Here is a 57,671-nt window from a genome sequence, read left to right as displayed (position 1 = left end):
GAAATAGCCGGTGGCGGTTGGATATGTAAAAAAGCCTTTCGCTTTTAGCAGCTGCTGTACTTCTTTAATTTGCGGATGGCTCATGCCGAGTTTCCATTCTGCAGCTTTCCCTTCTGCCGGAATCATCAATAACGCCGAAGCAAAAGCGGATGTCATCATGATCTGTTTCGCTTTCCACTGCATCATTCTCCCTCCTTCGACCGTTCGCCATGTCGAAAAAAGGAATCCAACATGTGAATTCTTTTTTTCGGCTGGCGCTATTTCTAGTATACTGAAACTTTCTTTTTCATTGGAAGAGACTTTTGTTATAATTTTGTAGAAGGAAATGTGAACATAGCTAAAATAAGAGATAGGAACGATAGGAGAGGATGACAACAATTGTTGCAAACGAGTTTGCCAAAAGCGATCTTGAATGAAACCGCCAGCCAATTCCAACAAGAAATGGCCTTTCCTTTTTATGAAAATGCGATGAAAAAAGGATTGAAGTTATACCGGGAAGGCTTCGTCTATAACGCCGCTTTATTAGACGACGGCCTCGTGCAAGCGAACGTGCTCGATCGGCAAATATACAAGCCCATCTTGGATTTAACCGATCTTCCGCAAAGCCATTGCGAATGCAGCAGCTCTTACATTTGCCCGCACATTTTTGCGCTCTTTTTTTATTTGTACGCCAACGTCGGTTCAGTCGGAGAGCTCGTGCGCAAATGGAATATAAAACGAACATCCGTGGCACCGAAGCTTCCAAAAGCGAGCGAAGTCGTTCAGCCGTCCGCTTCCGTCCATGATTGGGTGAAGCGATTTGAGCATTTTTACGACCAGTTTTTACAAAATTACCGTACGATCGACTATTGGTTCGCCCATCATTTGTGCTATCGATTTTTTCCGTCTTTGCTAGAAGGAGTACCTTATGCCGGCATAGAGAAGCGGCTCTACGACCTTCACGCCGCGCTCTTTACGTTTTGCCGCCTCGTGGAATCCGGTGAACAGTTCCAACGCATTTCTTATCAACGCTCCTTTTGGGAGTCGGCGATATCAGATTTTGTCGGCGTCATCCACAACAAATGCAGTTCCTTTTTGAACAAGCCGGCACCAAATGCGTCATTGTTGGACGAAAGCCGCAAATACGTGCGCAACGTATTGTTTGCTAGTGAAGGATTTATGGCCATGCGCATTCGCGTGTACCAAATGGTGTGGAATGCGCTGTTCCGCGGCGAAACGTGGTGCGAAAAAGAACAAGAAGCGCTGCAAAAGCGACAAGAAGAGTCTTCTTTTGCGGATGAATGCCTGCTCGCCTTGGCACATCTCGCCTTTCTCCGTGGCCGTGACGAAGAAGTATCGGCGCTTTTAAAAGATGTACGCGTTGCAGCGATTCCCTACGTGCTTCATTGGATGAGGGAGCTGGCTCTTGCCGGCCAATGGACGCGCATGAAAACGTGGTGGGAGCTATGTATGAACAGCATAAATTTGCTCTTCGCTTCCTCACATTATTACAAAGCGGAAGTAACGAGAGAATTGCTCTATTTATCGGAACGATATACGCATGCAACGGGAGACCAGAAACATAATGAAACGATTTTACGGGCGCTGCTTCCTTACAGCGCTTCTCAATATAGCCACTTTTTAATGTCAAGCAAGCAATATAAAAAATGGGTCGATTTGCATTTAATCGCCGGTATCGAAATTGAAGAAATCCATCGCTCGTTTTTAACAACGATCGAAAAACACGATCGCTCATTATTGCTTCCGCTTTATCATCGCGGCGTGCAAAAAATGATTCAAGCAAAAAACCGGCCAAGTTATAAACAAGCCGTCCGCTATTTAAAGAAGCTGCGCACGTATTACCGCGCGCTAGGGCGCTACGATGTGTGGCTAGTATACCGTGAAAAACTGCTAGAGAAAACGAAACGGCTTCGCGCCTTTCACGAAGAAATGCAGAAAGGAAAGTTGCTTCATGATTAATACACGTACGCTCATGTGCCGTTGGCTCGATGCGAAAAATGCTTTTTCCTTTATAGCAACGCTCCTTTAGGCATATAGAAGCCCATCGCTTTTTCATGGCATGAAGGAAGCTTTTACAGGACGCTTTTGCCGGCCAAAAAAAAATCGGAAAACATAAAGGAATGCTGTTATCTCGGCAGGAAGCGGTCAAACAAACGCCCCTTACATTAAAAATAATTTAAACAAATGCAGGCGTGTTGATTAACCAATAAAAACCAGTTGACATCGCTCTATTCCTAGCTTTTCTGCCGTTGTCGGCAAACGAACGCATCCGCAACATATAAAAAGGGGTACCTCGCATGACTGTTGGGATATCCCTTTTACCGCCTTTCTCTCGCCGGCAACATGCAAAAATACGATACTTGCTTATTTGTGCAAATATAGAGCGATTGAAGGATGCGATAAATAAGCTGTCTTTCAATTGCAAGGAGTTCATTTGTGTAGAGGAGTACATACTTTCGTTGAAGGTCGTTCCATTCATAAGAGGTAATTGCTATCGTCCGTTTTTTCAAATCAAGCTTTATGATAAACATATACAGCTGATTGACCGATTTAAACAAAAAATATAATTGCGCATGTTCTTGGCATTGAATCGTCCGAAAGCAAGCTTCTCCGTCCATGACCACAAACGTTTCTTTTTCCCGTTTCAAAAATCGGAGCGAATCGGCAAAGCTCGCCGCTGCAATCTTCGAAAGCCTGACAGAAAACGGATTTTTCATCTCTTTCACAAACACGCTATACGTTTGGTAACTGCGCCTTTCCGGCTTCCTCTCACTCACGACTAAATTCGCTAGATAAATATTCACATCGATCCCTCTCTTTTATCAGTAAATATTTATCATTTATTGTATATTTTAACACTTTTGCTCAGTCTACGAAAGTTGTCAGCTGTTCAATTTTGTTCTTTTTTAGAACAAATATTTTTTTGTTCAAAAAACGAACCGATTCTTCTACCACAATTTCATATTTTTTATATATTGTTATAATTTTTATGGAATTGTGGTGAACAAAAATGACAAAGCTTGCCGACCATTTAAAATATTTGCGAAAACAACGAAATTGGACGCAAGAAGATGTAGCACAACATCTCAATGTGTCGCGCTCACAAATTAGCAAATGGGAAAACGGGGAAATGCTGCCTGATTTACAATCAATAGAAAAATTAAGCGAACTATATGATGTGAGCATCGACTTTTTAGTTGGAAAACGGACAAACAAAAAAGAATTATTGCGGGAAGTGAGCCGCATTTACCAAACGGACGCTGTCGATGAAAAAATGCTTGATATTATTGACTACTTAAAGCAAAACCCCGACATCGAGCAGGCGATTCATTCGCTTGCGCAGCTGCCAGCGAAAAAACGAAAGCATATCGAATCCGCCATCACAACGATCATTCAAGAATTTTTGCGCGCCATCGACTAGCACCACAGAGCAAAAGAAAGCGCCAACCGCATGCGGCTGGCTACCATTTGAGGGGACAATTGAGGCTATTTAATTTCTCTATAGAGAGGGAAACTAGGGGAAAAGAAAGAGAAAGGACTTACTCTTGCGCCACCCACGCATTGGTTTTTCCGCCCATGAAACGGACCGATTCGGCCACCACTTCCGTCACATACACCCGTTTGCCGTCTTGGTTTTCATAATTTCTCGTTTGAATCCTTCCCATCACGCCAATGATCGATCCTTTCCGACAATAATGGACCGTATTTTCGGCCACCTTCCGCCAAAGGGTGCAATGGACAAAATCGGTGTCAATGACTCCTTCCGCATTGCGAAAATGGCGGCTCACCGCCAGTGTCACATTGGCGACTGCTGCTCCATCGGCGGTATAGCGAAGCTCCGGATCTTTCGTCAACCGCCCGACAAGCACGACTTGGTTGATCATCCCATCCCTCCCCTCCTTTCGGTTTCGTCGCACTTCTATCATAAATAATCGCCGATTCCCTCGTAAAATGGCGATTTTTGAATTTTCGGCTCTACTTTTTTTGACAATGAACTGTAGAGATAGACAAAAAACGTCAACAACTAACAATAAAATTTAATTTTGGCATCTTTCATTCATTTTTCTCGCAAACACCTTGAAAACTTGTCTGACGGCCCATTTTCCCTTTCCAATACGGTTATGCTATAATTTTTCGTAAGACAATGTTGACGAGGTGATATGATGAAAACCTTCAAGCTTGTGGGGCTCCAAGTCGTACACGGCGATGTACACCAAGAAGAAATTCCGCTCATTGACGGGCTTATCATCAATAAAGAGGATGGAAAAAACCGCTGGCTTATTGAAACATATATCGATAAACGATACGAACCTTTATTTACGGAACTGCAAAAAGATCATAACGAATTCCGCCTCCAAGTGATCATTTCCGACATTAACAACGATCCAGCCAACATGATCGCCTCAGTAAGGTCGATCACGCCGCTGAACAATCACTTGAGCGTATTGATGGACGGTCTGCTCGTCCGCAACAAAACAGATTTGGCCGAAACTGTATTGGCTGGACTCGTTGAACAAGGGCTGCAAGGAGAAGCGCTCTTGAAGGAATTTAAACATCAGCTGCACGAACGCCGCGGCGGCAAACAATCAACGCTGAACGGACGCTAACTGCGCGACGAGCACGTAGCGTTGCTTCGCATCACCGACCCAATGAAATGGATAACAAGTCGTGACCGTTAACGTCGGCCGCGGCTTTTCGACGATAACGGTGCGATCGTTTTCCGAAACGATGCGCACCTTTTTTACGTCATATACAAATCGGCCGAGTTTCGTCTCGACCACTAATTGATCCCCGACACCGACTTGCCCTAGTTTGCGAAACACCGTATCGCGATGTCCGGATAGAACGACGTTGTTCGGCTGTCCGGGCATCGCGCTTTTCGGATAATGCCCGACTCCTTTTCGCAATTCGTTCTCGCTCGCTCCATGATAAATCGGTAACGAAGTATAAAGCTTCGGAATGAAAAGCGTCCCGATTCGCTCCCCGAGCTTCGGCGCTGGAGAAATCGCATGCGTTCGGTCCTCGAGCGGGAGCGGCTTGACTGGGCGAAATCCTTGCCAGTAACAATAACCGTTCCAGACAGTCAAAAAAAGGCCGATAGCGACAAGCAAAAAACCGGACTTTCTCATTGAACCGCCCTCTTTCGGGCATAAAGCAAAATGCCGCCGAGCATCAGAAGCAGCCCTGCCATCATGTTTCGCACATACGGCGAAGCAGTGTTCGGCATTTTTTCTCCGAGCAGCTTTCCTTTCATTTCGTGCGCCATCTTTCCGACAGCCAGCAAATCTTTTTCCGCATGAAGAATGAATGTTGTCATATTTGCGCGTTTCGGCAGTTGCAGATCGATGACCCGTTCTCCTTCTTTGTTGGACAGCGTAATAAGCAAATCGCGTCCATCTGGCGAAGCGGTTGCTGCAAGCTGATCCGCCGATACGTGCTCCATTTGCCCGATCGTTACAAAATAAAAGTCCGATTGCAGCCCGATCGCATCGAGCAGTTGCTTCCAAATTGCGATCGCTTCTTTCCGGCGCTTCGCTGCATCGCTTTCCGATGACAGCCGATCGACGCGTGCGCTCAACGCATCAAGCTGCTGGAGCATCGTTTCGTCACGAAGCGACATCATATGGTCAAAAAAGCGCTTCGCTTCGTCTTCCGTAAAGCCAAGCGAAGAAAGCCTATCGTTGATCCGCTGCATGCGCTCGTTATGGCGCATATAAAAATCCACTGCTGTCCGCAAATCGTTCATAAACGTATAATCTTGCACCGTTTCACCGAATTGCCCAAGCAGCGCCTCCAACTCTTCTTCCGTCAAATGGTAGCGCAGCAACAGTTCGGTCAGCCCTTCTTCCGTCACGGGATCGCCAAGCCATCGCTTCAACTCCTCCATCGTCGAAAAATCGGCAAGCGTTCGGTCATACATCGATAAATAACGCCGCAAATCGTCCACCGTCCAACCGAACTCGCTTACGTATTGCTGCAACTCGCGCTCGTTCATTGGCGTCAGCGCCTGTGCAGGCGTGTTCGTATAAAAAACGAACCATACTAAAATAAAAGTCATTATTTTTTTCATGTCAGCTCCTCCATTGACAACATTTGTACAATGGTAGTATTTTCTTCTTTTTCCCTTCTTATGTAAAAAACCACTCCCTTTTTAAGAGAGTGGCTGTTTGGAATGGAAATATGCTTCGTATAACGCCCGCACTGCCTGGTCGACGACATTCTCTTTTACGCCAAACATCATGCTCACTTCCGACGAACCTTGGTTGATCATTTCAATATTGATATTAGCTTTGGCAAAGGCCGCTGTCGCTTTCGCGGCGACCCCGACAGCGCGCTCCATGCCCTCGCCGACGACCATAATGAGCGCCAAACCGTATTCAATTTGAATATCATCCACTTGCAGTTCTGTTTGAATGCGGTCGATAATGCGTTGCTCTTTTCCTCCTTCCAATTGATTCGCCCGCAAAATGACCGACATGTTATCAATCCCTGACGGCGTATGCTCATACGAAATGCCTTCATCTTCTAAAATTTGCAGGAGCTTTCGGCCAAAGCCGATCTCGCGGTTCATTAAATATTTGCTGACGTTAATGCTGCAAAAGCCGGTGTCGCTGGCAATGCCGGCGACCGGTTCGTCTCGATGGTCTCGGTGGGCGACGATCCATGTTCCCGGCGCTTCCGGGTTGTTCGTGTTTTTTACGCATACCGGAATGCGCGCTTTATAGACCGGCTCTAACGCTTCATCGTGAAACACGGAAAAACCGGAATACGACAGCTCGCGCATTTCGCGATATGTAATTTCTTTTAATTGGCGCGGATTTTCAACGATTGACGGGTTGACGCAATAAATCGAGTCGACGTCAGTAAAGTTTTCGTACACATCTGCACCGACTCCGGCCGCGACGATCGAGCCGGTAATATCCGAACCGCCGCGCGGGAACGTGACAATATGCCCAGTTAGCGAATAACCGAAAAATCCCGGGATGACTAAAACGCCGGAGCGATGTTTAAGTTGTTGCAGCTTTTTATATGATTCTTGTAAAATTTGCGCATTGCCCGGCTCATCGGTAACGAAAATGCCGGCATCAAGCGGGCTGACATAATGTGCATTCAACCCGATGCTCTGTAAATACAATGCCATTAATTTTGCGTTATTGTCTTCGCCACTCGCTTTAAGCGCATCCATAAGGCGATCACGATCGTGGCGATAGTTTTCAATTTTTTGCCGCAAATCGGCTTTGATTTGCTCCATCAACTTAGAAGCGGACAATTCCAATCCTCGCGCAATATCCGCATACCGCTCAATGACCGCTTCAAGCACGTGCTCATATGCTTCTCCACGCACCACGGCTTCGCCAATCTGAATTAATAAATCGGTCATTTTTGTGTCGGTTTTGTATCGCTTTCCTGGAGCGGACACGACAACTATGCGGCGCTCCACGTCAGATTGCACAATATGCGCCACTTTGCGAAATTGCTCGGCGCTGGCGACAGAGCTTCCCCCGAATTTTGCTACTTTCATGTTCCATAACCCTTTCTTTTTTAAAAATCGCTTATATGTTATCATACCACACTTTTTGGAAAGGGGAAGCAGCAATTTCTGATAATTCGATCATTTTTGTTGCACATTTCCTGATCGCAAGTTGGCGATTCCTTCTTTGCATACCCCGTATTGGAGCCACGAACAGTTCGCGCACAAACGGTCTAAATCGTCCGGCCGCACTTTTTGGGCGGTAAGGCGAAGCAATTCCGATTTTAAATATATTTCGTTTTCTTCAAGGCCAAGGTGTTCAAGCACTCTCCGATCCATCGACACGACATGTTCATTCGAATTTGGGTCCGCTTGGCACGTCGATTCGCCGTGGTGCGGACAAGAAAAACACGCCTCATCAAGCGCGACCACGACTTGAATCGGAACATCTTTTTCTTCATTGCGAATATCTTTGACGATTTCCCACATTTTTTCGACAAACGACGGGCTGTATCCCATGCCGCGAAACCCGTGTACACATAATAAATGATGTCCTCGCAGTCGCAACGGTTTCAATTTCCTTTCTCCTCTCACGATCTTTTATTCTTTCATTATATGCCAAAAAACTGTCTCAATGTACGAGACAGTTTTTAGAAAAGCCGCCATAACGGAAATTTTTGCTCAATCACTTTATAAATGCCGCAGCGCGTTTCCATCGTGTAATACAGCAGCGTCGTTTTGGCCCGCCGCGCTTCAAGCGTATCTCGGTGTACATCAATGATGAGGGAAGTACCGTTTGTGAGAGTCACTTTTGCCTTTTTTTGTTTGTACGGTTCGATATAGTGGATATGTCGTAAAGCAAGCCAAAAACATTTGTCGCTTTCTGGGGAGCAAGTCGGTATCATGTACAATCGCAAAGAAGTGCAAACAGAAATCGGAACCATTTGCTTTAAGCCAAGGATCAATTTTGCTGCCTCTAATCGACCTTCATATGCGCAACCGTAATAAATGCAGCTATGTTCGACAATTTGCCGCGGCGACTTTTCGATCGTATACGTCGCATTCGTTTCGTGGACGATTGTACACAACTGTCCTCTCTCGTTGTACATCGGCTCGAGCGCTTGCGTATCTTCGCGGATTTCGTAATGCCCTTTCACTCCCATTCCCCCTCACTCACCATTTTATACCATAATTTTAGCACATATGTTCGTATCTCAAAAGAGAAATTTTTTATTTTTTCTATCTATTACAAAAATTTTAAATATAGAATGATTTTTGTTATTAAAGAAAAATTATTCCTATCTACAAATGGCCGCTATTGACTTCTTGCCGATGGCAGTGGCATTCTAAATGTACATACTACATATAAGGCAGGGACTGATCGATGGAAGTAGCAAAAGAAGAAATCGCGCAAGTATTATCTGTACTGCTTCACCAGCTCATAAACGATTGGACAAAAGAAAAAATTCATTCCGATGTGCTCGAAGTTATTATGAAAATGCGAATTGACAGCGCGAATGAAGCTGAATACATGCGCGTCTTGCTGGCAAATGTCGCCTTCGCGACGGAATCGACGTATGCGCTGCAACAAATTTTTCAGACGGTGCTTACAAACCGCACGTTTCCGACGGCTACTGCGGTCGAAGCGATGTTAACAGAGGCGCAAACGCGCATTCAAGGCGAGCTGCCAAACATCGTCGGCCGCTACGAAACGCATTTTGCGCAAATTGCGGACCAAAAAGAGCGCAAGCAACAGCTCGAGCGGTCGTATTGTGCCGTTTTAATCGCCAACCGCATTAAAACGGATTTCATTTTAAGCTTTATTCACGAACAAAATCAAGACATGATGAAAGGATTTTTTGATGCCGAACCGAACGATGTATTAGAAGCGTTCCATCATTTAAGCGGCGCCTATGCAAATTTTCTGTTAGATGGGCTTGAACTCAAGTACTAAAGCTAGCGATCGCTAGCTTTTTTTTCACAAAACAGTCATATTTTACGAAGCAGGTGAGTATAATCTATATCGAACGTAGATTGGTAGTTTTTTTGACAAAAACGTTAACAAATGCTATCATTTTTATTGCAGGAATTTTCTAAATATTTTGTATACGATTCGTTTGTAAGCGTATACATGTCAAACAAAGGGGGAATTTAAATGATTTATGCTCAACCTGGACAGCCTGGTTCGCTCATCACGTTCAAGAAACGATATGAAAACTTTATTGGCGGCCAATGGGTGCCACCGGTAGACGGCGAGTATTTTGAGAACATTTCTCCTGTAACGGGACAGGTTTACTGTGAAGTCCCTCGCTCCAAAGCTGCCGACATTGAATTGGCATTAGACGCAGCGCATGCAGCAAAAGACGCTTGGGGACGCACATCGGTCGCCGAACGGGCGCGCATTTTAAACAAAATCGCCGACCGCATGGAAGAAAACTTGGAAATGCTTGCGGTGGCCGAAACATGGGAAAACGGCAAGCCGATTCGCGAAACGCTCGCAGCCGACATTCCTCTTGCGATTGATCATTTTCGCTATTTCGCTGGCTGCATTCGCGCTGAAGAAGGCACTTTAGCCGAATTGGATCATGATACTGTCGCTTATCATTTCAAAGAACCGCTCGGAGTCGTCGGACAAATCATTCCTTGGAACTTCCCGATTTTAATGGCCGCATGGAAACTCGCTCCCGCTCTGGCGGCTGGAAACTGCGTCGTGTTAAAACCGGCAGAACAAACACCGACATCCATCCTTGTGCTGATGGAACTTATCGCAGATCTTTTGCCAAAAGGAGTCGTCAACGTCGTCAACGGATTCGGTCTTGAAGCCGGGAAGCCGCTCGCGTCAAACCCTCGCATCGCGAAAGTGGCGTTCACCGGCGAAACGACGACAGGGCGCTTAATTATGCAATATGCATCGCAAAACATCATCCCAGTCACGCTTGAACTCGGCGGAAAATCGCCAAACATCTTCTTTGCTGATGTCGCGGCAAAAAACGATGAATTTTTCGATAAAGCGCTCGAAGGATTTACGATGTTTGCGTTAAACCAAGGCGAAGTGTGCACATGCCCGTCCCGCGCTCTCATTGAAGAATCAATTTATGACGTGTTTATGGAGCGGGCGTTAGAGCGCGTCAAACAAATTAAGCAAGGCAATCCGCTCGATACAAGTACGATGATCGGCGCGCAAGCATCTTCTGAGCAGCTTGAAAAAATCTTGTCCTACATTGACATCGGCAAGCAAGAAGGAGCTGAACTTCTCATCGGCGGTGAACGCAATTTCTTAGAAGGCGAGTTAAGCGGCGGATATTACGTCAAGCCAACCGTCTTTAAAGGACATAATAAAATGCGCATTTTCCAAGAGGAAATTTTCGGACCAGTCGTGTCGGTCACGACGTTCAAAGATAAAGACGAAGCGCTCGCGATCGCCAACGAAACGTTGTACGGCTTAGGCGCCGGCGTTTGGACGCGCGATATCAATACCGCCTATCGCTTCGGCCGCGGCATTCAAGCAGGACGCGTCTGGACGAACTGCTATCATGCATATCCAGCCCATGCAGCGTTTGGCGGCTACAAACTGTCCGGCATCGGCCGTGAAACGCACAAAATGATGCTTGAGCATTACCAACAGACGAAAAACTTGCTTGTCAGCTATTCGCCAAAGAAATTAGGATTCTTTTAAAATCAACAAGGCAGCGCGCAATTGCACGCTGCCTTTTTTAGAAAGGAGTGGAAATGATGCAGCCGAAAGTCATCGCCACCGATGCGGCGTTGCAGTTAATCGAAAAATTGAAGGCGAAACACGGGCCGCTCATGTTTCATCAATCGGGCGGGTGCTGTGACGGAAGTTCGCCGATGTGCTACCCGCAAGGAGAGTTAATTGTCGGGGATTCGGATGTGCTTCTTGGCGAAATCGGCGGCTGTCCGTTTTATATCTCCGCCGCCCAATACGAGTATTGGAAGCATACGCAGCTCATCATCGACGTCGTCCCTGGCAGAGGCGGCATGTTTTCATTAGAAGGACCGGAAGGCGTGCGTTTTTTAACAAGATCGCGAGTGTTTGATTGACATAGGACGCTTGCTTCGTTGTTGAAAATCACAATTCAGTTTAGTGCTGATAGGGATACTAACATTGATCGTCACGATGGTCGTCTATATAAACAAAAAGAAATAACCGTCCCCCTCGACCAAAGGTATGACGGTTATTTCGCTGTCAAAACTTAAAGGTCAGCCGCTCTTCTTGCGGCATGTGGCTGCTTCGGCTGAGCGTTCGCAGCGCTCAGTCTTTTTTATTTTACGAAATATCTGCTTATATTATACAAATGACGTAGCTCGTTTTGCAAGGATAGGGATTGACACGATCGATAAAAAATAGAGAGCCAGCTCTCTAAATCGACATCACGCACTTTCTTTCATTCTCCGGCTCTGTTCGGAGAGGGTAATTTTACGCAATACGAATGTTAACACCGCTCCGCAGGCGACAAAGACAAGCCCGAACGTAAAGACGGAATGGAGCGAGTCGACAAGCGACTGTTTTAAAATTGGCACGAGCGCATTTTTCATCTGCGCCGGCATGCTTGCCATTGCTTTCGGGCTTAATAATGCCGAATATAAACTTTGCGGATTGTCGTGAATCATATGCGAAAACTGATCGACCATCGCTTTCGCCTGCGGTGGAAGTCCCTTTAATAGCGGCATCAACCGGTCTTCGAGCAGCGTGCTTGACCGGTGGTTCATCACCGCTCCTAAAATCGTCATCCCGAACGTACCGCCAATGGAACGGAAAAATTGGCTCGACGATGTCACCACGCCCATTTCTGATTTCGGGAACGTTTCTTGTAACACGAGCGTCAATAACGGCATGACAAGTCCGACACCAAGCCCGAGCACAATCATATAAAGCGTCGCTGTCCACCGCGTCGTATCCGTATCCATCGTGCCGAGCAATCCTAATCCAGACGCCATAATAACCATGCCGGCAATCAACTGCGTTTTTACCCCGATTTTATATACCATTCGTCCACCGACAATGCTGCCGATAATCATCGTAATCATCATCGGAGTCATAATCGTCCCTGACTGTGTTGCGCTGACGCCGACAACCCCTTGCATAAATAGCGGAACGAACATAATCGCACCAAACATGCCGACGCTCATTAAAAAGCCAATGCCGTTTAACACGACAAACGTGCGGTGTTTAAATAAATGAATCGGCAACACCGGCTCCTCCGCTTTTCGTTCCACGAAGACAAACGCGGTTAAAAAGAGCGCTGACATCACAAACAAGCCGATAATTTGCCATGACGTCCACGCGTATTTATCACCGCCGAACGTCAACGCCAGCAATAAACTGACGACGCCGACGACCATCGTAAACATACCGGCAATGTCAAATTTGACCGCCCCTTTCGCTTCGTGCTTACTCAAGCCCATCGCAATAAAAATCGTCGCTAAAATGCCGACAGGAAGGTTAATGTAAAACACCCATTCCCAGCTTAAATGGTCGACGATCCAGCCGCCGATTTGCGGACCTAAAATCGAGGCCAGCCCGTACAAGCCGCCAAACACACCTTGCCATTTCGCCCGCTCTTTTCCGGTAAACAAATCGCCGATAATAATCATCGCCATCGGCATCATAATGCCGCCGCCAATGCCTTGCATGCCGCGGTAAATAATGAGTTCGGTCATATTACCAGCCATGCCGCAAAGCGCCGAGCCGGCCATGAAAATAATTAACCCCGATACGTAAATGACTCTCCGCCCTAATAAGTCCGCTAATTTTCCGGCGATCGGCACAACGGTCGTTGACGTGAGCATATAAGCGGTCGTCACCCACGTCATGACGCTTAACCCGCCGAGTTCGCCGACGATGCGCGGCATCGCCGTTCCGACAATCGTCCCGTCGAGCGCACCGAACAACATCGCAATCATTAACCCCGTAATTAATAAATGGCGATGCTTAATGCTTGATATTGGCAATGCAGCTGTTTCTGACATCTTATCTTCCCCTATCTATGATGATTTGCCATATACTCATGAACAATTTCCGTTAACGAGGCAATGGCTTCTGATAACAGTTGAATATGTTGGCTTTCGATATACAATAAAATCCCTTTGACGACGTACTCCCTTGGGGTTGATTGTTCGTTCGCAAATTCCGCCTCTAACGTGTCGAGCGCGGCATGCAGCTGATGATGCGTTTTTTTGTCTAACGTAAGCGATGATACCTTTTCTTTTAGGCGTTCGATTTGGGCAATGATTTGCGTTTTTCGCTCATGCCGTTCCCGCTCTTCTATTTCTGTGAAGCAGCGAATCATTTCTTTTTTCAGCAGCGGCTCTTCATGCGCTGCAAAATGAACGACGATCGCATCGATTCGCCGCACGATAAACTGAGCAATATCTTCGGCGCGAAGCATGTTCGAATAAAACATCATATAAAAGACATATTCGCGCAAAGCACCGTTTAAGATCGCAGCTACGTCAAAGACGTGCTTTTCAATTTTTTCGCCATATACGTCGATCAGCCGCTCGCAATACCAATTAAACATACGCGCGCGCTGCGCAAATAAATAACGTTGAATATTCTCGTTAATTTTTGGCAGCTGTTCGGCCATCATCATTTGGAAAAATTCTTTTTGCGAAACGATGCCTTCGATTTGCATCGCTATTTGTCGGATAAACCATTTTTTTTCTGATTCACCTTCTGGCTTGTCGTTCATAAATTGCGAAAATAGCTTTTCAAAATGGTGCTTCACAATGGAAAGCATGAGATCTTCTTTTGAAGAAAAATGGTGGTAAAACGCTCCTTTAGAAATGCCCCACGCTTCGACAATATCTTGAATCGATGTGGCATGATACCCTTTTTCCGCAAATAGTTTCATTGCGGTTTCAATAAAGCGAACTTTCCGATGCGTCATTTTCTCTCCTCTCCTAGATCAATATAAATGCCATTTGGAACTTTAACGTTTTCGTCTTTTATGGAGTAATCGGTATGTTTCGACTGTCGAGTGGCCGAACAACACCGCTTCCAGACAAATACATTTGTCTGTGAAGCGGTTTCCTCTGTCACGCAAAGGCGTGACGAAGGCAAGTCTGTGACTTGCCTTCGTCAGTCGAAAAAATAGGGAGTCTACTTTTTTGTCCGCCATAAGTTAAACCTCCCAGTTGTATTTATAAAGAAATACTATGACTAGACGAGCACGGTTTCTCCAACGCCTGTTGATGGACGAACCACTTCACGCGCGGCTTAACAAGCTCCGCATCAACCCCATGTTTCCGAAGCTGTTCGACGATTTGTTTAAGCGGCTGTTTTTGCCAATCTTTCATGAAAAAACACCTCAATTTTTACACGATTGACCGTATAGTCATTTTTATTATAACCATATTTTAAATATTTATCAACAACAATGGTCATAAAAATAATTGACCAATAAGTCATAATTTAACCAACAATCTATGACCATTTAGTCAAATTTTGATTCCTCAATAAAATCAAAATGACCGTTCGCTGCCAGCACAGCAAGAACGGTCATTTTTCTCCCTATTCATCTAACGCTTGTTTCGCTAGCGCAAGCGCTCCGCAAATGCCGGCATTATCGCCTAGCCCCGGAAGGACAATATAATCATCAATATGCTGTAAAATCGCCTCATGCTGTACGTATCCGTTCAAACATTCGATGACATGACGGCGGACGTTCGGCAATAATTGCAGCTGCTTCATCACACCGCCGCCCACAATGACTTTTTCCGGTGACAAAATTAAAATGTAATGGGCGATCGCCTGCCCTAAATAAAACGCTTCTAATTCCCATACGTCGCTACGCTCTGCTAGCTCTATCCCCTTTTTCCCCCAGCGCTTTTCAATCGCAGGGCCTGACGCCATTCCCTCTAGGCAATCGCCGTGGAACGGGCAACTTCCGGCAAATGCATCGTTCGGATGGCGGCGGACGAGAATGTGTCCCATTTCTGGATGAAGCAAACCGTGCAACAACCGGCCTTCGACAATCGCTCCGACGCCGATTCCGGTTCCGACCGTCATATAGATGCAGCTGTTTTTCCCTTGCGCTGCTCCCCATAACTGTTCGCCTAACGCGGCTGCATTCACATCAGTATCGAAGCCGATCGGAACGTTGAAATATTTTTTCATTTCGCCGACAAAATTGAAATTTGCCCAATGCGGCTTCGGCGTGCTTGTAATATAGCCGTATGTTGCGCTATTTTTATTTAAGTCTACCGGCCCGAACGTTCCGATGCCGATCGCTTCAAGTTCATATTGGCTGAAAAAGTCGATCACATGGCGCATCGTTTCGTCTGGCGTTGTCGTTGGAAACGTCACGCGTTCATGCACATTTCCCTCGCGGTCTCCGACAGCGCAAACAAATTTCGTTCCACCTGCTTCAATCGCTCCAAGATACATGCTTCTTCCTCGCTTTCTTTCGGATCGTTACATATTTCATTGTACCATAATGCGGGAGAGCGTGGATGAATGTTCGATATCATCATTTAACTATAAACGATTATACATTATGAAAAAACTAGTGAAGCGATGTATAATGAATAGTATCATTTATTTTTTTGTCTGAGGGAACACGGTTCGTCCATTCCGCCGGATCAGTAGCAATTGGCGTAGCATAGGAGGAAAATCATGCATTTTTCACGACTTCATCATATCGCCATCATTTGTTCCAATTATGAACGGTCAAAGCATTTTTATACGAACGTACTCGGGTTTCGCATCCTTCATGAACAGTACCGCTCTGAGCGCAAGTCGTATAAATTGGATTTGCAGGCGGGAGATGTGCAAATCGAATTGTTTTCGTTTGAACAGCCGCCGAAGCGACAAAGCGAGCCGGAAGCGTGTGGGCTGAGGCATCTCGCTTTTGCCGTTGAAAATATCGACGCGGCCATCGCTTATCTTGAAAGCTACAACATCGCAGTCGAGCCGATCCGCCTCGACCCGATCACTGGAAAACGGTTTACGTTTTTCCGCGATCCAGACGATTTACCGCTTGAGTTATATGAAACATAAACAAGGAGTGGATCCATATGATTAAACTCGCCACAATCGGAACGAACTGGATTACGCAAGAATTTTTGAATGCCGCGAAAAGCATACCCGATCTTATTTTAACGGCCGTCTATTCCCGTACCGAGGAAAAAGCGAGGGAATTTGCCGCAAAAGTCGGAGCGGAACGGGCGTTTACGAGTTTAGAAGAAATGGCAAAAAGCCCGGATATCGAGGCGGTGTATATCGCCAGCCCGAACTCGCTTCATGCCGAGCAGGCGATCCTTTTAATGAATCACGGCAAGCACGTGTTATGCGAAAAACCGCTCGCTTCGAACATAAAAGAAGTACAAGCGATGATCACAGCAGCGCAACAAAACGGCGTTGTATTGATGGAAGCGATGAAAACGACACTTCTGCCCAACTTCCAAGCGATTCGCCATCATTTGCCAAAAATCGGAAAAGTGCGACGCTATTTTGCTAGCTATTGCCAATACTCGTCGCGCTATGATGCGTATAAACAAGGCATCATTCTAAACGCCTTTAACCCCGCTTTTTCGAACGGGGCGTTAATGGACCTTGGCATTTATTGCATTTATCCGATGGTTGTGTTATTCGGGAAGCCGCAATCGCTCAAAGCGAACAGCGTCATGTTAGAGTCCGGCGTCGACGGCGAAGGAAGCATCGTCCTCAACTACGGCGATATGGATGCGGTGGTGATGTATTCGAAAATTACAAACTCCTACATTCCTTCTGAAATTCAAGGTGAAGAAGGAAGCATCGTCATCGATGCGATCCATACGCCAACGAAAGTCGAAATCCGCTATCGCGACGGCCGGACAGAAGACATCACTGTGCCGCAAGAGCAGCACCCGATGTATTATGAAGCGCTCGAATGGGCCGAACTCATTCGCAGCGAAAATCGTGAATCTGAAACAAATTCGCATGCGCATTCGCTCCTTGCGGCGGAAATTATGGAAGAAGCGCGGAAACAGACAAGAATTCTTTTCCCAGCTGATCAAAACCCCCTCTGCCCGTAACGCAGAGGGGGGGTTTACGAAGGAGCGCGCACCCGTTTCCATCGCCGTACGCTCCAAACAAGACATAAAGCAAGCAACGCCCCGCATGCATCGATAAGCACATCGGAAAACAGCGCCGTCCGGCCCGGTTCAAACGATTGGTGCCATTCATCAGTTGCCGCATACAGCGTCGCAAAGCTCCAAGCGCCAATATAAGCCCAGCGTCGAGGAGCAAGCGCCTTAAAGACAAGTGCCGCCAAAATCCCAAACGCCGATAAATGCGCCGATTTCCGCACGATAAAATTGAGCGGCGACGCCGTTTCGTCCCCTTCTCCTTGCGCAAACGGCCAATAGGCAAGCATATGACGAATAATTTGCTCTGTATTCTTCCCTGTAAAAAACGAAAACTCGCTAAAACTATAAATGACGAGGCACCAGATGACAACCAAGCCCCACCAAAACTTGTTGTTGTTCATTGCAATCTCCTACACACAATTGTTTAAAATAATTATAAAATGATATTGATTTTAAAAAATAATCGTATATAATTAGACTTACATTCCACTGACGAAGGAGGATCAAACGATGACACCGGTCATTTGCCCGCAATGCGAACAGCCCGCCCGCCGGCTTAAACATTCTCTTTTATGCCGATGCGGCTTTAAGCTTATCAGCGCAAAAGGGAATAGAAAAAAGTGACAGGGAGTCTATTTGCTTCGGCGAATATTGACGGTCGTAAATACAAATTTGTCGTAACGATGTCTCGAAAACGAATATTCAAACGGAACGCCGTTGTTTAAAAACCCTACTTGCTCGACTTCTAAAATCGGATCGTCCGGGGCGCATTGCAAATACTTTTGATCGAGTTCCGTCGGTTTCGATGCCCGGATTTTCCGGTGGCACCCTGCAATCGTTAAGCCGAGCGTATTCGTAATATGGTTATAGATCGAAGAATGAAGGACGTCTTCATTCAAATCGCGAATAAGCGGTGTCGGCATGTACGTCCGCTCAATTACATACGGTTCATCTTCCACAATTCGAAGACGAATAATATGGTAAACAGGAGTAGTCAAATCGATCGATAATTGTGCTGCTACTTCTTCGGAAGGGAACGAAACTTCAAAGCGAATAATTTTGCTCGTAATTTTTTTTCCTTTTAATAAATTCGTCAATCCTAGATTTTCTTCGCTTGTAACATTGACTAAATCATTATGGGCCGCTGATTTCACGATAAATGTGCCGTGTCCCCGCTTCCGGTACAACAGCCCTTCCATCACTAAAATATCGAGCGCTTTTTTCATCGTCATTCGGCTGCAGGAAAACTCTTTCGCCAGCGACAGTTCATCGGGAATCGGCTCGTCAAGCGAATAAACCCCTTCTTTGATTCTGTTTCGTATTTCGTTCGAAATTTGTTCGTATTTAAACATTTCATTATCACCTGATTCTTTCGTCATAAACTTAGTTCGTGTTCATTGTAAAACGTTCGTTCTAATGATTGCAACCTTTTTCTTCCTTATTTAATTTGGTTTCGAATAAGAAAAAAAGATGGTCTTAGACCACCTTTTAAAATCCGTTATTTTGTGCAACTATCTTAAACCAATACCCGCTTTTTTTGATTGTTCGTTCTCGATTTTTGTCTAAATTTACAGATACAAGTCCGTAGCGGTTTTTGTAAGCATTTGTCCAAGACCAGTTGTCCATAAACGTCCATAAATGATACCCTTTGACGTTTGCACCTTCTTGAATCGCTTGATGCACCCATTTCAAATGCTCGCGAATAAACTCGATGCGGTAGTCGTCATGGATCATGCCTGCTTCATCACGGAAACGCTCTTCTCCTTCAACCCCCATTCCGTTTTCCGAAATAAAGCATTCAATATTTCTATAATTTTCCTTTATGTTCATTAAAATATCATAAACGCCTTTTTCATAAATTTCCCAGCCGCGATATGGGTTCATTTTTCGGCCCGGCATCGCATAATAATCGAAAAACCATTCCGGCATAAACGGTGCGTGTGGGTTCGGCAAATGTTCTTTCGCCTTCACTCGCCGCGGCTGATAATAGTTAATGCCTAAAATGTCAATCGTGTTTTCTTTAATCAACTCTAAATCGCCTGCTTCAATTGTCGGCAAGTATCCGTATTCTTTTAAAAGGGCTACTAGTTCTTTCGGATATTCGCCTTTAACAGCCGGATCTAAAAAGCTGCGGTTGAAAAATAGATCGGCAATATGCGCGGCTTTGACATCTGCCGGATGCTGGCTACGCGGATAAGACGGCGTTAGATTTAAAATAATGCCGATTTTTCCATCTTTTATTTGGCAGCTTCGAAACACTCGAATCGCTTTCGCGTGGGCTACGATCGTATGGTATGCCACTTGAACCGCCCGGCGAAAATCGACAATGTTCGGATAATGGAAGTCGTATAAATATCCTCCTTCTACCGGCACGATCGGTTCGTTATGGGTAAACCATTTCTTGACCCGATCACCAAATAGTTCAAAGCATATTTTCGCATATCGCGCATACGCATCAATGACTTCGCGGCTTTCCCAGCCGCCGATTTGCTGCAACGAAAGCGGCATATCAAAATGATACAAGTTCACAAACGGTTCAATGTCGCATGCAAGCAATTCATTGATCACATCGTTATAAAACCGAATCGCTTCTTCATTCACTTCTCCTGTTCCGTCCGGAATGAGCCGCGACCACGAAACGGAGAACCGAAACGAATTGTGCCCCGTTTCTTTCATAAGCTGAATATCTTCCTTATAACGATGGTAAAAATCAGATGTGATTTCCGGCCCTACTCCATCAAAAAAGCGATGTGGCTCTTTTTCATACCAATAGTCCCAAATATTCAATCCTTTTCCGCCTTCACGCGCAGCTCCTTCAATTTGCGTCGCCGAAGTGGCGCTTCCCCACCAAAAACCTTCCGGAAAGCGAAACTGCAAATGTTGTTCTGTTTCTTGCATCGTTTTCATCCCATCGATCACCTTTCTTAAGATACGTTTCTTGTCGATTCACCGCTACCTTCATCTTGTTCTTTTTGCAAGTTCATTCGGTCAATAAATTTCAAAAATGGGAACCAAATAATCAATACAATCGCAAAGTTCACAAGCTGTAAAAGTCCGCCTGCCAACGAGTTCGTAGCCATAATTCCGTTAATGAAGATCGGAACGGTCCAAGGAACAGCAACCCCTGTCGGAGGCGGTACAAGCCCTATTGACATCGCTAAATATGTCACAAACGTTACGACCATCGGTGCAATAAACCACGGGAACAAAATCAACGGGTTCATTACAATTGGCAATCCAAAGATCACTGGTTCATTGACGTTGAAGATTCCTGGACCAATCGCTAATTTCCCTACTTGTTTTAGTTGCTTGCTTTTCATAAAGAATAGCATCGCAATGACAACTGCAAGCGTCATCCCTGTTCCACCCATGCCGACGGTGTAAATTTCCATAAATTGCTTACTGATGATATGTGGAACTTTTCCTGTTTCCATGTAAGAGTTCAAGTTTTCAAGAGATAATGTATTCCAAATCGGATCCATGACCGAGTTAATAATAATTTGTCCGTGCAATCCGAAAAACCATAAAATTTGCGTGACAAAAATCGCAATTAATGTCGGAACAATGCCGCTTCCTAAGCCGACTAGCGGCGCTTGAATCGCGTTATAAATGACATCGTGCATATTCGTTTTAAATCCTTGCGTGACAATAATGTTAATCACAAGGAATACAGATAAGGTAATAAGAGCTGGAATAAGCGCTGAAAAAGATCGCGAAACAGCTGGTGGAACACCAGCAGGCATTTTAATCGTAATATCTTTTTGAACGACCCACCGATAAATTTCTCCGGATACGAAAGCCACAATCATGCCTAAAAACATTCCTTTTGCGCCGAGACGGTCAAGCGGAATGACGTTTTGGACCACCTCTTTGCCTTCCGTTTGTAAAACAAACGGAGTTAAAATTAAGAAAGATACAAGTGCGATCGCACCGCCAAAAACTGCTTCGACGTCATAGCTTTTCGACAAATAATAGCCGATGCCAAACACAACGAAAACAGACATAATTCCCATTGTCGCCTGCGGGGCAACGCTTAATGCCGAACGGAACGTATTGAGCGCTCCTTCGCTCATCGCTTTATCAAGAAACGGCAAGTTGGCGAGCACAACTGCAATCGAACCGAAAATCGTAAGTGGAAAGGCGAGCATAAAGGCATCCCGCAACACTTTTAAATAGCGGTTGTTGTTAAGTTTGCCAGCGATCGGTACTAAAAAGCGGCTAAACGTGTCAAACCATGATTGGTTCATATGTCTCCCCCTCAATGTTTAGAAATTTCGTGCTTTAAACAATTCAATGAGTTCTTTCACTAATTCTTTCATCGACAGCGTGGACATCAGATGGTCTTCCGCATGCATCATTAACAAGGAAAATTCCGCACGTCTTCCACTCGCTTCTTCCTGAATCATTTGAAAATGAATGCCATGGGCCGCGCTTAAATCTTTTTCCGCTTCGCTCACTAAACGCTCTGCTTCCTTAATATTTCCTTCTCGATACTGGCGGATTGACTCAATAATTTTGCTTCGGGCGTTTCCGCTATGAAGGATGAGTTGGAAGCTCATTTGCTCCGCGGTCAAACTTTCGAGTGATTGCTGTTCCATTTTAACGATCCCCCATCAGTTTCAATGCTTGTTCATATACTTTTTTGCCATCAGCTAGACCGTATGCGACCATATCGATGACTTCGACAGGAACGTCGTATTTTTGCGCTTCTTTTTGCAGCTCGCCTTTTAAAAAGCTCATTTGCGGACCGATTAATACGACATCTGCTTTTTCCATTTCTTTTTTCGCTTGGTCTTGCCCGACTGCCCAAATTTCTGCTTCATCACCGATTTCTTTCGCGTATGCTTGCATTTTCGTCACTAGTAAACTCGTAGACATCCCTGAACTGCAAGCAAGTAAAATTTTTTTCATGGCGATCCAACCCCTTTCGATGTTTTTAAGCGTTTTCAATAATAATTATATATCTTTTTAATTAAATGTCTATACATTTATTTTAAAAAATATTTACAAATTTTAAATAACGAGTAACAAAAAAACCTACTGCTTTTAAAAGCAATCGGCTTTTTCGTTATCGTTCCCCATGTCTACTTTTTTTAAGCCACACCGGAGAAGAAACGATCATTTGCAGCGTTCCTTTGACCGTAAAGCGTTCAAATGGATAAGAGATGATGAAATATGGTCGCCTTTATACAGCGGATACGACGCCTGTTTCATGCAAAGCACCTTTGCTCCGGAAAGAACGCTGGCCAACAGGAAACAATCGGTGTTCACTGACAGCTCGATCTCTTTTACAAAATCGCGGGTAGATGAGAAGAGTGGCTTTGTTGATAAGCATAGGCGGGGATTTGGCGGAGTTGTGCGGGAGTCATTGCAGTTTTCTCTCCTTATGTATGCAAATGAACTCCAGTAGCATATGACTTGGGGATATTGCCCATTATTGTCTAACACGAATTCGGCACTTACTATATAAATACAACTGGGAAGTTTAACTTATGGCGGACGAAAAAGTAGACTCCCTATTTTTTCGACTGTCGGAGGCAAGTCTGTGACTTGCCTTCGTCACGCCTTCGCGTGACAGAGGACCGAACAACACCGCTTCACAGACAAATTCATTTGTCTGGAAGCGGTGTTGTTCGGTCACCCGACAGTCGAAACATACCGATTACTCCATAAAAGGCGAAAACGTTAAAGTTCCAAATTGCATTTATATAGATAAACAAATCGCTCCTCGAGCCTTGATATATAAGGGTGGAGAAGCGATCGAACATACTTCGGGCATGTATCTAGGAGCGAGGATGAATGTCTAAGATCCTCTCGTGGGAGAACTTACTCCTGCAGCCGCAAACAGTTAACCTTGTTTCGCAGTGAGCTCCGTGCATAAATAATGGTCACCGGATTGGGAAGAAAAATGTCCTAAAGTAAGCCGCTGCAGTTCTGCTTTCGTCTTTGCTCATCAATAAAGGAAGCGCTTTTATTAGACGCCTCCGGTTCATACCATTCTTACGCCTGCGGTTGATAGCTAAGTTGCAACATTGTTCCGTATTTTTCATAATTGGCATACCATGAGAACGCTTTCTCAAGAACGTGCGGTGTCTGCCCTTTACGCTTTAGCGCTTCCTGAAAATAAGCATAGAGCTGCGGCCGGTAATCCGGATGTGCACAGTTGTCGATAATGAGAGGAGCTCGCTCGATCGGCGCTAATCCGCGCAAATCAGCATAACCATACTCGGTAATGATCACATCTACATCATGCTCCGTATGGTCTACATGTGATACAAATGGAACGATGCTGGAAATCGCTCCGTTTTTCGCAATCGATTTCGTGACAAAAATCGTAAGACGCGCATTGCGGGCAAAATCTCCCGAACCACCAATGCCGTTCATCATGTTTGTCCCACGGACATGCGTAGAATTCACATTTCCGTATATATCTGCTTCTAAAGCCGTGTTAATCGAAATGAGGCCAAGACGGCGAATAATTTCCGGATGATTGGAAATTTCTTGCGGTCGAAGGACCAGCTTGCCTCGATAAGCATCTAAATTAGCGTACACTTGCTCCATTTTATGTTGCGACAATGTAATGGAACACCCAGACGCGAACCGGACTTTCCCGGCATCGATCAAATCAAACATCGCGTCTTGAAGAACTTCTGAATATACTTCTAAATCGGAAAATTCAGAATCTAATAGGCCGTAAAGAACCGCATTCGCAACCGAACCGATGCCGGCTTGAATTGGCGCTAACCGTTCAGAAAGCCGCCCAGCAGCCACTTCGTTTCGCAGGAAAGCGATTAAATGATTCGCAATCGCATCTGTTTCCGCATCCGGAGGGACAATCGTAGACGGTGAATCCGAATAGTTTGTTAAAACAATTCCAATGATTTTATCTTCATCCACCGGAATGCCTACCGTCCCGATCCGATCATCTACTTTCGTCAAAGGAATCGGGTTTCGTTCCCCTTGTTTGCCCACCTCATAAATATCGTGAAGCCCTTGCAACGCCCTCGGCTGGGCTACGTTCAATTCGACAATCACGTGCCGAGCTTTTTCGACAAAAATCGGTGAATTGCCGACAGAAGTAGAAGGAATTATCATGCCGTCTTCTGTTATTGCAACCGCTTCCACAATCGCGAAATCGATAGGATTTAACACGTCTGAACGGACGAATTCCGCTGTATGCGATAAATGTTGATCCACAAACAACATTTCTCCCGCATTAATTTTTTTGCGCATGACGGAATCAGCTTGAAACGGAAGGCGCTTGTTGATCATGCCTGCCTCTGCCATTAACTTATCGATATCTGAACCTAATGACGCGCCTGTATATACGTTGACTTTGAAAGGTTGGCGTTTTGCTTTTTCAATCAACGCAAAAGGAACGGCTTTTGCGTCCCCAGCACGAGTAAACCCACTCAGCCCAAGCGTCATCCCGTCTTTAATCCACGAGGCAGCGGTTTCCGCTGTGACAACCCGATCTCGCAAACGAGGATTGTCAATGAGTTCTAAAAGCTGTAGATCCAATATAACCTCACCCCTCTGATTTTTTTAATATTATAACGACACAACTAACAAAAATCATTCAAAATGGAGTAAAAGGGCTTTCTTTATGACTGAAGAAGCATTTTCAATACATAAAACAGAAAAAGCCGCATTCCGCCTAACAGCTTTCCGCCGTAGGCTTTCTGCGACTATGTTCGGCAAAGGCTTAATCATGGGTAGTTTATTACTAAAAACAAAGAATTTTACGAAAATAGCTGGCATATGTTTGGCTAACCGGCACTTTTGAGCCGTCTTTCATAATCAATAAAAACGTTGAATGCGAATCGGGATGAATTTCTGCGATGTAACGAATGTTCACGATATACGACCGATGGCAGCGAATAAGCTGATCATTCGGAAGCGAAAATTCTAGTTCGGTTAAATTATATTTATGATAGCCTTCCGCACCAATCGCTTTCACAAACGTTTTTCGATTCCGGGCTTCTAAGTAGACAATGCTTTCGAAAGAAATAGGAACCCAGCGGTCTAGCGTTCGAATAGTTAAACAAGACATAGTAAATGCCGGTTTTCGCGGCAATACGGCCGTCACACATCCTTTAGATGCACCACCATCTAAAATGGGAACCGATATTCCAAAATAAGGTACTCCGAACACACGGCTATCTTTTTGTTCCGCGATTTTCCGTTGAATAGACAACGCTTTATACGTCACTGACTCAGGCTTGATTTTATCTCCAGGGCGAATTTTTAAATCGATATGTTTGCTTGGCTGATAATAAATGTAGCGCTGATCGTCTGAAATGACAAAAGACGCTTCCATCGGAAATAGTTCGCTCATCACTTTTGCGATCGAAGAAACAGTGAACGAATCCATCCAATCTCCCCCCTATGGTACTACCACTTGACGATGTACAGAAGCTCCTCATTTCCCTAGCTGCTTAATGTAGAAAGTAACCGCCAACTATTACAGCAAACTCATTTTCAAATATTCCTTCATAACAGAAGTCATCCTTTCGGGGAAAATGTAGAAGGAAATCACGATAACATTTTCATTAAAACAGGAGAAAAAGGGAAAGTCAATGAAAAGAATGAATTTTCTAATAATGACAAAACTTGCGCTAGTTCTCTTCAGCTTTGATTGAGTGTGGCAGGAACTAAGCCGAAAAGTATAGTAATCGTAAAAACAAGTTAGGGCTGAAAAATGATGCGTGGGATATCGTATCACGCGAAAGACATTTTGTTTAAGTCGTTAAGCGAGTGGTACGAAAACTAGGCGCTTGATGTGTACGGGCTGCATGGACTGCCTAGAATTAAAGCGCTTTTACCGAATGAATTTCCGTCTGTACGAGCCGATGAAAAACGTTCGGACACGTTGTTTCTTCTCGAAGACGATTCTGATCCTCCTCTATAATACGAAAGCAACCAACGATTTATTGCCAATCATTTAAAGTACCTCGATTATGCTTACCGAATTTTGCACACATACATAAATAGCAAAAACAAATCAAGCCGACTCACATCGTTGTCATTTACACAAGCGCCCACGAACAGTTGCATGCCGGGGATGTGCTCATTTCTTCGCAAGCCGTCTTGCTTTGTGAATACAACGGAGATGCGATTTTCCATACATGCGAAGAAAAAATTCGCCACAACGAACCGTTAACCGCCGAAGAAACGATGAAGCTCATTCTCGTCCCGCTTATGCATAGCCGCTTCGATCGACAAACGATGATTGAAAAAACGATCGAAATCGCGAAAAATTTATTAAATGTCCTACCGATTCAGGAGGTAACGAAGCGAACAGGACTCACCATCGCCGAAGTGGCAGACTTGGCGAAAGAAATGGACAAATAAGCCCGCAACCGCAACATACTGCCTGCACAACAAAGAGCCGCAACAAGCGAAGCGGCTCTTTTTATCGGGGTGTGTGGAGTGCACGCTGCCATGTTCTCTCCTTTGTTGTCTATGGATGTGACACGATCATTTGCACATTTCCTTTCACTTGAAACGTTCCAAATTGATAAGGAAGAATGAAATGGTTCCCCTTCCAAATCTCCCATTCCCCTTCTTCCGTCGCGATCGTTCCTTCTCCTGCAATGACACTCACAAGCATAAACGGTTTATCTTGTTCCAGTTCAAGCTGGTCATGGACATCCCAACGATACACAGTGAAATACTCGCTTTCAATAAACATTGTAATCGTTGCATTGGCCATTTGCACCACCGCTGACTCGACTTTTTCTTGCACATGCGGCACGGTCGTGACATCAATGGCTTTGTCTAAATGCAACTCGCGCAGCCTTCCCTCTTGATCACGACGGTCGTAGTCATACACACGATACGTCGTATCAGAGCTTTGCTGTGTTTCAAGGATTAACAAACCGGAACATAACGCATGAATCGTACCGCTCGGGACATAAAAAAAGTCACCGGGCTTTACTTTGACGCGACACAACAGCTTATCCCACTGGCCGTTTTCGATCATTTCAACCAATTCTTTTTTTGTACGAGCATGATGACCAAAAACAATTTCCGCATCCTCTTCGCAATCAATAACATACCAACATTCTGTCTTACCTAACTCACCATTTTCATATGTGCGAGCATATTCATCATCCGGGTGCACTTGCACCGATAAATCGTCATTGGCATCTAAAATTTTCGTCAAAAGCGGAAAGCGGTCGGACGGAAAATGACCGAATAATTCTCGATGCTCGTCCCATAGTTCTCCTAACATCTTTCCTTGAAACGGCCCGTTTTTTACGGTCGTTTGTCCGTTTGGATGGGCCGAAATCGCCCAACATTCCCCTGTTCGTTCAGACGGAATGCGGTAGCCGAACTGCTCAGCCAGTCTCGTCCCACCCCAAATGCGTTCTTGAAAAACTGGCTCGAGAAAAAGTGGTTCACGGTTCATTGCGTGTGCCTCCTGTTCCTTTAAGATTTACACCATTTGTTCAAATAATTGTACAACATCTTCCACGTTTGTGGCAGCTAACAGTTGTTCTCTAAACTCATCATCCATCAATTTTCGCGATAAAAGTTGCAAAATTTTTAAATGTTCATTTCCAGCGTGCTCCGTTGGTACCGCAATCATAAAAATAAGCTTTGCCTTTTCGCCATCAAGACTGTCCCAATCTACCCCACTTCTTTTTAATCCAAACGCGACGCTTGTTTTCTTAACTGACTCGCTTTTTCCATGCGGAATCGCAATGCCAAAACCAATTCCTGTACTTCCTTCCATTTCCCGTTTGTATAAAGATTCTTTATATTTTTCTTTATCGTTTAAAGCTCCGGCACGATCGATCATGTTAACCATTTCTTCCATGATTTCATCTTTCGTAGAACCTTCTAAGTTCAAATTGATTAATTCTCTCGTTATAAGTTGCGTCAATTTCATTGATATCCGACTCCCTTTCTATAAACATTGATAAAATTCTTGAACAGTTTGAGATACTTTTAGTTTTTTTAATGTGTCTTCATCCTCTGATAAATTCGCTAATTCTTGAAATAAATGTTTGATTTTTGTGTTTTCTTGTAAGCGATTGGCGAGCATGAAAACGAGATTAACCTTTTCGCCGTCCCAGTCAACCGGAACACGAAGCTGCGCAACCGCGATGGCCGACCGCCGAATAAACCTTGCCTCTCCATGCGGAATGGCTATTCCTCCGCCAATATAAGTAGATGATATTTGCTCTCTTTCTTTTGCGCTTTGTTCGTATTCTCGTTCTACATAACCTCGTTCGTAAAGCTCTTTTGCTAAATAGCCGATGACATTTAAACGATCGGTTGACGGTAAATCTAGAAAAATCATGTCTTTATGAATCATCTCTTTAATCGTCTTATACGGTTTATCTATTTTGGCCGACCGTATCTGTATATGAAACAAAAAGTCTTTTATCATCTGTAGCTCATGTTCACGAAGCAACGGACTGACTGTAATGGCAGGGACGTCTGTTTTGGCTAGTGGTACCGTGCTAATCAAAAGATCCGGCTTTTTTTCTTTGATTACTTCTCTCAATTTCGAAACAGAAGCAACACCGACAACGTCTACATCGGGAAATACGGCCGAAATTTTCGCTTCAATTAATCGCGATGTACCTGAACCGGTCGGGCAGACAATCGCTGCCCGTTTTCGTTGATATCGTTTAGTCTGCAATCGCTCAAGCGCCGCTTGAATGTGCAGCACAATATACGCCATTTCATCTTCGGGAATGGTGATACGTATTTGATTTTCGATTTCCCTAATCAACGAAAACACCATCTCAAATGCATAGCGATACATTTGTTTAATTTCCCGCAACATTGGATTGGTGACTGAAAAACCGTTACGCAATCGATTTAATGTAGAGTGAAGATGAATCGTTAATCCTAATAACAGCTCTTGGTCTTCCAACAAACGCCCATCGGTATTTTTGGCGATGTTTTCAATCAACAATCGCGCTACTTTTAACGCTTCTCGATCAACTTTGTTTAAAAACGACTCCGTTCCTTCTTTTACTTGAATTTGATCATAACGAATTCTTGCGCCTAACAAATGTAACGTTATATACCCAATTTCTGCTTTCGGAATTTTAATTGCCAGCCACGCTTCAATCCTTCGCGCTAATTTTTCCGCCAGCTCATATTCTTTTTTTGTCTGCAATTTTTTCAGCTGACCATCATCCATTTGAATACCGTAGCCTTTTTTAATTCGTTTCACGGCAATCGCAATATGAATCGTTAAACTAATGATCGCTTGGTCGGTTAACGGAAAATCGAGATATTTTTCTGTTTGATGAATTTCTTTTTCAATCAAAGCCACCTCATAAGGCTGCAAAACATCGGCGATCATGTTCAATTGCTGCTCGTTCAAAATGTAGTGAGATCGGTCAACTAACAATTCTACTAACCGCGATAATGCCGCACGCCAATTTTTTTCTTCCCCTTCTACTTTTAGCCCTAAATGTGGTTTGCGAATCAGCTTTAAATGGAAATGGTGCAGCCATTCATCGATTTCTTCTAAATCATAATGAATAGTTGACTTGCTAATATAAAATTGATCGGCCAACTGCTGCATCGTGATCGGCTTATCAGCTGTCAACAACCATTTTAATAACTGGAGTTGGCGTTCATTATGTGACAATCCTTCTTCACTATCGTTTAAAAGATCACGGAGAAGTTGTTTTTTACTCATATCATCTCCTTTTAATAACACCCCGACACTCGGCTTTCTTTCGATCTTCAGCGATGGATATCGTTGCATCCATTCATCCAGCGCTTTTAAATCGTTGCGAATCGTTTTTTCCGAGCATCGCAAGTCTTTTGCTAGTGAAGTGACAGGTACGTAATGAGCTGCGTGCAATAATGTTTTTAAAATTTTTTTATGCCTTACAAGCACTACTGTCACCACCATCATTCAAATTCATAAATAAAAAGGAGGAATCTTTGTCATCCAAAGATTCCCTTTTTGTTTTAATTTTCAACATCTACCGGCTTTTTCACGACGTTTACTAATAAAGCGGTCACAATCATTCCAACGATAATCGAGACGAAAAACATGAGAACATTATCCACTGCTTGGAACACCGCTACAATTGGACCTCCGTGCGGCACATGATCAGCGACTCCACTAAGCATCGCAATGACCGCACCAACCATCGAACCAATCATAATGCTTGGAATAACACGCAACGGATCGCGCGCCGCAAACGGAATCGCCCCTTCGGTAATTCCGACTAGCCCCATCGCAAGCGCTGCTTTTCCGGCTTCCCGTTCTTCGTTTGTAAACTTGCTCTTATTTAATAACGTCGCAAGACCTAGCCCAAGAGGCGGGATGCAAATCGCAACCGCAATCGGTCCCATAATGTCGGCATGTCCTTCTGCAATCATTGCTGAACCGAAAAGAAAAGCGACTTTATTAACAGGACCGCCCATATCAAACGCAATCATCGCGCCTAAAATCATCGCCAACACCACTTTACTTGCGCCTTGCATACCGTTAAGCCATGACGTTAACCCTTCCATAATTCCGGCAATCGGCTGACCAAGCACGAAAATAAAGATCGCCGCCACTAAAAGGGATGAGCATAACGGAATAATCAAAATCGGCATAACCGGCTGAATCATTTGCGGGACGCGAATACGTTTAATCGCTTTGACAATATAACCAGCCAAAAATCCGGCAATAATTCCACCAATAAATCCAGCACCTGCTTGGCTACCGTAAAAGCTTCCATTTGCCGCAATATAGCCACCAACCATACCAGGCGCAAGACCAGGACGATCGGCAATGCTCACCGCAATAAACCCCGATAAAATCGGAACCATAAACGTAAAGCTTGCGACTCCGACATTTAAAATATTATTCCAAATAGATCCTTGTGGAATGACCAACCCTTTTTCGGTCGGCTCACCGCCAATCGCCAATGAAAGAGCGATCAACAACCCGCCGATCACGACGAATGGAATCATGTACGAAACACCATTCATCAAATTGCGGTAAATCGGATTTTGTTTTTGACTTCGTTCTTTTTTCACTTCCGTAATACTTTTTAGTTTAGCAGAAGCAACTTGTTCCGCATATACTGGAACTTCGTTTCGCTCAAACTGCGCAATCAACTCTTCTGGACGCCGAATCCCATCTGTCACGGATACTTCGAGAACACGTTTCCCATGAAAGCGGCTTTTATCTACTTGCTTATCGGCAGCAATGATCACACCATCCGCATTTTCGATATCTTCCGGCGTAAGTTCGTTTTCTACGCCAATCGATCCTTGCGTTTCTACTTTCATTTCATGTCCCTTTTTTTCTGCTGCTTTTGCCAATTTCTCCGCGGCCATATACGTATGCGCGATTCCATTCGGACACGACGTAATTGCTACAAGCTTCATCTCATCCTCTCCTCCTCCAACTGTTGTAAGCCTTTTCAATTGCTTCTGATCGTATCTTAACGCATAACCGCTGCTAGAATAGTACAAATTGCTGCCGGAACTTGCGGTAAAAAGTGTATCAATACACCGCCTCTCTGCATTCCATCGGCCATCCTTAGCGATTGCACATCTATTTTATGAAAAAATTTTACATGTCGCATTCATAACAAAAAGGGGAGGCTGACCCAAAAGTCCGCTAAAAAGCGGACTTTTGGGTCAGCCTCGTCAGTCGAAAAAATAGGAAGTCTGCTTTTTCGTTAGTCATAAGTTAACTTTCCAGTTGTATTTATATAATTATAAACATTATATAATCAGGTGTATTGATTAACCAATAAAAACCAGTTTTACACTTGCGTAATTTTCCAACTAAATTTTAAATTTTTTGATTAGCTCTTGTAACTCTTCTGCCATTTTCGCCATCGAAGCAGAAGAAGCAGCCATTTCCTCTGATGAAGCTAACTGCTCTTCTGTAGCCGCAGACACTTGTTGCGATTGCGAGGCAATTTCGGTCGCAACGCGCGTTATTTGATTTATATTGGAAGAAACCTGTGCAATCGCCGCGCTCATTTGTTTTGTAGCCGAAGATACCTCTTGAATTTGCCCTGTTACCTCATTAATGGAATCTTGTATTTCATTAAAGGTTTGTTCAACGGACTCAACCGCTTTAATCCCTTTTACCGACTGTTTCACCGTATTGTCCATCAAATGAACCGTTTCCTCTGTTTCCTCTAAAATCACGTTGATCAATTCTTTAATTTGGTCCGATGACATTTTCGTTTGTTCTGCCAACTTCCGAACTTCGTCAGAAACAACCGCAAAACCGCGCCCATGTTCTCCTGCTCTTGCAGCTTCGATTGCCGCATTTAAAGCAAGCAGATTCGTTTGTTCAGAAATTTGTGTAATGACTTCAATAATCTTTTCAATTTCTTTCGATCGCTCTCCAAGATGTTTGATTTTCTCAGCGACATGGTGAATATTTTCATTCATTGCTCCTATTTCAGAAATAGAAGAATAGATGATCTTTGCTCCTGTATTCGCCTTTTCCGTCGTTTGCGCAGCAAAAGCCGCCACCTTTTTCGTATTTTCCGATACTTGTCCTACTCCTTCAGTAACTTCCCTTGCCATGCTCGAAATATGGGAAGCGCTGCGAAATTGATCATCTGCCCCAGTAGCAACTTGCTGGATTGCTTCTGCCACTTGGCTGCTTATTTTTGATGACTGTTCAGCTGTCGCAGAAAATTCTTCCGCTGTTGCCGCAACTTTTTCGGAAGTCACATTTAACTGCGCTACCATATCTCGCAGATTGACAAGCATTGTATTAAATGATTTTGCCAATTCTCCTATTTCATCATTGTTTTTAATATTTATCGGTTCAGCGGTTAGATCTCCACGGGCAATTTGTTGCGCTGTTTTCGAGACTAACTTGATCGGCCGAACGATCGACAAAACAACAAGCAAAACGACAATAATCGTTATGGCTACACTCAACAAAATAACTTTCACGATTCCGAATTTCAGTTCATCTACTTTTTCCATATAATGTTCCACTGGCATGTAAGATAAAATATAAAATCCATACTTTTCATGTTTTACATACGATGCAATGTTTTTGACACCATTTAACGTGAAGTACCCTTCTCCTGATTTATGTTTTTTCATTTTACTATAAAAATCTTTGATTCCATCCTGTGTGCTAAAATTTATATGAAGGGCTTGACCAGCTTTACTTGATGCAATAACAAGCCCCTGTGGATCAGTAATCATTGTGTTTACATTTTGCCCTGAGCTTCCCTTGACCAGTTCTCTTGTCAATTTGTTGATGTCCACAGCGATGACGAGAACCGAAAGCACTTTTTTCGTAGCATCATCTAAAATGGAGTTGGCGACTGCGATAATCGGTCTTTTCGTTGTAGGAGAATACATGTAATCACTTGTAGATATCCCTGGATTTTTTAATTGCTCATAATAGTAAGCTTCCGATTTTTTATCAAATACGTGGCCTACTGATTCCCCCCCAACTCCATCCACCAAAACTTTATTATCATAAGAAAAAAATATATTTTCGTATAGTCCGTTCGAGTTGATTAATCTTTGTTGCAAATTTTCCGAAATCTCATTTAGTTTTAAACGGTCTATCTTATTTGTTTTGGCAACTTCTTGAAAAAAATCGCGCATAAACAGTTCATTGACCATTGAATTGGATATTTGAAATTGTGAATCGAATACAAAATCAACTTGTTTCTTCTTTTCAAGCGCAATTCTTGATAATGAACTGCTGGCTTCGCTTTCTAAGGCGCGGGATGAGGAATATGTCGTATAAAATAAGTTAATCAGCATCGGAACTAACATGCATATAAGACATATTGAAAAGATTTTTACAAATAGGCTGTTCTTGAATATTTTTTTACTCATTGGAAAAACTCCTTTCATAGAGCAGCGCTAGCATTGCATGATCAGAACACTTGTTTGAAACAAATTTATCATTTAACCTAGATCAAAGCCTACGTAACTATATAAATGGAACAGGCGTGTTGATTCACCAATAAAAACTAGTTGAGATAGCTCTATTCCTAGCTTTTCTGCCGTAGTCGGCATGCGTTTAGCATGCCCTCCTCGAACAATGAATACGTTGCAAGCAAATTCATTTGCCCGCTGGCGTTCTTGTTCGAGGGACGTGGCAGAAAGGCTTGGTTCAGCCATACGATTCTGTATTTTTTACTGTAGTTGAGCAATTTTCATAACAATAATTACTATGTAAAAAGAGAGTTTTTCAGACAAGCTTCCACGAGCGCTTGCGATGGATGCCACGAATTCATCGGACGGCGTACATCCAAAGAAGAAAGCATCTCGATCGCAAGTTCCCCCTTGCTTTTCCTAGCTGCCTTGTTGTAGAGGCGAAAAGCAAACGGAAACGCTTGGGGCATCGTATGAACCATGTGCCAAACGAGAGAATGTTCCGAAATGGACTTTTTGTCTGTGTGGGAATAATGACAATCACACCCTTGAATGGCGTGCGTTGCCTGTGACGAAGGCTTGGTTTTTTGGCAAATCGTATCATCGATCGAAACAAAAAGGGGTTGATTCTCCTGTTTGACGATGCGTTCAACACGATGAAGCATCCACTGCTGGAGTTTGCGAAGCAACGTTTCTTCATCCCAAGGGATGTTTGTGAAAAAATGGCTTAGTGTGGTGCGATGGTTCGGATGAAAGCTCCCATGATGGCGATTGGTCAATGTTCCAGAAAAACCTTTCGTTGTCAGCGCAGCGACGATATGAACGAGATGCTTCATGACAGGTTTTCGAGAAATAAAGCGCCAATCCTAACATCGCGAAAAACTTGTGGATTCCTTAATGATGTACTAAAAAGATGATGAAACAAAAATTAAGAAAAAATCAACAAAGAAACAAAATTTCATAATAGTCCTTGTCAGAACTTCTAACAGATCCTTACCGCTCGCTAGCGAGCCATCATTTCTTCTAGCGAAAGAGGAGCTTCTCTTTGCCCCTCTTTAACGCATCACCGCAATGACCTCCTTAGAAACAGGCGGCAAGTTCGGATGAGGACGGGCGAACAAATACCCTTGGCCGAACGGAACATCAAGCTGGCTGACGACGTTCAATTCTTCAAATGTTTCAATTCCTTCCGCAATGAGCTGGCAGCCGATTTTCTGTGCAAAAATAGCAAGCGTTTCCAACAAAATCGCCTTTATGTTGTCCCGATCAATCCCGTGAATAATGGAACGGTCAATTTTGATATAATCCGGACGCAGTTCGGCAATGGCTTGCAGCGAAGAATAGCCCGCCCCCGCATCATCGATCGCGATTCGATATCCTTGGTTGCGGTAATGATCTAGCACTTTCGTAAAAGAAGCGTAATCATCAATCGACTGGCGTTCGGTAATCTCAAATACGACATGTTGCGGCGTTAAGCCTCTTTTTTCAAGAAGCGCCAACGTCTGTCCTGGCGTAAACTGCGGATCGTGAATGACATTCGCGTTCAGATTAATAAACAATTTCCAGTTCAGATCATCGGGTGAAAATCCTTCAATCGCCCGCTGCCGTGCAACTTTTTCAAGCGCATACAGCTTATGCTCTTTTTCCGCAAACTCCCACAAACGATCCGGCGTCGCAAAATAACTCGTTTGCGGTCCGCGCGCTAACGCTTCGTACCCGTAAATCGTTCCGCTAGAAAGCGAAACGATCGGCTGATAATGCGCCGTTATCTTAGGTTCGGCAAGAATATCGTAAAATTCCGCTTGCAAGCGTCTATATTCCGAATCCGCTTTACTTTTTGCTTCGCCAATCGCTTCTTTAATTGCAACATACAACAAGTTCTCCACCGTTCTTCCGCCGCTAGGGACAAGAAGTGCCGTTCCGATATGAAATTCAACCGGCTTATTTAAATCAACGGAATCATTCAATTGCTTTTGAAAGCCCATGCACATCTCACAAGCGAGACGGAGCAAAACGGTTTTCCCTGCCTCTCGTTCCATGCGAACGAATATCAATACATCATCTCCAAACATCCGATAGGCAAATACTCCAAACGTTCCAGACCGTTCTGCTTCGACAATGAGCTGTTTCCACGCTTCTAAAAGCTGTTGGCACGCCATCTGTCCATACTTTTGTTCGATTTCACCAAACTGTTGAATATCAAAATACAGCAGTCCGACAGGATGTTCGTTCATATAGTGAGCCACTTTTTCGGTCAAACTTTCACGATTCAAACTATCCGCAAGCAACATCATCGAAGTTAATTGATCTGCCATACTTTAAGGCTCCTTTCAAAAAACGAAACAATTCGTGTGTTGTACATTATACCATTCCGATATGAGCGAATCGTAAATAGTTTGTAAATGTTTGTTAAGTTTTATCAGGCGTGTTGATTAACCATTAAAAACCAGTTGACATCGCTCTATTCCTAGTTTTTCTGCCGTAGTCGGCTACGCTCAACTTGCCTCCAACAGTCGAAAAAATAGGGAGCCTACTTTTTCGTCCGCCATAAGTTAAACCTCCCAGTTGTATTTATATAGCAAAAGAACAGCTTAGCTATGCTCACAAGTTGGCAAAAAAAGCATTTGATCCTCTCATGCTCATCTTTTCGCAAATAAAGTTGAAGCGCCTTATCCGCGGAAAATTTGCACGTTCTTAATCGATGCCCCCTCCATTTGTGAATCTAACAAGCTCATGCTACAATGAAAAAAGAGGGAGGTGATCCGGCTTTGCTGCAAGCAACTTTGTCGCCAGAAGTAGTGATTGCTGCCGCTAAACAGCTCATGTCGCTCATGCCGTTTTCGCAACATGAAAAAACGGTTAAACGGGCGCTGCAATTATACCGAAACGGACATGTATATAACGTATCGATCATAAAAGACTATACAATTAAAGGAAAAGTGTCTGACCGGCGCATTACTTACGAACCTGTTATGAATCTAGCTGCCATACGTGAACATACGTGCAGCTGTGAAAAAGAAAATATTTGCGAACATGTTATCGCGATGTTTTTTTACGTATACAACCAAACAAAATATGTCGGCGAGCTCATTCACAAATGGAAAGGAACATCACATCTAGAAAAAATCACTCATACAGAGCAGCTCGAATTGGTCAGTGAATCAGAAACAGGCGATGATCTTATCCAAACGTGGTGGAAACAGTTTGAACAAAAATATGATGAATTTCGGCAACGCCGAAAAAGAATGAAAGAGATGGAGCTTCCTCACGAACTAGTTCATGGTTTTTTTCAACCACTCGTTCGTTCCACGCCGTCAGCGACGTTTACGGATCGCTTATATCATTTTCATGCGGCGCTTTTTACGCTTATTCACCTATTCAAACTTGAACATTTATATAAACAAAACCAAAATCCGATACACCCGCATTACGCAAAAGCATTTTGGCAACAAATCGTACAAGATTTCATCACAATATTTCATCGAAAACTTGGCGATATCGTCAAGAAAAAGGCAAAAAAATCAGAGGAGCCGCTTCTAGTCCAAACAATCCCATACGTTCGCCAGCTATTGCTAGTCGACGGTTCATTAAAAAGAGTTGCACAAACAATATATGATGTAATATGGGAATTTCTTTTTGAAAAAGAGGAATGGAGAGCCGCAGAGCGCCAATATACAATGAAACAATTAGAAGCGTCGCCATCTGACGAACAATGGCTATACGCCTCATCCCACTTATCCTTTTTATTAAAAGATGATGAACAGGCGTATACACTGATCGACCGGTATCCACATGCGGCTATTCAATATATAGTAAGCTGGCTTGATTTCTTAATTGAGAAAAAAGAAAAACAACGCGCCACCTTTTGGGTCGAAAAACTTACGGAACATTCGTCCCGATACGTTTTCGCAATGCCAATGCATGAGCGGCATTGGTTAGTAGAAAAAATTGAGCATACGTACAAAAAATATGCTGGTTTAAGCAAAGATTTTTCCTATTACGAACCGCTATTGCAAAGCTTGTTGCCGTACAGCCTAGAAGAATATTTGAATTGGTTATTTTCCAAAGAAAAATACCGAACCGTTGTCGATTTATATATGATCATAGGCATGACGGCTGAAAATATCAATCCTTCCGATATGAGAGAAATCGAAAGAAAAGACCGGTCGATTGTACTTCCTTTGTATCACCAAGCCATTCAATGGCTTATTAATCAGAAAAATAGAGACAGTTACCAAGTAGCTGTCCAATTTTTAAAACGGCTGCGCATCCATTACAACATGTTAAAACGAACCGACCGATGGGAAACATATATGGAGAAATTGCTCGACCAAACGAAGCGATTGCGCGCATTTCAAGAAGAATTAAAGAAAGGGAATTTGCTATGATGAAGTCGATTGCGATCAACAGTCTTTGGCTCGAACAAGAAAAAAGCTTTTTTATCTATAACAACGATCGTAACATGAACATCGAGGAATGGGCAGCAACCGTATTCGCTTGGCATGAAGAAAGCTTTTATGGGACGTTTTTGACGTTGGAAACGATCGACGGAACAAAAGGCGTGTTGCTTTCCCCGTGGGAAGCGCTCGCGTTTTTCGCGCTCACCCCGCAAAATCAATTCGCGACCATCCAATGGGATGAACAGTCCGAGCAATTTCGCCAATGGGCGAAGCAAATTGTTGCTGACATCGAACAGAAACGGTTTATGCCCGATTTCATCGCATGGAAACAAGGCGCGATCGCTTGGAAAGGAACAAATGATGACGACGATCGGTTTGTAAAACGATGGCGGTCGTACGCCATTAACGACTGGATCAAACGCGACCGAGGGCTGGAAGCTATATGGGCAGAAATAATCGAAATGTATCCGCTTTTAACAAGCGAGGCTCCGCCTTGGATGATCGACGAGCACGACTGGCTAGCGGAAATTGGCTGGGGACAAGACCAGCCGCCGTTTGTCGTCGCCTTGCGTTTAGCAGAACCAAACGAAAACAGCAACAACTGGCCGCTCGAAACGGTGCTTATACCGGTCGATGAATCCGATTTGATCGCTTGGAACGAACAAACCGCATTGCCGAAAGCATGGCAGAAGCACACCCAGCATATCGCACGGGCACAACGGCTCTGGCGGCAAATCATACCGTGGCTTGCCGATGGAGAGCAACTGCGTACATCGCTTACGGAAGAAGAAGCATGGCGCTTTTTATCAGAAGCAAGCGCAGAACTGACAGAAGCAGGTGTGCGTGTGTTATTGCCGTCATGGTGGGAACTCGTCAAACAGACGCGCCTCACCGTGAAAGCGCGCATCAAATCGTCCGCACCTTCATCGACCTTCGGCTTGGATGCGCTCGTCGATTTCGACTGGCGCATCGCGACAAACGGCATCGAGCTAACGGAAGAACAGTTCGCTGAGCTTGTGAAACAAAAGCGGCGGCTTGTGCGCATTCGCGATCAATGGATTCAGCTTGATCCAGCGCTCATCCAGCGCGTGCAAACGCTTATGAAAAAAGCGAAAAAAGAAGGGTTGCCGCTGCGCGATGTGCTCGAGCAGGCACTGTTGCATGAAGATAAACAAGCTGGACAAATATATGACAAAGAAGAAGAAACGATCGCAATCGAGCTAAACCGCAGCTTCGCCTCGCTCATCAAACAACTTACAAACGTTGAGCGCATTCCATCTGTTCCTGTGCCGCCGTCGTTTCACGGGACGCTCCGGCCATACCAGCAGCGCGGCGTCGATTGGCTCGTCTTTTTGCGCCGTTTCGGCTTTGGCGCTTGTTTAGCGGACGATATGGGACTTGGGAAAACGGTGCAAACACTCGCCTATTTTGCACATGTAAGCGAAACAGAAAAACCGGACAAGCCCGCACTTCTCATTTGTCCGACAAGCGTCATCGGCAACTGGCAAAAAGAATGCGCCCATTTCGTTCCGTCGCTTCGCGTCTACATTCATCACGGGCCAACCCGCGCCAAAGGAGACGACTTTGCCGACAAAGCGAAAAGCGCCGATCTTGTCATCACATCGTACAGCTTGACGCATTTAGACGTTGAAGAACTGGCACAACTACGGTGGCATGCGATTGTTCTAGACGAAGCACAAAACATTAAAAATGCACAAACGAAACAAGCGCGCGCTGTTCGCAAACTCACCGGCGGACATAAAATCGCCTTAACCGGCACGCCGATCGAAAATCGTTTAAACGAACTGTGGAGCATTTTCCATTTTCTCAATCCAGGCTATTTAGGCACACAAGCTGAATTTCAACGCCGGTTTGCGACAGCGATTGAAAAAGAGCGCGACAGTGAAGCAACAGCGATGCTGCAAAAGCTCATTCGGCCGTTTCTGCTGCGGCGTACGAAAACAGATGAACGCATTGCACTCGACTTGCCGGATAAGCTCGAACAAAAAGAATATTGTCCCCTCACCGTTGAACAGGCGTCACTATATGAGCAAATTGTTCAACAATCGCTTGAAAAGCTGGAACAAACAGAAGGATTTGCTCGTCATGGAATCATTTTGCAAATGTTAAACCATTTAAAACAGCTATGCAATCACCCTGCGCTTTATTTAAAAGAAAAGAAACCAACGCGCGTGCTCGAACGCTCGCACAAATTAGAAAAACTGCTTGAGCTTGTCGAACAAATTCGCACGAACGGGGAAAGCTGCCTCATTTTTACGCAGTACATTCAAATGGGCGAAATGATCCAGCAGCTTCTTTCCACCCATTTTGGCGAACCGATCGCCTTTTTAAACGGCAGCGTGCCAAAAAGCGACCGCGATCGAATGATTGAACAATTCCAAGCCGGGCAATTTCATATTTTCCTTTTATCGTTAAAGGCTGGTGGTACCGGACTGAACTTAACGGCGGCCAACCATGTCATCCATTTTGACCGCTGGTGGAATCCAGCTGTCGAAAATCAAGCAACCGACCGCGTCTACCGGATCGGCCAAAGCAAATTTGTTCATGTGCATAAACTGATTACAACTGGAACCATTGAGGAAAAAATTGATGACATGCTAGAGAAAAAACAGACGTTGAACGAAGACATTATGCAAAGCGAAGCATGGATTACGGAGCTGTCCAACGAACAGTTGCGTGAATTGCTCGCATTACCAACTATCGCAGGAGGGAAACGATGAAAAAAAAGACAGCGGCAGCGAAAAAACAAACACCGTGGGAAAAACTGCTTGAACAAATGGCAAAAAAAATAAAAGAACGCCAACAACAACAATAACCGCCGATCATTATGGCGGTTATTGTGTTATTTCAACCGTTTAAACATCGTTTTATGAGGAGTGGCGAACAGTCCAAAATTCCTGTGGCGTTCCATAAGCATGCGGGGAGTGACAGAATGTAATGATCGTCTCGCTTCCATCTCCCCCTCCATCAGAAAGTGACCAACCGCCCACCCTGCTTATTCCAGCATTTTTCCATTGCAATTCTATACAATCAAAAAAAGAGAGTCAGCCACTTCCGACAGTGACAAACTCTCCTTTCTCTTATTCTACAAATCTCGACAATCTTCAGGTGGTGACAGTCACGCATCCCTAAAAGGAAATCTCTATTTTCCCTTCTTCTATCCATTTTGCTAAATTTGCATTTTTAATTTCTGTATGGAATGACTGTCCTTCCAACGAATAAACGACCTTCCTTGACTCGTTTCGACCGCTGCTTTGCACGAAATCATAGATTTCTTTTGAACTTAATCCCGTATTCTTAATGGATAACTGTAGAATACAGTCATAAGATAGCAGGATGTATTGCTCTTTAAACACCAAAAAATCATCGACACCTACTATCCGAAACAAACTTTCGTTATTTACGAAAGTACTATACATCGTATATACACCTTTGCCGTCATCACTACATATATAGGCAGGACCGTAGTACTGATGAACAAGCAATAATGAGAAAAAGCAAATAAAGCGCTCTCCTGCATTATTTCCGTTATGCCAAATGATTTGTCTCAATTTCGGAAGATCCAACAAAGAGGACAATTCACATCGTTCCAAATTGTTAATAATATCTCTATTTACTCTGAAAGCTTCCAAAGCTAGTTGTTTCATCGCATCAAATATGTACTGCTTTTTCGCTATTCCTTTTTCCAATAATTGATAAATAGTTTCCATCGATATAACGTATACATGTTTCTTCGCCGATAATTGTTTGAAAAGCTCAAAGTAATAATCATGATACCGTTCCTTTGTGAGTATATTCCTACAAGACTCTTCTAATACTACATCCGGAATAAGAAAAATCGGAGACTGATTAAAGGCCTGCAACAAACGCGGCAAATTTGATAGTTGTTTTCTTAATTTCGTTAAAATCATATTATCTAACATATAAAATGCTTGGTGTTCGTTTAGCGACTGGTACAATTGCTCCGTATTATCTGAAATGAACGGACGAACCGATTCTAAAACAGGAGAATCGAGGACCTTCATCCTTTAGTCCCCCTTTGATCACGCACTGACGCCAACACTTGTTCATATAGCTTATCAAAAGATTTTTTAATCGATTCAAGATCCTCCTCATACATCAATCCTTTCGCTTTTTCATACCATTCATCAAACCCGCTGATGTTTATCGTATAACTAGGCTCAAAAAATGATTTGTCTACATCATGAGGAATACGATTTCTATAATCATAGTCCAATGCACTTTTCGCTTCATTAATTGTGATCAATTTGTTTTGGACCAGTTTCACAACTAACGCTTTATACGGGATCTGGAAGATACTGATTAATCGCATAATTTTTCCCGGAAGAGATTGTTTCATGTGAGCAGTTTCTAAAAATTGAAAGCTTCTTTCTAACACAAAGTCATTAATTAAAAATTCGGAGGAGAAGAGATTAGGAAGCCTCTCCTTTTCATCATAAATATGATCAATCATGATAAAATTTTGGTCAGGGTTTTTAATTTTATCTCTGTCAAAAAAGAAATGATAAAACTCGTGCGCCCACATGAAATTTTCATATATTCTCGGCTGTGCGGTATTAATATGGACATAATAATCACCGTTATAGTAATATACAAGCCCACCATAGTCAGGATTTTGAATCGGAAACTGCAATACATTTGCATGCTCGTAAAGATAGGTTTTTATAAAATCAAGCGGCTTTACATGAGCAAGGGGATCTCCGAGGGAGTAAATACGGTCTATGGCTTTTCTAATTTTCGGCAAATGTGTTTTGTTATGCTCTACAATCATTTCAAGATTATCTTTTGTAATCAATGGACTCCCCCCTTGGATTTTCCGAATTTGTGACTGATTTTAAAACATCGATCAGTTCAACAAATTCTCTAAAAAGATGCATACCTTTTTTTAATTCTTCGTCCACTGTACCGTGAAACGAAAGTGCCACATAATTCATAAAGGAATCAGACCTATTACGGTCAAACGTTTTTTCTTTAAATTCCATATCTTCCTTGTAAAAAAAGAACGGATCTTTAATACGGAATAGCTTATTGATTTTTGCGACATACTCCTCCACATTTCCTTCACCATTTAAGAAATTATAATAAGCGGTCTTCTTAATACCAGTGCGTTCCATCACCCATGAATGTTTAATCCCTTTACTTTCTATATATTTTTTGACATTCTGACCTACAATTTTGTTCGTATTTACCATACATTTCACCTCCATCTATCATAAATTATAAGATAAGAATGAATGGATTTTCTATATATTTTCCTCAAAAAGCGGAATGTATGATTATTTTATACGAAAAATGATTAAAAAGTTCCTTTTCAAACGTATTTTTTCCTTAAAAAACGGTATTTTAACCACTTCCTCATGTTTTTTCAATCCTTTTGGCTGAGCAAAATAGAGGCACTAGCCCTCTATTGCCAAATAAAAAACGCAGACAAAGAGAAAAACAAATTTCGAGGAGTGCACAGGCATTGAAAGAAACAAACTTCTCCCGATTCTCTCTGGCACCGCTCTCCAATCAACGTTCCCCCTTCGCATTTTTTTCTTGACGTCCTTCTCTTATTCTCCGAAACGCCATCGCCTTCCATAATGCTTCATCTGTGATGTCGTCAGTTTCTGCTAGGTCGGCAATTGTTCGGGCGAGGCGAATGATTTTTGTTTGAACACGATTGCTCCAGTCGTATGTAGCCGACCAATGCTGAAGCAGTCGCTGACCTTTCGTCAGCGGACTTTTCGCAAGCAGTGCGTCAATTGCCACACGACCGTTTGTTATTTCTTCCCCATACCGCTCGTATTGCTTGAAACGCGCTGCTTCCACCCGACTGCGAATCGTTTCCGAACACTCTACTTGTTTCGACGTCTGAATCAAATCAACCGCTTCTAACGATAACAATAAATCGATGCGATCGTAAATCGGTCCTGATACGCGATGGCGATATGCTTTGATTTGTTTTGGGCTACATATACAATATCGCTGATGATGTAGTTCGGCACAACATCTGCTTTTACAAACTGCACATATTTTTTTCTTTTTCTCAACAATCGTTTCGGAAAAGTAATGAAGGAGTGCGTCGATGTTCATAAATGAAGGTAATGAGGTGGAAATAGCGTCTTACTTCCAACATGCCTGTATCATCGTCAATGATTTTACTGAAGTAACGCTTTTCAAACACATGCCCGGTTAAACCGCAACGTGTATTGTAATAGTTGGCGTATCGTTTATTGATAAGTGCCATCACTTTAGAAATGGATTCCTGTTGCGAACGGAGCTGCAAATGGAAATGATTCGTCATGAAGCAATACGCAGCGATTTCAAAAGGTATTTTTTCATGAAGCTGTTCGAGGATATGCAAAAACGCGCAGAAATCATTCGCTTCTTTAAACAGCGAATCACGCCGGTTTCCACGGCACACAATATGGTAAAACAAATGCGGCACCCATATCCGCCTCGCTCGTCCCATCTTATATTTCTTCGACAAAAATAGCCAGACTCCTGCATGTTCAGAGGGATTTTTTAGAACAAAACAGGCACCAACGCAAAGAAACAGAAAGCCAAGCTATGACTCTCTGTCTCTATCAATCTTCGACAAACTTCGGGGCGTGACAGGCACCGAGCCCTATACATAAGCACGAATCAAAATACTTTAAATCGAGCTGCAAGTGCCTGTAACTGCTGGGCCATTTCACTTAAAGAATGAATCGATGTTGAAAGCTCTTCCGTTGACCCTAATTGCTCTTCTGAAGCTGCTGCCACGTGTTGAGCAATCGATGCTGATGTGTTGGCGATTTGAGCCATTCTCTCTATAGAAGCAGTTACTTCCTCTGTACCGGCCGACAACTGTACAGATGCTTCAGAAACTTTCTGAATGAGATCGGTTACATTGCGGCTAGCATACAAAATCGTTTTGAATGCCTCGCCCGCTTCTTGAATTGTACGAGTTCCTGTTTCTAATTCTTGCATGCTTGTATTCATTACTGTTGCTGCATTGGACACAGAGGATTGTACTTCTTCGATCATGTCGTAAATCTGGGTCGCCGCCTCCCTCGATTGTTCAGCAAGATGCTTCACTTCTTCAGCCACGACAGCAAATCCCTTCCCATGTTCGCCGGCCCGTGCTGCTTCGATAGCCGCGTTCAAAGCAAGGATGTTCGTTTGTGAGGAGAGCGTAGTAATCATTGTAGCTATTTTACCGATTTCTTGTGATCGTTCCTTCAATTGCTCGATCGCAAAATAAACGTCATTGGCAGAGCGGCTTAGCTTATGAATATGATGTACCCCGATCTGCATCGTTTCATTTCCTCGTTCCGCCTGCTGAAGCATTTTGCTTGCTAAATTAAACATTTCTTTGGAAGATTCAGAAATTCCCTTAATATTTTCAATCATCTCTTCCATCTCGCTGACGCTTTCTGCCGCGTTTCGCTTCTGATGATCCGCTCCGCTAGCTACTTCTTGATTCATCGTCGCAATTTGCTCCATCACCCGTGCAGACTGATCAGCAACCTCCGCTAATTCTGTAGATGATGCCGCTATTTGCTGCGCTAGCTGAATATTTGCCGCCACCATGTTTCGAAACGATTCAGCCATTTTGTTAAAAGAGTTTCCTATTCGTTTTAACTCATCTTTTGTGGAGAGATGGACTCGAATTGTTAAATCGCCGTTTTCCAAAAGCATTGCAGAATATTCCAATCTGGAAACGGCGTTTATTACTGACAAATATAGCGCAATAAAAAGATACAAAAGCACTACAGCCACTATAAACACGATCGCCAAGCTTAGCTGCTTTTTTCCAGAGTAATCATCTACTCGTTGCTGCAGCAACTTATCTAAAACACGGGCTTCAGTATCATATAATCGAAAAGCGGCGTCTATCGTTTTTGTTGCTTCTGAAAAATAATAAGAAGGGTCGACATTAATGTTTTTAGAGCTAATAAGGCGCGTATTTAATATTTCTAAAAATCGGTTCACATTGTCGTTAAAATTCTTTAAATCTCGTTTTACCATTGTTTCAATGCTAGCATTTTTGCTAATGGCAACCGCGATTCCATCATTAGCGTCTTTAAACGCGGCTTTTATTTGGATAGATAATTCAGTTAAACTCTCTTTCTCGCTATCGAGCAACGTTTTCCTTGCTGCAGCACCTGCTCCGATCGCTCTTGCTTTTCCAAGATGTTCTGCTAGTAACGGAAGTTTGTCAGTAATGGAGTCCATAACGTAATAGCTGTCTAATTCGGGGTCTAATATTAGATTGGAAGTGTTGGCGATATGAGTAACGAGGGACAATGTATTTTGCGCAATTTCTGTATGTACAGCAAAACTCGTTTCAGCAGTGAGATAGAATACATTATCCTTTAAATATTTCCATTGTTTCTTCAATGAATTCCATCGGTTAGTCGTTTTTAACGTTGAACCGTATTGTTGATCGAGTTGATCTATGCGTTCAATTTGCTTTTCAATTTGGGATTGCTGGGCAATCATCCTTTCTTTGAAAGATTCATCCCCCATTAAAAACGTATTTGCCATTCCTCGATGTTTTTGAACGTCTGCTAAAAATCCTTTTACAGACTTAACGTATTTTACGCCGATTTGTTCTTTTTCAGCAAAATCGATTTCTTTATTCATTTCTGCAATAAGCATATACATCATAACTACCATCGGAATCGTAAACAACAAGCCAATTAAAATCAATTTTCGCGAATACGTTAAACGGTTCATGACAAATAAAGCAGGAGCAAAAAACCTTCTCATTTTTTTACACCCCTTTCAAATCGGTAAAATATTAAAAAGAGATACGGCCCGTAATAAAAAGCGATTCTTCATTTCTGACATGCTTGATATAGTTTTATAAAGTATTTGACCACATCAGGATGATACAATTGCCCACTTTTCTCTTGCAGCTCTTTAATGGCAGCCGTCTGGCTCAGCGGAGAACGGTAACAGCGGCTCGATGTCATGGCGTCAAAAGAGTCGACTACATGAATAATGCTTGCACCAAGAGGAATATCTTCCCCCTTCAATCCTGCTGGATAACCGGTTCCATCCCAGTTTTCATGATGGTGCAGCACGCTTTTCAACACTTTTTCAAACGGATCGACAGGCTCTAAAATTTTGACAGAATAGATAGGATGCATTTTAATTTCTTCAAATTCTTCTTGTGATAACGGGCCGTTTTTCAGCAAAATCGAATCTCTAATGCCGATTTTCCCGATATCATGAAATAGGCCTGCCAAGCGAATTTGTTCGCACTCCCGCGAAGACAATCCCATTCGTTTTGCTGTTGCTGCCGCTAAGCGGCTAACGCGTTGCGAGTGTCCTAAAGTGTACGGATCTTTTGCTTCGAGTGCATTGTTTAATGATATGACAATGCTTTCAACTAATTTTTGATTGGCAATAATTTGGTTATGAAGCCCGTTTTTTGTTTCTGATAATTCATGGAACAGCCGTAATAATTCTCTTTCCTGTTTTATCATTTGCCGATGAAATAAAGAGAAAAAACAAATTTCCATTTTTATACTCCTTATTTAAAGTCTAGATAAAACGCTTCACTCCATTTCCATCCATTCATTAGCTAAATCAACCGCCCGTTTGAAACGTTCCCGCCCGCGATTGACCAACGCTTCTCTCGCTTTCTCATATTCCCCTTCAAGCATCCATTTTGCGTTTTGGTTTTTGACCATGTCAAACTCCTGCCAAGCAGCCCGTAATTCTTTAAAATAATGATGATCCCGTTCGCTTCTAATATTTCGCTCAAGCTGTTGAAAACACATTTCCAGCTGCCGTTCTTGTGCTTCCTTTTTCTTATGCCAAAACTTAATTTTTTCCATATCCCGGCAGTCAATCATCGAAACCATGATGGCGCGAACTCCAAGAGCGCATTCTACCCATTGATCGATCTCCTTTTGTAACGGATGCAACTCCTTTGCTGAAGGCAATTTGAATTGCGATACAACAGACCGCAAAGAAAGGCTATTAAGCGTTGCTATTTGAATGGACTCGTTAATTTTCATAATATTTTGCTGCTGAACTTCTGCAGAAGCTAATACTTCTTCACTCCCGGCAGCTACTTGCTGGATCATTGCAGACGTATGATTGACCGAATCAGTAATCGATGAAGTGCTTGCTGTGATCGAATTCAATCGTTCGTCCACTTCCTTCATTTTTGTTATCGTATTGGACAGAAATGATTCCATCGCTTCGTACTTATTCACAGCTGATTGCATCGTATTGGCGCTCACGCCAACCGTTTGTTGCATCTTATCAATGAGTTCTCTTAAATCTTTTGCATTATTAGTAACCGACAATACTTGCTCATCGATGTTAACTGTTGCTTGTTTTGTTTGCAGCGCCAGCTTTGATATTTCTTGGGCGACGACGGAAAATCCTTTTCCTTGTTCTCCTGCACGGGCTGCTTCAATATTCGCATTCAATGCTAATAGCTGAGTTTGGTCAGAAATTTCTTCAATGAAGTGAGTAATGTCAACAATTTTTGCAAGTGCTTGATCAAGTTTAGTCATCTTCTCATGCAACATCGCACTTTCATCGGATATGAGACGCATTTGCTCCATAGCGGAGGAAATTTCCTGTTTCCCAGACGACACTCCATCCATAAAGTGCAATGAAGAATGCACGATAGTACTGTTGCTATCTCTCACTTCCTCCAAATAGCGATGAATCTCCGCCATTCGTTCCGCCATATGTTGAACATATTCAGCAGAATCTTGCACACCTGTTGCAATTTCACTAATAGTTGATGTAATTCCATCAACCTGCTCCGCAACGATCATTGAATGAGAGCTAACTTCTTCCATTTTTTTATGAAGTTCCCTTGATGATCGGTCAACGATCCGGACTAATGTTTTTAAGCTGCGAATTGTTCGTTTCAAAGTAGCAAACAAAGAAAGATTGACGTCTGAAACGGACGATGTCATGCTAAAATCCCCGACAGCAAGCCTTAATAATTGATGTTTGACTTGATTATACGTTGATAAGCGAATTAACTTTATCATGTTCGCACCCCCATAAAGCGTACCGTTGCCGTGATATATCGTGTGAAATTTATGTTATATTTTCTTACATATAACGTAATTATTTATTACACATATTTTAATCGGCATTTTTAACTATCGTCAAGGGGTCTATTTGTTAATATTTTTTACTGTTTACACCATTTTCGTTCGCCTCCACCTATCACCCGCTCGCTTCTGGATAAACAGGCAGCGCCTCTCATACTAAAAAAGCTCTTTTCGCTGAATTAAAGCGTTTTACAATTTCGATTCAGCGCGCGAAATGAGTTAAAAGAAAAATAAAAGGAAGCAGAGCTATGCCACTCTGATTCCTTTAAGCCGACATACCTATCCTTTTTCATTCCAAAAGCGAGACAATGAATGCAAAAGCACAGAGGATCAAGCCGAAACAGTAATAAAACTTTTTGCCTGCATTTCTAACTCTTTCGCTAACTTCGCCAAGCTTTTGGCTGCCGAATTGATTTGCTGCGTCATCGCCATTTGCTCTTCACAAGCTGCGGCTACGCCTTCCGTATCCTTTAAAACATGTTCAGATACTTGCGAAACGAACTTAGATTGCTTCACTAAATTTTCTGTATAGCCGACAATCTCCCCCGTTCCTTGAACTACCTTCTGCAATTGACGATGGACTTCTGAAACAGAAGCAACGATTTCTGTAAATGCCTGCTGCGCTTTATTCCCAATATTTTCTGACTTTTTCACTACATCAGCACTTTGCTTCATCTGTTCTGCTACTTCTCGCATATCATGACGCAATTGCTTTATAAACTCCGAAATTTCTTTTGTCGCTTGCCCTGCCTGCTCCGCAAGCATTCGTACTTCTTCAGCAACAACCGCAAAGCTGCGCCCATGTTCACCGGCTCTCGCCGCCTCAATAGCTGCGTTAAGAGCAAGCAAGTTAGTCTGTTCACTAATTTGTTCAATAAATGTAACAATTTTTCCTATTTGTTGTGATTGGCTGCTTAACTGTTGAACAGCTTTAGCGGTATTTTCGATTTTTTGCACCATATCTTGCATTTGTTGCGCAACTTCTTCAACTGCTTTTTTACCTTGAACGGCCTCTTGTTGCGACCGGTCTTCCAGTTCACCAACCGCTTTAACTCGGCTGAAAATTCGCTTCGTCTCCTGATCCGCGAGATCAGCGAGTTCCAACATATAGTTCAGCTCATTTACTTGCTCCTTTGAGCCGAATGCGATATTTTCGGCAGAAGCGGCAATTTGTTCGCTCGCTTTCATATTTTGTGTTGATGCTTCAAAAAACTGTTCGGAGGAAATAGCCAATTGCTGAGAAGTCCGATTTAATGAATCAATCACTTCACATAAACGTTCAACCATCTTGTTAAATATTTGTCCCAACTGCCCAATTTCATCGGCACGATTCACCGCAATCGAAACAGTCAAATCTCCATCTTTTACTCGATTCATGACTTTTATTATGCGCTGAATAACCCCGGTTAAACGATAGGACCAAGTCATCCCTATAACTAAAGCCAACAACATAGCGGCAATAACAAACATGATTACTTGTTTTCGAACTTCATATGCCGGTTTCATAATATCGTCGTAATAGCTGCCGATCGCTAAAATCCAGCCGTTAGGCAACTCACGAAAACTGGCAACTTTTAATTCGTTTTCCCACACGTACTCGACATATCCTGTTTTTTCGCGTAACATTTGCTGCATAAATGGCTCTTTCGCTAAACTTTGTCCTTCTATGTTCGGATGGATACGGACAGTTCCTGTTTCATCGACAATATACGCATAGCCTTTCATACCGTTCGGCTTATAGTATTCCTGAGCGACTTCTTCAACAGCTTTGCGAATCCTTTTTTCTTCCTCTTCAGTCATCACACCATCCTGCAACCATTGAGAAATCTCTTGTGCTTTAATTTTTGTCATGTAGTCTAAATCCGCCACCGTCAATCGATACATTCCGTCTGTAATGGATTTTACATTGAAAAACCCAACTGCCGCGAGCGGAAGTATCACAACAATCACCAATAATAAAACAAACTTCAGCCTAAGCGAAAATTTCATTTGATAATCCCTCCTAACGAAAATTCCTCACGTTTAGGCATATGACATTAAATCACAACACGAGTGTTGATTATCCATTATTTTACTAAAAAACATAGAATCATATGGCTGAACACAAGCTTTTCTGCCTCTTCCCTCGAACAAGAACGCCGGCGAGCAAATGTCATTTGCCCGCAAAGCGTTCATTGTTCGAGGAGGGCATGCTAATACTCCCAGTCGGCAAGCGAACCGCTTGCCGACTACGGCAGAAAAGCTAGGAATAGAGCGATGTCAACTAGTTTTTATTGGCTAATCAACACGCCTGAAATCGCAACAAAAATTCTCATCTTTGTTATTTGTCGTATTGTGTGTAGACGTATCACATTTGCTGGATAAATGAGATGTAGAGCAAAAATGCATCTTTAATTGCAGAGCAAAAATAGAGTTTTTGCCGGAGATATTTGTGGGTACGTGTAATTCAATCACTAAACAGTTCCTGTGCGACAAACAGCATTTTCTTCATCTCAAAAAAGAACATAGATCCCATATAATTGTAATATTAGACATTTTTATCACTCAATCTTAATTTTTCGACAAATTTCGCGAGGAAAGAGGATATCCCATAAAGAAACAAAAAAGAGAACGAGACTCTCTGTTTCTACAAATCTCGACATAAAACCGTAACTATTCAGCCCTTAAAAAGTTTATGAGATCGGCAGGCGCCCCCTTGAATGACACGCTTTTTACCTTAGCCTCACCAACCCATTTTTCCTGAAAATTTGTATGTTTCCACATACTTATCCATTGCAATTCCTTCCTAAAAAACCCCAAAAGCGCCCATTGATTGTTTCGCTAGGGATTGCTCATATTCCTTTGAGTTTCGATAATCTTCTTTGTGTGTTCGCGTTATGACCAAAAATAACCCCCGCATCCTTCTCACAATCAATGACATACCAGCACTCCATCTTGCCTAACTCCCCATTTTCATATGTACAGGCATATTCATCATTTGGGTGAACTTGAACGGATAAATCATCTTTGATTAGTAACGGAAAACGATCGCTCTTTTCAGACGATGACACCTATCCAAATATCAGGGGGATAAGTATTTTAACAAAAACATTTTTAAAAAAATCTATATTTTTTTATAATATAACCAAAAAAATTACATACAAATTTAAAAATCAACGTGCTTTTTATAATATGATGTTATATTATTGGTAATAATTGTGACGGAGGTGATCTTTTATGTATGAATTACTTTCAAAATTATATTATAAAGATCAAAAAAACTATCTTAGCGAATTTGAAAAACGCTTTAACAGTTACGGAACGGTTAAGCTCCCGTTTCATATTAGGCCTTATAAGAGCAATGAAGAATTTGAATGCTTTTATGTAAATCACCAAGAGTTAGACTTGCTGCATGAGCAAATTATGAAACAAAGTAAACTGATTCAATCGATTGTACATCGTCTTCCTCGCATTGCCATTCAGCAATATATTCAGGCAAAGTTAATCGATGAACTACTAAGTACGAATGAAATCGAAGGCATCCATAGTACAAAAGAAGAAATGGAAACCGTTATAGAAATTGTTGTTCGGAAAGAATCCAGCAAAAAAAAGAATATCAGACATCTTAGTTTAATGAAGTCCTATTTTAACCTGTTATCCGAAACAAAAACAACATTAGAAAAGATTGAAGATATTCGAGAAATTTATGATCACTTAGTTCAAGAAGAAATTAAAAAGGAAAACGAGCTAGATGGGGAGCTGTTTAGAAAACAGCCTGTCGATGTGGTAACTACCACCAATAAAGCCATCCATCGAGGCGCTTATCCAGAGGAATCAATTAAGACGAAGCTGCGACAGCTGATCAACTTCCTAAATGAACATCCATCGCCAATGTTATACAGAATTGCAGTTTCGCATTATTACTTTGGCTACATTCATCCCTTTTATGATGGGAATGGACGAACAGCTCGTTATATAAGTAGCATGTATCTAGCAAATGAGTTAGATTTTTTAACCGCTCTAACTCTTTCTTATTCCACTAATAAATTGAAACAAATGTATTATGATGCGTTTTCTGAAGCAAATAATCCACGTAACAAAGGGGAGCTGACTTTTTTCTGCGAAACGTTTTTCCAGATTATTCATAAGGCACAAAACGACATTTTAGCGGACCTATCAGAAAAAGAACAAAGAATGAAAATGTTGTTTTCTTTAGTGAAAGAACTCAATATAAGGGATGAAATGAAAGAGAATATTATTTTTATCCTTGGACAAAATTATATTTTTGGAATTAAAGGTAAAGGAATGACAAAAAAAGAACTAATTCGAATTACGGAAAAAACAGAGTATGTGATTCGAAAAGCATTAGACGAACTGAAACAAGCTGAATGGATTGAGTTTCTCAAAAGGAAACCGATTGAAGTGACGCTAAGCGCAAAGTTAGCTAATCGGCTAAGTTCGAGTGGTGAGCATTAATCACAAGCTTGTTTGAATATATACCTTTTTCTATCATTCAATAATGGCTTATGAGCACATACCGATTCACTAACAATTCCCCAACCTGACTTGTAAATGGAAATACCTTTGAGGCGTGACAGGCACGCTGCTCTTAATAAGGTTACGAAAGAGAAAAGAGAGTCAGCCACTTTCAAGTGTGACAAACTCTCCTCTCTTTTATTATACAAAATTTTCTGTAAATTCAGATAACAATAGAGTGATACAGGCACCAAGTCAAAATCTTTGATAAATTTCTGTATAGTAGACTTTCATTGATTTTCTTAATTTGCAGAGCTCTCTAACCCTCCCCAATGTTTCTCGACCCATCTTTCAAAAAGTTTAATTCCTTTATCAAGAATCAGGCCACAAATTCCGATAAAAATAATACCTGCTATTACTATATCTAGTCTTAATGAGTTTCTGGCATCTACAATCAAAAAACCAAGCCCTGATTGTGCCCCGACCATTTCACCGGCTACAAGGAAAATCCAAGCTGCCCCTAGCGCAATATGAAGACCATTCGCAATATAAGAAAAGGAAGCAGGGAAAATGATTTTCCACATTAACTGCGGCTGTTTTATTTCAAAATTCTGTGCTACTCTTAAATATGTTTTGTCTATTTTTCGGACAGCGGAAACCGTTGAGAGTAATACCGGAAAAAAGGAAGCGATAAAGATAATAACGATAGCTGGAATATCCCCAATCCCAAACCAAAGAACAATGAATGGGGACCAAGCAATAGGAGAAACCGGTCGTATAACTTGAACGATTGGGTCAATAATCGCCCATAACCTTGCCAGTCTTCCTAAAATTAGACCTAGAATAACGGCAATAACTACCGATGATAAATATCCGATAAAAAAGCGCATGAAGCTTACTTGTAAATGAACAAAGAAAGTACCATTTAAGATAATGCTTAAAACGGCCTCTCCGACTTTAAGCGGTGAAGGGAGGAGCGCTTCCTCGTAATTGCCAACTATTATTATCAACTGCCATATAACGATTAAAAGAGTGAAACCTATCAATACATTCTTTAAATTTTTCATCTTAATCACTTCGCTCCATCTATTAATGAATGATCAACAAATTCTTTATACGTCGGTGGATTTTTAGAAAGTTTCATTTCAATTAAGCTTTCTCTTAATTTTTCATAGGCTTCTTCATCAATTTTTAGATTATCATACTCTATCCACTTTAACGATAAATTAAGTACATCCTTTTCTACATTAAAATATTTAGACGTCAATTCATATATATGATCATCTTTTTTCTCAGCTTCTTCTCCAGCTTTTACAAATTCATTGACAAATTTTTGTGCTAATTCACGATCACTTTCAATCCAATCATTTCTCAATACAAGGGCACAATCAACTGAATTTGGCCAAATTTCTTTATCTTGATAAAGTACCTTTCCTTTTCCTAAAGAAACAGATAAAGCTCCAAATGGTTCTGCTACAACATATCCTGAAATTCTTCCTTCTGCTAATGCAGCCGGCATTTCCGTAGGAGGAAGTTCAATGACCTTCACGTCTTCATATTTCATTCCAGCCTTTTTTAACATTTGATAAAGTAAAACGTTATGCGTGGAATATTTGTGAGGAACAGCAAAGTTTTTACCTTTTAAATCTTGGACACTTGTAATGTTATTCGCAACGACAAGTACATTGCCATCACGATGACTTAATGCGACAGCCTTTAAATCAATCCCTTGTTCTTTAGCATACATTGCAAGCGAAATTAATACCGAAGCTCCATTAATTTGACCTGTGTTTAAAGCGTCCATAAGCTCTGGCCACGACCCAAATTTCACTAATTCTAAGTTGAAATTTTCAAATTCTTCTTCTTCCATATAAAAAAGTGGTACTGCATGGGTAATAGGTAAGTATCCAATTTTAATTGTAGGCTTTTCCCGCTCGCTGCCTGTTGATTTTGCCCCTCCAGTTCCGCAAGCAGAAAGAATGAACACGAGGGAGATTAAGATTAAGCATGCAAGCAAGTTCTTTTTTCTATTTCCCAAATTTACCGCCCCCTTAATATATATCCTCTAATATTAAGTTTTACACATTTAGTTCAATTGGTGCTATTGGATGGTTAAAATGGAAATTTCTAAAAATAATTTCTCTATATTTTTGAAATTGTAAACTACTTCGATCTCGTGGTCTTGAACTAGGAATCTTTAATTCTTGATAAATTCTTCCTGGATTTGCGCTCAACATAAAAATTCTATTAGACAAATAAATAGCTTCATCAATATCATGTGTGACAAGAAGAATGGTAGTATTCTCTTTTTCTTGAATTTTAATCAATTCATCTTGCAAATAGTAGCGAGTAAACGCATCAAGAGCGGCAAATGGCTCATCCATTAAAATAACCTCCGGCTGAATGACAAAAGCTCTCGCGATGGCCACCCTTTGCTGCATACCACCTGAAAGTTCTTTAGGAAAAGCATCTAATTTATCACCCAGACCTACCATGTGCAAATAATACTTGGCCCTTTCCCTAATTTCCTTTTTGCTCATACCCGTGTTTTCTAAGGGAAGTTCAACATTTTTTAAAACAGAACGCCATGGCAGAAGTCCATAATTTTGCATCAACATGACACAGCGCCTACTTGGTTGATTCACTACTTGCCCATCTAGTAAAATTTCTCCTTCTTTTTCTAGGTCAAAACCACCAATTAAATTTAATAATGTACTTTTTCCACATCCACTTTTTCCAAGTATTGAAATAAGTTCTCCCCTTTGTACATCAAAGGATATTTGATCCAAAATCTTTTGAGGCTGTCCCCGATTGAAAAAGGTTTTCGTTATCTTATTTACACTTATAATAGGTGATTGATTTGTCACTGTTTATGCCAACCTCCTTTGAAAATACAAATAATTTATATTTGTTTACTTAGACTAATGGTTGCAAATAATTTTTTATTATTGTATTATTCTTATATCTGATATCATTTTGTGCACAATTATATTTCCCTGAACCTGTATATTTTGTTTTTCGTCATTCAAAAAGGGCAACATATTAATATTTTTCTCTATTTCGTCTTTTCACCTAATTAGGTGAAAAGACGAAATAATAAAATTTCCCGCTTTGACGGAGTTTTTAACGTATTAAACAGAATTTCACCACGGATTTAGGTGTTATGAAAGACGGGATACTAGCGATTTTCAGACGGATTCAGTTCAGCTACTAAATTGACATTGTTGCGGATCGTATTCGCTACAGGTGACCATCTTAATACCTTTTTCTGCATGATTTCTTCTT

47 protein-coding genes and 5 pseudogenes (1 of these 52 running past the window's edge) are annotated in these 57,671 nt (G+C 42.6%); 12 read left to right on the top strand and 40 right to left on the bottom strand.

The features are described 5' to 3' along the window. Positions 1-183 carry the 5' end (the start) of a C40 family peptidase gene (locus HNQ34_RS06250; protein ID WP_183252697.1) on the bottom strand. 1,041 nt of this gene lie to the left of the window's left edge, so only the first 183 of its 1,224 coding nucleotides appear in the window; it begins with the start codon at positions 181-183; its stop codon lies beyond the left edge, outside the window. Between the two features lie 195 nt (positions 184-378). Here HNQ34_RS06250 and HNQ34_RS06245 point away from each other — a divergent pair, with 195 nt between their 5' ends. Beyond that, the gene (locus HNQ34_RS06245) at positions 379-1,959 is read left to right on the top strand and encodes a hypothetical protein (protein WP_183252695.1); all 1,581 of its coding nucleotides are present in this window, start codon (positions 379-381) and stop codon (positions 1,957-1,959) included. A 359-nt stretch (positions 1,960-2,318) separates the two neighbouring features. Here the strand turns inward: HNQ34_RS06245 and HNQ34_RS06240 are convergent, their stop codons facing one another. After that, a complete protein-coding gene (locus HNQ34_RS06240; RefSeq protein WP_312856103.1) occupies positions 2,319-2,804 on the bottom strand; it encodes a hypothetical protein in 486 nt (161 codons plus the stop codon). Positions 2,805-3,010: 206 nt separating this feature from the next. Between HNQ34_RS06240 and HNQ34_RS06235 the strand changes: the two genes are divergently transcribed. Next, on the top strand, positions 3,011-3,421 hold the full coding sequence (locus HNQ34_RS06235; protein ID WP_183252692.1) for a helix-turn-helix domain-containing protein: 411 nt from the start codon (positions 3,011-3,013) through the stop codon (positions 3,419-3,421). 118 nt (positions 3,422-3,539) lie between these two features. Here the strand turns inward: HNQ34_RS06235 and ssb are convergent, their stop codons facing one another. After that, positions 3,540-3,884: a single-stranded DNA-binding protein gene (gene ssb / locus HNQ34_RS06230; RefSeq protein ID WP_183252690.1), complete on the bottom strand. Its 345-nt coding sequence runs from the start codon at positions 3,882-3,884 to the stop codon at positions 3,540-3,542. Between the two features lie 279 nt (positions 3,885-4,163). On the opposite strand from ssb, the gene HNQ34_RS06225 reads away from it, so the two are divergent. Next, entirely contained in the window at positions 4,164-4,607 is a 444-nt protein-coding gene (locus HNQ34_RS06225) for a YwpF-like family protein (RefSeq protein WP_183252689.1), read from the top strand. Here HNQ34_RS06225 and HNQ34_RS06220 read toward each other — a convergent pair. From HNQ34_RS06220 to HNQ34_RS06200, 5 genes are all read right to left on the bottom strand, one after another. Then, the gene (locus HNQ34_RS06220) at positions 4,587-5,129 is read right to left on the bottom strand and encodes a class D sortase (RefSeq protein ID WP_183252686.1); all 543 of its coding nucleotides are present in this window, start codon (positions 5,127-5,129) and stop codon (positions 4,587-4,589) included. The genes HNQ34_RS06225 and HNQ34_RS06220 overlap by 21 nt on opposite strands. Continuing rightward, complete coding sequence (locus HNQ34_RS06215) at positions 5,126-6,070, bottom strand: processed acidic surface protein (RefSeq protein ID WP_183252684.1); 945 nt, start codon at positions 6,068-6,070, stop codon at positions 5,126-5,128. Before HNQ34_RS06215 ends, HNQ34_RS06220 begins: the two co-directional genes overlap by 4 nt. Before the next feature lie 81 nt (positions 6,071-6,151). Next, on the bottom strand, positions 6,152-7,522 hold the full coding sequence (locus tag HNQ34_RS06210) for an aspartate kinase (RefSeq protein WP_183252682.1): 1,371 nt from the start codon (positions 7,520-7,522) through the stop codon (positions 6,152-6,154). A gap of 90 nt (positions 7,523-7,612) precedes the next feature. Then, positions 7,613-8,047 (bottom strand): DUF1284 domain-containing protein, encoded by a 435-nt coding sequence (locus tag HNQ34_RS06205; protein ID WP_183252680.1) that lies wholly within the window; start codon positions 8,045-8,047, stop codon positions 7,613-7,615. A gap of 74 nt (positions 8,048-8,121) precedes the next feature. After that, a complete protein-coding gene (locus HNQ34_RS06200; RefSeq protein ID WP_312856102.1) occupies positions 8,122-8,628 on the bottom strand; it encodes a competence protein ComK in 507 nt (168 codons plus the stop codon). Between the two features lie 227 nt (positions 8,629-8,855). Here HNQ34_RS06200 and HNQ34_RS06195 point away from each other — a divergent pair, with 227 nt between their 5' ends. From HNQ34_RS06195 to HNQ34_RS06185, 3 genes are all read left to right on the top strand, one after another. Next, entirely contained in the window at positions 8,856-9,425 is a 570-nt protein-coding gene (locus HNQ34_RS06195) for a hypothetical protein (protein ID WP_183252675.1), read from the top strand. 201 nt (positions 9,426-9,626) lie between these two features. Further along, complete coding sequence (gene adh / locus HNQ34_RS06190; protein WP_183252672.1) at positions 9,627-11,147, top strand: aldehyde dehydrogenase; 1,521 nt, start codon at positions 9,627-9,629, stop codon at positions 11,145-11,147. A gap of 56 nt (positions 11,148-11,203) precedes the next feature. Beyond that, on the top strand, positions 11,204-11,533 hold the full coding sequence (locus tag HNQ34_RS06185) for a DUF779 domain-containing protein (RefSeq protein WP_183252670.1): 330 nt from the start codon (positions 11,204-11,206) through the stop codon (positions 11,531-11,533). 330 nt (positions 11,534-11,863) lie between these two features. Here HNQ34_RS06185 and HNQ34_RS06180 read toward each other — a convergent pair whose 3' ends face one another. From HNQ34_RS06180 to HNQ34_RS06165, 4 genes are all read right to left on the bottom strand, one after another. After that, positions 11,864-13,462: an MDR family MFS transporter gene (locus HNQ34_RS06180; RefSeq protein ID WP_183252668.1), complete on the bottom strand. Its 1,599-nt coding sequence runs from the start codon at positions 13,460-13,462 to the stop codon at positions 11,864-11,866. Positions 13,463-13,473: 11 nt separating this feature from the next. Then, entirely contained in the window at positions 13,474-14,382 is a 909-nt protein-coding gene (locus HNQ34_RS06175; RefSeq protein ID WP_183252666.1) for a TetR/AcrR family transcriptional regulator, read from the bottom strand. A 253-nt stretch (positions 14,383-14,635) separates the two neighbouring features. Then, positions 14,636-14,791, bottom strand: coding sequence for a hypothetical protein (locus HNQ34_RS06170; RefSeq protein ID WP_183252664.1), 156 nt, complete (start codon positions 14,789-14,791; stop codon positions 14,636-14,638). A gap of 214 nt (positions 14,792-15,005) precedes the next feature. Next, positions 15,006-15,881 (bottom strand): ROK family protein, encoded by an 876-nt coding sequence (locus HNQ34_RS06165; RefSeq protein WP_183252662.1) that lies wholly within the window; start codon positions 15,879-15,881, stop codon positions 15,006-15,008. Between the two features lie 228 nt (positions 15,882-16,109). On the opposite strand from HNQ34_RS06165, the gene gloA2 reads away from it, so the two are divergent. Both gloA2 and HNQ34_RS06155 read left to right on the top strand, forming a co-directional pair. Then, complete coding sequence (gloA2, locus tag HNQ34_RS06160) at positions 16,110-16,493, top strand: SMU1112c/YaeR family gloxylase I-like metalloprotein (protein WP_183252660.1); 384 nt, start codon at positions 16,110-16,112, stop codon at positions 16,491-16,493. 17 nt (positions 16,494-16,510) lie between these two features. Continuing rightward, complete coding sequence (locus HNQ34_RS06155) at positions 16,511-17,509, top strand: Gfo/Idh/MocA family protein (RefSeq protein ID WP_183252658.1); 999 nt, start codon at positions 16,511-16,513, stop codon at positions 17,507-17,509. Positions 17,510-17,523: 14 nt separating this feature from the next. Here HNQ34_RS06155 and HNQ34_RS06150 read toward each other — a convergent pair whose 3' ends face one another. From HNQ34_RS06150 to HNQ34_RS06115, 8 genes are all read right to left on the bottom strand, one after another. Continuing rightward, positions 17,524-17,964 carry a VanZ family protein gene (locus HNQ34_RS06150; protein ID WP_183252656.1) on the bottom strand — a complete coding sequence of 147 codons (441 nt, stop codon included), beginning with the start codon at positions 17,962-17,964 and terminating at the stop codon, positions 17,524-17,526. A 231-nt stretch (positions 17,965-18,195) separates the two neighbouring features. Next, entirely contained in the window at positions 18,196-18,915 is a 720-nt protein-coding gene (locus HNQ34_RS06145; RefSeq protein WP_183252653.1) for a GntR family transcriptional regulator, read from the bottom strand. 136 nt (positions 18,916-19,051) lie between these two features. After that, positions 19,052-20,461: a glycoside hydrolase family 1 protein gene (locus HNQ34_RS06140; RefSeq protein ID WP_183252863.1), complete on the bottom strand. Its 1,410-nt coding sequence runs from the start codon at positions 20,459-20,461 to the stop codon at positions 19,052-19,054. Positions 20,462-20,487: 26 nt separating this feature from the next. Continuing rightward, on the bottom strand, positions 20,488-21,810 hold the full coding sequence (gene celB / locus HNQ34_RS06135; RefSeq protein ID WP_183252651.1) for a PTS cellobiose transporter subunit IIC: 1,323 nt from the start codon (positions 21,808-21,810) through the stop codon (positions 20,488-20,490). An 18-nt stretch (positions 21,811-21,828) separates the two neighbouring features. Then, complete coding sequence (locus HNQ34_RS06130; RefSeq protein ID WP_183252649.1) at positions 21,829-22,161, bottom strand: PTS lactose/cellobiose transporter subunit IIA; 333 nt, start codon at positions 22,159-22,161, stop codon at positions 21,829-21,831. A 1-nt stretch (position 22,162) separates the two neighbouring features. Continuing rightward, entirely contained in the window at positions 22,163-22,474 is a 312-nt protein-coding gene (locus HNQ34_RS06125) for a PTS sugar transporter subunit IIB (protein WP_183252647.1), read from the bottom strand. 1,089 nt (positions 22,475-23,563) lie between these two features. Continuing rightward, on the bottom strand, positions 23,564-25,084 hold the full coding sequence (locus tag HNQ34_RS06120; RefSeq protein WP_183252645.1) for an acetyl-CoA hydrolase/transferase family protein: 1,521 nt from the start codon (positions 25,082-25,084) through the stop codon (positions 23,564-23,566). A 205-nt stretch (positions 25,085-25,289) separates the two neighbouring features. Beyond that, positions 25,290-25,937, bottom strand: a complete 648-nt coding sequence (locus HNQ34_RS06115; RefSeq protein WP_183252644.1) for a LytTR family DNA-binding domain-containing protein — start codon at positions 25,935-25,937, stop codon at positions 25,290-25,292. 327 nt (positions 25,938-26,264) lie between these two features. On the opposite strand from HNQ34_RS06115, the pseudogene HNQ34_RS06110 reads away from it, so the two are divergent. Next, positions 26,265-26,917, top strand: a pseudogene (locus HNQ34_RS06110) (hypothetical protein). Between the two features lie 109 nt (positions 26,918-27,026). On the opposite strand, the gene manA reads toward HNQ34_RS06110, so the two are convergent. From manA to HNQ34_RS06075, 7 genes and pseudogenes are all read right to left on the bottom strand, one after another. Continuing rightward, on the bottom strand, positions 27,027-27,977 hold the full coding sequence (gene manA, locus HNQ34_RS06105) for a mannose-6-phosphate isomerase, class I (protein WP_183252642.1): 951 nt from the start codon (positions 27,975-27,977) through the stop codon (positions 27,027-27,029). Between the two features lie 27 nt (positions 27,978-28,004). After that, the gene (locus HNQ34_RS06100; RefSeq protein WP_183252640.1) at positions 28,005-28,460 is read right to left on the bottom strand and encodes a PTS sugar transporter subunit IIA; all 456 of its coding nucleotides are present in this window, start codon (positions 28,458-28,460) and stop codon (positions 28,005-28,007) included. A gap of 18 nt (positions 28,461-28,478) precedes the next feature. Next, entirely contained in the window at positions 28,479-30,440 is a 1,962-nt protein-coding gene (locus HNQ34_RS06095) for a BglG family transcription antiterminator (protein WP_312856101.1), read from the bottom strand. 77 nt (positions 30,441-30,517) lie between these two features. Continuing rightward, a pseudogene (locus HNQ34_RS06090) lies at positions 30,518-31,933 on the bottom strand (PTS fructose transporter subunit IIC); the annotation flags it as partial. Positions 31,934-32,338: 405 nt separating this feature from the next. After that, positions 32,339-34,384 carry a methyl-accepting chemotaxis protein gene (locus HNQ34_RS06085; RefSeq protein WP_183252633.1) on the bottom strand — a complete coding sequence of 682 codons (2,046 nt, stop codon included), beginning with the start codon at positions 34,382-34,384 and terminating at the stop codon, positions 32,339-32,341. A 356-nt stretch (positions 34,385-34,740) separates the two neighbouring features. Then, positions 34,741-35,299: pseudogene (locus HNQ34_RS06080) on the bottom strand (IS701 family transposase); the annotation flags it as partial. Between the two features lie 182 nt (positions 35,300-35,481). Next, entirely contained in the window at positions 35,482-36,741 is a 1,260-nt protein-coding gene (locus HNQ34_RS06075) for an EAL domain-containing protein (RefSeq protein WP_183252630.1), read from the bottom strand. Between the two features lie 453 nt (positions 36,742-37,194). Between HNQ34_RS06075 and HNQ34_RS06070 the strand changes: the two genes are divergently transcribed. Together HNQ34_RS06070 and HNQ34_RS06065 are read left to right on the top strand one after the other, a co-directional pair. Further along, entirely contained in the window at positions 37,195-38,814 is a 1,620-nt protein-coding gene (locus tag HNQ34_RS06070) for an SWIM zinc finger family protein (RefSeq protein WP_183252628.1), read from the top strand. Next, complete coding sequence (locus HNQ34_RS06065) at positions 38,814-41,567, top strand: DEAD/DEAH box helicase (RefSeq protein WP_409978359.1); 2,754 nt, start codon at positions 38,814-38,816, stop codon at positions 41,565-41,567. Before HNQ34_RS06070 ends, HNQ34_RS06065 begins: the two co-directional genes overlap by 1 nt. A gap of 408 nt (positions 41,568-41,975) precedes the next feature. Here HNQ34_RS06065 and HNQ34_RS06060 read toward each other — a convergent pair whose 3' ends face one another. The 10 genes and pseudogenes from HNQ34_RS06060 to HNQ34_RS17445 all read right to left on the bottom strand — a co-directional run. Continuing rightward, positions 41,976-42,872 (bottom strand): hypothetical protein, encoded by an 897-nt coding sequence (locus HNQ34_RS06060; RefSeq protein WP_183252626.1) that lies wholly within the window; start codon positions 42,870-42,872, stop codon positions 41,976-41,978. Next, positions 42,869-43,663 (bottom strand): ImmA/IrrE family metallo-endopeptidase, encoded by a 795-nt coding sequence (locus HNQ34_RS06055; RefSeq protein WP_183252624.1) that lies wholly within the window; start codon positions 43,661-43,663, stop codon positions 42,869-42,871. Before HNQ34_RS06055 ends, HNQ34_RS06060 begins: the two co-directional genes overlap by 4 nt. After that, positions 43,647-44,060, bottom strand: coding sequence for a hypothetical protein (locus HNQ34_RS06050; protein WP_183252620.1), 414 nt, complete (start codon positions 44,058-44,060; stop codon positions 43,647-43,649). Before HNQ34_RS06050 ends, HNQ34_RS06055 begins: the two co-directional genes overlap by 17 nt. Positions 44,061-44,379: 319 nt before the next feature. Continuing rightward, positions 44,380-44,943, bottom strand: a complete 564-nt coding sequence (locus tag HNQ34_RS06045) for a magnesium chelatase subunit ChlI family protein (protein ID WP_246363866.1) — start codon at positions 44,941-44,943, stop codon at positions 44,380-44,382. Positions 44,944-44,956: 13 nt separating this feature from the next. Then, positions 44,957-45,322 (bottom strand): annotated as a pseudogene (locus HNQ34_RS06040) (transposase); the annotation flags it as partial. 173 nt (positions 45,323-45,495) lie between these two features. Next, the gene (locus tag HNQ34_RS06035; RefSeq protein ID WP_183252618.1) at positions 45,496-47,607 is read right to left on the bottom strand and encodes a methyl-accepting chemotaxis protein; all 2,112 of its coding nucleotides are present in this window, start codon (positions 47,605-47,607) and stop codon (positions 45,496-45,498) included. Positions 47,608-47,675: 68 nt separating this feature from the next. Further along, entirely contained in the window at positions 47,676-48,365 is a 690-nt protein-coding gene (locus HNQ34_RS06030; protein WP_183252616.1) for an HD-GYP domain-containing protein, read from the bottom strand. 36 nt (positions 48,366-48,401) lie between these two features. After that, a complete protein-coding gene (locus tag HNQ34_RS06025; RefSeq protein ID WP_183252614.1) occupies positions 48,402-49,865 on the bottom strand; it encodes a methyl-accepting chemotaxis protein in 1,464 nt (487 codons plus the stop codon). Positions 49,866-50,261: 396 nt separating this feature from the next. Further along, the gene (locus HNQ34_RS06020) at positions 50,262-51,920 is read right to left on the bottom strand and encodes a methyl-accepting chemotaxis protein (protein ID WP_183252612.1); all 1,659 of its coding nucleotides are present in this window, start codon (positions 51,918-51,920) and stop codon (positions 50,262-50,264) included. 863 nt (positions 51,921-52,783) lie between these two features. After that, positions 52,784-52,966 (bottom strand): annotated as a pseudogene (locus tag HNQ34_RS17445) (mannose-6-phosphate isomerase); the annotation flags it as partial. A 181-nt stretch (positions 52,967-53,147) separates the two neighbouring features. Between HNQ34_RS17445 and HNQ34_RS06015 the strand changes: the two are divergent. Next, on the top strand, positions 53,148-54,386 hold the full coding sequence (locus HNQ34_RS06015) for a Fic family protein (RefSeq protein WP_183252610.1): 1,239 nt from the start codon (positions 53,148-53,150) through the stop codon (positions 54,384-54,386). A gap of 302 nt (positions 54,387-54,688) precedes the next feature. On the opposite strand, the gene HNQ34_RS06010 is transcribed toward HNQ34_RS06015, so the two are convergent. Genes HNQ34_RS06010 through HNQ34_RS06000 form a run of 3 tightly spaced genes read right to left on the bottom strand, consistent with a single transcriptional unit; the run spans position 54,689 to position 57,253 of the window. Further along, positions 54,689-55,453 (bottom strand): ABC transporter permease, encoded by a 765-nt coding sequence (locus HNQ34_RS06010; protein WP_221277326.1) that lies wholly within the window; start codon positions 55,451-55,453, stop codon positions 54,689-54,691. A 5-nt stretch (positions 55,454-55,458) separates the two neighbouring features. After that, positions 55,459-56,424, bottom strand: coding sequence for an ABC transporter substrate-binding protein (locus HNQ34_RS06005; RefSeq protein WP_183252606.1), 966 nt, complete (start codon positions 56,422-56,424; stop codon positions 55,459-55,461). A 40-nt stretch (positions 56,425-56,464) separates the two neighbouring features. Continuing rightward, the gene (locus tag HNQ34_RS06000) at positions 56,465-57,253 is read right to left on the bottom strand and encodes an ABC transporter ATP-binding protein (protein ID WP_183252605.1); all 789 of its coding nucleotides are present in this window, start codon (positions 57,251-57,253) and stop codon (positions 56,465-56,467) included. Between the last annotated feature and the right edge of the window lie 418 nt (positions 57,254-57,671).

Source organism: Anoxybacteroides tepidamans (assembly GCF_014201465.1).
Classification (GTDB): Bacteria; Bacillota; Bacilli; order Bacillales; family Anoxybacillaceae; genus Anoxybacteroides; species Anoxybacteroides tepidamans.
This window is presented reverse-complemented; position numbering and strand designations above follow the sequence as displayed.

Bases quoted from the DNA above. Each gene is read 5' to 3' on its own strand.
- HNQ34_RS06235 (WP_183252692.1), top strand. From the start codon at position 3,011: ATGACAAAGCTTGCCGACCATTTAAAATATTTGCGAAAACAACGAAAT.
- ssb (WP_183252690.1), bottom strand. From the start codon at position 3,884: ATGATCAACCAAGTCGTGCTTGTCGGGCGGTTGACGAAAGATCCGGAG.
- HNQ34_RS06225 (WP_183252689.1), top strand. From the start codon at position 4,164: ATGAAAACCTTCAAGCTTGTGGGGCTCCAAGTCGTACACGGCGATGTA.
- HNQ34_RS06220 (WP_183252686.1), bottom strand. From the start codon at position 5,129: ATGAGAAAGTCCGGTTTTTTGCTTGTCGCTATCGGCCTTTTTTTGACT.
- HNQ34_RS06215 (WP_183252684.1), bottom strand. From the start codon at position 6,070: ATGAAAAAAATAATGACTTTTATTTTAGTATGGTTCGTTTTTTATACG.
- HNQ34_RS06210 (WP_183252682.1), bottom strand. From the start codon at position 7,522: ATGAAAGTAGCAAAATTCGGGGGAAGCTCTGTCGCCAGCGCCGAGCAA.
- HNQ34_RS06195 (WP_183252675.1), top strand. From the start codon at position 8,856: ATGGAAGTAGCAAAAGAAGAAATCGCGCAAGTATTATCTGTACTGCTT.
- adh (WP_183252672.1), top strand. From the start codon at position 9,627: ATGATTTATGCTCAACCTGGACAGCCTGGTTCGCTCATCACGTTCAAG.
- HNQ34_RS06185 (WP_183252670.1), top strand. From the start codon at position 11,204: ATGCAGCCGAAAGTCATCGCCACCGATGCGGCGTTGCAGTTAATCGAA.
- HNQ34_RS06180 (WP_183252668.1), bottom strand. From the start codon at position 13,462: ATGTCAGAAACAGCTGCATTGCCAATATCAAGCATTAAGCATCGCCAT.
- HNQ34_RS06175 (WP_183252666.1), bottom strand. From the start codon at position 14,382: ATGACGCATCGGAAAGTTCGCTTTATTGAAACCGCAATGAAACTATTT.
- HNQ34_RS06170 (WP_183252664.1), bottom strand. From the start codon at position 14,791: ATGAAAGATTGGCAAAAACAGCCGCTTAAACAAATCGTCGAACAGCTT.
- HNQ34_RS06165 (WP_183252662.1), bottom strand. From the start codon at position 15,881: ATGTATCTTGGAGCGATTGAAGCAGGTGGAACGAAATTTGTTTGCGCT.
- gloA2 (WP_183252660.1), top strand. From the start codon at position 16,110: ATGCATTTTTCACGACTTCATCATATCGCCATCATTTGTTCCAATTAT.
- HNQ34_RS06155 (WP_183252658.1), top strand. From the start codon at position 16,511: ATGATTAAACTCGCCACAATCGGAACGAACTGGATTACGCAAGAATTT.
- HNQ34_RS06150 (WP_183252656.1), bottom strand. From the start codon at position 17,964: ATGAACAACAACAAGTTTTGGTGGGGCTTGGTTGTCATCTGGTGCCTC.
- HNQ34_RS06145 (WP_183252653.1), bottom strand. From the start codon at position 18,915: ATGTTTAAATACGAACAAATTTCGAACGAAATACGAAACAGAATCAAA.
- HNQ34_RS06140 (WP_183252863.1), bottom strand. From the start codon at position 20,461: ATGCAAGAAACAGAACAACATTTGCAGTTTCGCTTTCCGGAAGGTTTT.
- celB (WP_183252651.1), bottom strand. From the start codon at position 21,810: ATGAACCAATCATGGTTTGACACGTTTAGCCGCTTTTTAGTACCGATC.
- HNQ34_RS06130 (WP_183252649.1), bottom strand. From the start codon at position 22,161: ATGGAACAGCAATCACTCGAAAGTTTGACCGCGGAGCAAATGAGCTTC.
- HNQ34_RS06125 (WP_183252647.1), bottom strand. From the start codon at position 22,474: ATGAAAAAAATTTTACTTGCTTGCAGTTCAGGGATGTCTACGAGTTTA.
- HNQ34_RS06115 (WP_183252644.1), bottom strand. From the start codon at position 25,937: ATGGATTCGTTCACTGTTTCTTCGATCGCAAAAGTGATGAGCGAACTA.
- manA (WP_183252642.1), bottom strand. From the start codon at position 27,977: ATGAACCGTGAACCACTTTTTCTCGAGCCAGTTTTTCAAGAACGCATT.
- HNQ34_RS06100 (WP_183252640.1), bottom strand. From the start codon at position 28,460: ATGAAATTGACGCAACTTATAACGAGAGAATTAATCAATTTGAACTTA.
- HNQ34_RS06085 (WP_183252633.1), bottom strand. From the start codon at position 34,384: ATGAGTAAAAAAATATTCAAGAACAGCCTATTTGTAAAAATCTTTTCA.
- HNQ34_RS06075 (WP_183252630.1), bottom strand. From the start codon at position 36,741: ATGGCAGATCAATTAACTTCGATGATGTTGCTTGCGGATAGTTTGAAT.
- HNQ34_RS06065 (WP_409978359.1), top strand. From the start codon at position 38,814: ATGAAGTCGATTGCGATCAACAGTCTTTGGCTCGAACAAGAAAAAAGC.
- HNQ34_RS06060 (WP_183252626.1), bottom strand. From the start codon at position 42,872: ATGAAGGTCCTCGATTCTCCTGTTTTAGAATCGGTTCGTCCGTTCATT.
- HNQ34_RS06050 (WP_183252620.1), bottom strand. From the start codon at position 44,060: ATGGTAAATACGAACAAAATTGTAGGTCAGAATGTCAAAAAATATATA.
- HNQ34_RS06045 (WP_246363866.1), bottom strand. From the start codon at position 44,943: ATGAACATCGACGCACTCCTTCATTACTTTTCCGAAACGATTGTTGAG.
- HNQ34_RS06035 (WP_183252618.1), bottom strand. From the start codon at position 47,607: ATGAGAAGGTTTTTTGCTCCTGCTTTATTTGTCATGAACCGTTTAACG.
- HNQ34_RS06030 (WP_183252616.1), bottom strand. From the start codon at position 48,365: ATGGAAATTTGTTTTTTCTCTTTATTTCATCGGCAAATGATAAAACAG.
- HNQ34_RS06025 (WP_183252614.1), bottom strand. From the start codon at position 49,865: ATGATAAAGTTAATTCGCTTATCAACGTATAATCAAGTCAAACATCAA.
- HNQ34_RS06020 (WP_183252612.1), bottom strand. From the start codon at position 51,920: ATGAAATTTTCGCTTAGGCTGAAGTTTGTTTTATTATTGGTGATTGTT.
- HNQ34_RS06015 (WP_183252610.1), top strand. From the start codon at position 53,148: ATGTATGAATTACTTTCAAAATTATATTATAAAGATCAAAAAAACTAT.
- HNQ34_RS06010 (WP_221277326.1), bottom strand. From the start codon at position 55,453: ATGAAAAATTTAAAGAATGTATTGATAGGTTTCACTCTTTTAATCGTT.